General features: G+C 40.7%; 51 protein-coding genes and 3 tRNA genes (2 of these 54 only partly in view). 22 read left to right on the top strand and 32 right to left on the bottom strand.

Going from position 1 to position 57,671, the window contains the following annotated elements; genetic code table 11:
• Both ftsH and NSE_RS01715 read left to right on the top strand, forming a co-directional pair.
• A protein-coding gene (gene ftsH / locus NSE_RS01720; protein WP_011451815.1) for an ATP-dependent zinc metalloprotease FtsH crosses the window boundary here: on the top strand, positions 1-675 show its 3' portion. It extends 1,236 nt beyond the left edge of the window; 675 of the gene's 1,911 nt are visible here — the last part of the coding sequence; its start codon lies beyond the left edge, outside the window; its stop codon occupies positions 673-675.
• Positions 672-1,052: a DUF2628 domain-containing protein gene (locus NSE_RS01715; protein ID WP_011451814.1), complete on the top strand. Its 381-nt coding sequence runs from the start codon at positions 672-674 to the stop codon at positions 1,050-1,052. Before ftsH ends, NSE_RS01715 begins: the two co-directional genes overlap by 4 nt.
• Positions 1,053-1,231: 179 nt before the next feature.
• Here the strand turns inward: NSE_RS01715 and NSE_RS01710 are convergent, their stop codons facing one another.
• Positions 1,232-3,484 (bottom strand): NADP-dependent malic enzyme, encoded by a 2,253-nt coding sequence (locus NSE_RS01710; RefSeq protein WP_011451812.1) that lies wholly within the window; start codon positions 3,482-3,484, stop codon positions 1,232-1,234.
• A gap of 525 nt (positions 3,485-4,009) precedes the next feature.
• Between NSE_RS01710 and secF the strand changes: the two genes are divergently transcribed.
• Positions 4,010-4,906: a protein translocase subunit SecF gene (secF, locus tag NSE_RS01700; protein WP_011451809.1), complete on the top strand. Its 897-nt coding sequence runs from the start codon at positions 4,010-4,012 to the stop codon at positions 4,904-4,906.
• Between the two features lie 19 nt (positions 4,907-4,925).
• Here secF and NSE_RS04120 read toward each other — a convergent pair whose 3' ends face one another.
• Positions 4,926-5,258 carry a hypothetical protein gene (locus NSE_RS04120; protein ID WP_227028975.1) on the bottom strand — a complete coding sequence of 111 codons (333 nt, stop codon included), beginning with the start codon at positions 5,256-5,258 and terminating at the stop codon, positions 4,926-4,928.
• 109 nt (positions 5,259-5,367) lie between these two features.
• On the opposite strand from NSE_RS04120, the gene NSE_RS01690 reads away from it, so the two are divergent.
• On the top strand, positions 5,368-5,916 hold the full coding sequence (locus NSE_RS01690) for a ComF family protein (protein WP_227028974.1): 549 nt from the start codon (positions 5,368-5,370) through the stop codon (positions 5,914-5,916).
• Positions 5,917-6,117: 201 nt separating this feature from the next.
• Here NSE_RS01690 and NSE_RS01685 read toward each other — a convergent pair whose 3' ends face one another.
• The 3 genes from NSE_RS01685 to NSE_RS01675 all read right to left on the bottom strand — a co-directional run bounded on the left by NSE_RS01685 (position 6,118) and on the right by NSE_RS01675 (position 7,689).
• A complete protein-coding gene (locus tag NSE_RS01685; RefSeq protein ID WP_011451807.1) occupies positions 6,118-6,915 on the bottom strand; it encodes an exodeoxyribonuclease III in 798 nt (265 codons plus the stop codon).
• A gap of 256 nt (positions 6,916-7,171) precedes the next feature.
• On the bottom strand, positions 7,172-7,525 hold the full coding sequence (locus NSE_RS01680; RefSeq protein ID WP_011451805.1) for a histidine triad nucleotide-binding protein: 354 nt from the start codon (positions 7,523-7,525) through the stop codon (positions 7,172-7,174).
• Positions 7,526-7,615: 90 nt separating this feature from the next.
• Positions 7,616-7,689 (bottom strand) — tRNA-Met (locus NSE_RS01675).
• A 368-nt stretch (positions 7,690-8,057) separates the two neighbouring features.
• Between NSE_RS01675 and NSE_RS01670 the strand changes: the two genes are divergently transcribed.
• Positions 8,058-9,875 (top strand): ribonucleoside-diphosphate reductase subunit alpha, encoded by a 1,818-nt coding sequence (locus NSE_RS01670; protein ID WP_011451804.1) that lies wholly within the window; start codon positions 8,058-8,060, stop codon positions 9,873-9,875.
• Between the two features lie 69 nt (positions 9,876-9,944).
• On the opposite strand, the gene NSE_RS01665 is transcribed toward NSE_RS01670, so the two are convergent.
• The 6 genes from NSE_RS01665 to NSE_RS01640 all read right to left on the bottom strand — a co-directional run bounded on the left by NSE_RS01665 (position 9,945) and on the right by NSE_RS01640 (position 17,845).
• A complete protein-coding gene (locus NSE_RS01665) occupies positions 9,945-11,618 on the bottom strand; it encodes an ABC transporter ATP-binding protein (protein WP_011451803.1) in 1,674 nt (557 codons plus the stop codon).
• A 78-nt stretch (positions 11,619-11,696) separates the two neighbouring features.
• Positions 11,697-12,644 carry a signal peptide peptidase SppA gene (gene sppA, locus NSE_RS01660; protein WP_227028973.1) on the bottom strand — a complete coding sequence of 316 codons (948 nt, stop codon included), beginning with the start codon at positions 12,642-12,644 and terminating at the stop codon, positions 11,697-11,699.
• A complete protein-coding gene (locus NSE_RS01655; protein WP_011451801.1) occupies positions 12,641-14,302 on the bottom strand; it encodes a S1 RNA-binding domain-containing protein in 1,662 nt (553 codons plus the stop codon). Before NSE_RS01655 ends, sppA begins: the two co-directional genes overlap by 4 nt.
• A 100-nt stretch (positions 14,303-14,402) precedes the next feature.
• Positions 14,403-15,197 carry a lysophospholipid acyltransferase family protein gene (locus tag NSE_RS01650; RefSeq protein ID WP_011451800.1) on the bottom strand — a complete coding sequence of 265 codons (795 nt, stop codon included), beginning with the start codon at positions 15,195-15,197 and terminating at the stop codon, positions 14,403-14,405.
• 103 nt (positions 15,198-15,300) lie between these two features.
• Complete coding sequence (gene prfA / locus NSE_RS01645; protein ID WP_011451799.1) at positions 15,301-16,404, bottom strand: peptide chain release factor 1; 1,104 nt, start codon at positions 16,402-16,404, stop codon at positions 15,301-15,303.
• Positions 16,405-16,552: 148 nt separating this feature from the next.
• Positions 16,553-17,845, bottom strand: coding sequence for an HlyC/CorC family transporter (locus NSE_RS01640; RefSeq protein ID WP_011451797.1), 1,293 nt, complete (start codon positions 17,843-17,845; stop codon positions 16,553-16,555).
• Positions 17,846-18,044: 199 nt separating this feature from the next.
• Here NSE_RS01640 and yidC point away from each other — a divergent pair, with 199 nt between their 5' ends.
• Positions 18,045-19,802, top strand: a complete 1,758-nt coding sequence (gene yidC, locus NSE_RS01635; RefSeq protein ID WP_049821598.1) for a membrane protein insertase YidC — start codon at positions 18,045-18,047, stop codon at positions 19,800-19,802.
• Between the two features lie 180 nt (positions 19,803-19,982).
• The gene (gene ribH / locus NSE_RS01630; RefSeq protein ID WP_011451794.1) at positions 19,983-20,432 is read left to right on the top strand and encodes a 6,7-dimethyl-8-ribityllumazine synthase; all 450 of its coding nucleotides are present in this window, start codon (positions 19,983-19,985) and stop codon (positions 20,430-20,432) included.
• Between the two features lie 157 nt (positions 20,433-20,589).
• On the opposite strand, the gene NSE_RS01625 is transcribed toward ribH, so the two are convergent.
• From NSE_RS01625 to NSE_RS01605, 5 genes are read right to left on the bottom strand one after another with little or no spacing between them, the layout of a single operon-like run.
• Complete coding sequence (locus tag NSE_RS01625; RefSeq protein ID WP_157858669.1) at positions 20,590-20,880, bottom strand: frataxin domain-containing protein; 291 nt, start codon at positions 20,878-20,880, stop codon at positions 20,590-20,592.
• Positions 20,870-21,364, bottom strand: coding sequence for an ATPase (locus NSE_RS01620; RefSeq protein ID WP_011451792.1), 495 nt, complete (start codon positions 21,362-21,364; stop codon positions 20,870-20,872). The genes NSE_RS01625 and NSE_RS01620 overlap by 11 nt, the downstream gene beginning before the upstream one ends.
• The gene (locus NSE_RS01615) at positions 21,355-21,885 is read right to left on the bottom strand and encodes an ATP synthase F0 subunit B' (RefSeq protein WP_011451791.1); all 531 of its coding nucleotides are present in this window, start codon (positions 21,883-21,885) and stop codon (positions 21,355-21,357) included. Before NSE_RS01615 ends, NSE_RS01620 begins: the two co-directional genes overlap by 10 nt.
• Complete coding sequence (locus NSE_RS01610; protein ID WP_011451790.1) at positions 21,886-22,113, bottom strand: F0F1 ATP synthase subunit C; 228 nt, start codon at positions 22,111-22,113, stop codon at positions 21,886-21,888.
• 22 nt (positions 22,114-22,135) lie between these two features.
• On the bottom strand, positions 22,136-22,867 hold the full coding sequence (locus tag NSE_RS01605) for a F0F1 ATP synthase subunit A (RefSeq protein WP_011451789.1): 732 nt from the start codon (positions 22,865-22,867) through the stop codon (positions 22,136-22,138).
• 109 nt (positions 22,868-22,976) lie between these two features.
• Between NSE_RS01605 and NSE_RS01600 the strand changes: the two genes are divergently transcribed.
• Entirely contained in the window at positions 22,977-23,816 is an 840-nt protein-coding gene (locus tag NSE_RS01600) for a YihY/virulence factor BrkB family protein (RefSeq protein ID WP_011451788.1), read from the top strand.
• A 202-nt stretch (positions 23,817-24,018) separates the two neighbouring features.
• Here the strand turns inward: NSE_RS01600 and hemB are convergent, their stop codons facing one another.
• Positions 24,019-24,984 carry a porphobilinogen synthase gene (gene hemB, locus NSE_RS01595; protein WP_011451787.1) on the bottom strand — a complete coding sequence of 322 codons (966 nt, stop codon included), beginning with the start codon at positions 24,982-24,984 and terminating at the stop codon, positions 24,019-24,021.
• A gap of 211 nt (positions 24,985-25,195) precedes the next feature.
• On the opposite strand from hemB, the gene NSE_RS01590 reads away from it, so the two are divergent.
• Positions 25,196-25,268 (top strand) — tRNA-Val (locus NSE_RS01590).
• A gap of 61 nt (positions 25,269-25,329) precedes the next feature.
• Here NSE_RS01590 and def read toward each other — a convergent pair.
• Positions 25,330-25,890 carry a peptide deformylase gene (gene def / locus NSE_RS01585; protein ID WP_011451786.1) on the bottom strand — a complete coding sequence of 187 codons (561 nt, stop codon included), beginning with the start codon at positions 25,888-25,890 and terminating at the stop codon, positions 25,330-25,332.
• A 444-nt stretch (positions 25,891-26,334) separates the two neighbouring features.
• Between def and NSE_RS01580 the strand changes: the two genes are divergently transcribed.
• A tRNA-Glu gene (locus tag NSE_RS01580) sits at positions 26,335-26,407 on the top strand.
• A gap of 153 nt (positions 26,408-26,560) precedes the next feature.
• On the opposite strand, the gene NSE_RS01575 is transcribed toward NSE_RS01580, so the two are convergent.
• Complete coding sequence (locus NSE_RS01575) at positions 26,561-27,007, bottom strand: PAS domain-containing protein (RefSeq protein WP_157858668.1); 447 nt, start codon at positions 27,005-27,007, stop codon at positions 26,561-26,563.
• A gap of 118 nt (positions 27,008-27,125) precedes the next feature.
• On the opposite strand from NSE_RS01575, the gene dprA reads away from it, so the two are divergent.
• Positions 27,126-28,262, top strand: coding sequence for a DNA-processing protein DprA (gene dprA, locus NSE_RS01570; RefSeq protein WP_011451783.1), 1,137 nt, complete (start codon positions 27,126-27,128; stop codon positions 28,260-28,262).
• Between the two features lie 416 nt (positions 28,263-28,678).
• Positions 28,679-29,614: a complex I NDUFA9 subunit family protein gene (locus tag NSE_RS01565; protein WP_157858667.1), complete on the top strand. Its 936-nt coding sequence runs from the start codon at positions 28,679-28,681 to the stop codon at positions 29,612-29,614.
• Between the two features lie 406 nt (positions 29,615-30,020).
• Here the strand turns inward: NSE_RS01565 and hemC are convergent, their stop codons facing one another.
• The 4 genes from hemC to NSE_RS01545 all read right to left on the bottom strand — a co-directional run bounded on the left by hemC (position 30,021) and on the right by NSE_RS01545 (position 33,658).
• On the bottom strand, positions 30,021-30,881 hold the full coding sequence (gene hemC / locus NSE_RS01560; protein ID WP_011451780.1) for a hydroxymethylbilane synthase: 861 nt from the start codon (positions 30,879-30,881) through the stop codon (positions 30,021-30,023).
• 13 nt (positions 30,882-30,894) lie between these two features.
• Positions 30,895-32,028, bottom strand: a complete 1,134-nt coding sequence (locus NSE_RS01555) for an FAD-dependent monooxygenase (RefSeq protein ID WP_011451779.1) — start codon at positions 32,026-32,028, stop codon at positions 30,895-30,897.
• Positions 32,025-32,315, bottom strand: a complete 291-nt coding sequence (locus NSE_RS01550) for an ETC complex I subunit (protein ID WP_011451778.1) — start codon at positions 32,313-32,315, stop codon at positions 32,025-32,027. The genes NSE_RS01555 and NSE_RS01550 overlap by 4 nt, the downstream gene beginning before the upstream one ends.
• A gap of 332 nt (positions 32,316-32,647) precedes the next feature.
• Entirely contained in the window at positions 32,648-33,658 is a 1,011-nt protein-coding gene (locus tag NSE_RS01545; protein ID WP_011451775.1) for a quinone oxidoreductase family protein, read from the bottom strand.
• A 381-nt stretch (positions 33,659-34,039) separates the two neighbouring features.
• Between NSE_RS01545 and NSE_RS01540 the strand changes: the two genes are divergently transcribed.
• Complete coding sequence (locus NSE_RS01540; protein ID WP_011451772.1) at positions 34,040-34,840, top strand: hypothetical protein; 801 nt, start codon at positions 34,040-34,042, stop codon at positions 34,838-34,840.
• 122 nt (positions 34,841-34,962) lie between these two features.
• On the opposite strand, the gene sdhA is transcribed toward NSE_RS01540, so the two are convergent.
• Positions 34,963-36,756 carry a succinate dehydrogenase flavoprotein subunit gene (sdhA, locus tag NSE_RS01535; RefSeq protein WP_011451771.1) on the bottom strand — a complete coding sequence of 598 codons (1,794 nt, stop codon included), beginning with the start codon at positions 36,754-36,756 and terminating at the stop codon, positions 34,963-34,965.
• Positions 36,757-37,098: 342 nt separating this feature from the next.
• On the opposite strand from sdhA, the gene surE reads away from it, so the two are divergent.
• Both surE and dusB read left to right on the top strand, forming a co-directional pair.
• A complete protein-coding gene (gene surE, locus NSE_RS01530; protein ID WP_011451769.1) occupies positions 37,099-37,863 on the top strand; it encodes a 5'/3'-nucleotidase SurE in 765 nt (254 codons plus the stop codon).
• 208 nt (positions 37,864-38,071) lie between these two features.
• Positions 38,072-39,067, top strand: a complete 996-nt coding sequence (gene dusB, locus NSE_RS01525) for a tRNA dihydrouridine synthase DusB (protein WP_011451768.1) — start codon at positions 38,072-38,074, stop codon at positions 39,065-39,067.
• 108 nt (positions 39,068-39,175) lie between these two features.
• Here the strand turns inward: dusB and NSE_RS01520 are convergent, their stop codons facing one another.
• Complete coding sequence (locus NSE_RS01520) at positions 39,176-39,916, bottom strand: hypothetical protein (protein ID WP_011451767.1); 741 nt, start codon at positions 39,914-39,916, stop codon at positions 39,176-39,178.
• Positions 39,917-40,376: 460 nt separating this feature from the next.
• On the opposite strand from NSE_RS01520, the gene NSE_RS01515 reads away from it, so the two are divergent.
• Complete coding sequence (locus NSE_RS01515; RefSeq protein WP_011451766.1) at positions 40,377-40,937, top strand: pyridoxine/pyridoxamine 5'-phosphate oxidase; 561 nt, start codon at positions 40,377-40,379, stop codon at positions 40,935-40,937.
• Between the two features lie 193 nt (positions 40,938-41,130).
• Here the strand turns inward: NSE_RS01515 and ppdK are convergent, their stop codons facing one another.
• From ppdK to NSE_RS01490, 5 genes are all read right to left on the bottom strand, one after another.
• On the bottom strand, positions 41,131-43,734 hold the full coding sequence (gene ppdK, locus NSE_RS01510; protein WP_011451764.1) for a pyruvate, phosphate dikinase: 2,604 nt from the start codon (positions 43,732-43,734) through the stop codon (positions 41,131-41,133).
• A gap of 110 nt (positions 43,735-43,844) precedes the next feature.
• A complete protein-coding gene (locus NSE_RS01505; RefSeq protein WP_011451763.1) occupies positions 43,845-44,573 on the bottom strand; it encodes a hypothetical protein in 729 nt (242 codons plus the stop codon).
• Between the two features lie 26 nt (positions 44,574-44,599).
• Positions 44,600-45,910 carry a proline--tRNA ligase gene (gene proS, locus NSE_RS01500; RefSeq protein ID WP_011451762.1) on the bottom strand — a complete coding sequence of 437 codons (1,311 nt, stop codon included), beginning with the start codon at positions 45,908-45,910 and terminating at the stop codon, positions 44,600-44,602.
• A 5-nt stretch (positions 45,911-45,915) separates the two neighbouring features.
• Positions 45,916-48,144 (bottom strand): ATP-binding protein, encoded by a 2,229-nt coding sequence (locus tag NSE_RS01495; protein ID WP_011451761.1) that lies wholly within the window; start codon positions 48,142-48,144, stop codon positions 45,916-45,918.
• Positions 48,134-49,213 (bottom strand): hypothetical protein, encoded by a 1,080-nt coding sequence (locus NSE_RS01490; protein WP_227028972.1) that lies wholly within the window; start codon positions 49,211-49,213, stop codon positions 48,134-48,136. Before NSE_RS01490 ends, NSE_RS01495 begins: the two co-directional genes overlap by 11 nt.
• Positions 49,214-49,559: 346 nt before the next feature.
• On the opposite strand from NSE_RS01490, the gene rsmA reads away from it, so the two are divergent.
• Positions 49,560-50,348 (top strand): 16S rRNA (adenine(1518)-N(6)/adenine(1519)-N(6))-dimethyltransferase RsmA, encoded by a 789-nt coding sequence (gene rsmA / locus NSE_RS01485; protein ID WP_011451757.1) that lies wholly within the window; start codon positions 49,560-49,562, stop codon positions 50,346-50,348.
• 232 nt (positions 50,349-50,580) lie between these two features.
• Here rsmA and NSE_RS01480 read toward each other — a convergent pair whose 3' ends face one another.
• A complete protein-coding gene (locus NSE_RS01480; RefSeq protein ID WP_011451755.1) occupies positions 50,581-51,207 on the bottom strand; it encodes a Tim44/TimA family putative adaptor protein in 627 nt (208 codons plus the stop codon).
• Positions 51,208-51,317: 110 nt separating this feature from the next.
• Here NSE_RS01480 and secB point away from each other — a divergent pair, with 110 nt between their 5' ends.
• The 3 genes from secB to NSE_RS01465 all read left to right on the top strand — a co-directional run bounded on the left by secB (position 51,318) and on the right by NSE_RS01465 (position 55,132).
• On the top strand, positions 51,318-51,812 hold the full coding sequence (gene secB, locus NSE_RS01475; protein WP_011451754.1) for a protein-export chaperone SecB: 495 nt from the start codon (positions 51,318-51,320) through the stop codon (positions 51,810-51,812).
• A gap of 276 nt (positions 51,813-52,088) precedes the next feature.
• Positions 52,089-52,865 carry a TatD family hydrolase gene (locus NSE_RS01470; RefSeq protein ID WP_041917493.1) on the top strand — a complete coding sequence of 259 codons (777 nt, stop codon included), beginning with the start codon at positions 52,089-52,091 and terminating at the stop codon, positions 52,863-52,865.
• Between the two features lie 374 nt (positions 52,866-53,239).
• Positions 53,240-55,132 (top strand): ATP-dependent helicase, encoded by a 1,893-nt coding sequence (locus tag NSE_RS01465; protein WP_011451751.1) that lies wholly within the window; start codon positions 53,240-53,242, stop codon positions 55,130-55,132.
• A 265-nt stretch (positions 55,133-55,397) separates the two neighbouring features.
• Here NSE_RS01465 and nrdR read toward each other — a convergent pair whose 3' ends face one another.
• Positions 55,398-55,847: a transcriptional regulator NrdR gene (nrdR, locus tag NSE_RS01460; protein WP_011451747.1), complete on the bottom strand. Its 450-nt coding sequence runs from the start codon at positions 55,845-55,847 to the stop codon at positions 55,398-55,400.
• A gap of 154 nt (positions 55,848-56,001) precedes the next feature.
• Here nrdR and NSE_RS01455 point away from each other — a divergent pair, with 154 nt between their 5' ends.
• A complete protein-coding gene (locus NSE_RS01455) occupies positions 56,002-57,498 on the top strand; it encodes a glutamine synthetase beta-grasp domain-containing protein (RefSeq protein ID WP_227028971.1) in 1,497 nt (498 codons plus the stop codon).
• A 6-nt stretch (positions 57,499-57,504) separates the two neighbouring features.
• Positions 57,505-57,671 carry the start of a protoporphyrinogen oxidase HemJ gene (hemJ, locus tag NSE_RS01450; RefSeq protein WP_041917491.1) on the top strand. It continues 265 nt past the right edge of the window, so 167 of the gene's 432 nt are visible here — the first part of the coding sequence; it begins with the start codon at positions 57,505-57,507; its stop codon lies off the right edge, out of view.

Here is a 57,671-nt window from a genome sequence, read left to right as displayed (position 1 = left end):
AAGTTACTGACTGCCTATCACGAAGCGGGACATGCTATTACTAGTCTAAAACTTGAAGCATCTGATCCAATACATAAAGCAACTATTATCCCGCGTGGACGAGCTCTGGGACTTGTGATGCGACTCCCTGAACATGACCGTGTTTCCTTTACCAGAGCGAAGATGCACGCCGATTTAATTGTTGCGATGGGTGGAAGAGCTGCTGAGCAGGTAATTTTTGGAGATGATAAGACCACCAGTGGTGCTGCTTCAGATATTAAACAAGCAACTCATCTCGCAAGATCAATGGTTACAAAGTGGGGAATGAGTGAAAAAGTCGGTCCACTCCTTTATGGTGAACAAAATGATCCAAATAATCATATCCTTTCAATTGAGATGTCTAATCTCATTGATAGTGAGGTGAAGCAACTTGTTACAGATGCCCTTAAAGAAGCCACTAAAATCCTCAATGAGAATATAGAATCACTTCATCGGGTAGCAAAAGCATTGCTTGAGTATGAAACCCTTACAGGACAGGAATTATCTGATCTACTTGAAGGAAAGTCATTCCTCAAAAAGGCTCCTGATGATAAAAAGGTTGTTTCTAAATCTTCATTAGACGTTGAAGATGATACAGTAGATAAGGAAACATTGGAAAAATTGGAATCCGATCTTGATGCTGGAGACAAGGAATGAAGGCATTTTACGTTTACCATGACCTAGAATCCAAAGGCTTACTTCATGAAAAGGCAAGGTTTGTTTGCCTGAGCTCATCGTTTTCGTTTTGGGCATTTTTCTTCTCACATTTTTGGCTCGCTTTTCATGGGATGTGGCGTTTCCTAGTAATCTTCGTGTTACTCCAGGTATTGGTGTACAAGATTTCAACAGTACTGGCGCCATCAGCATCTTCCATTCTGTCAGGAATTCCCTCTTTCTTTTTGGGAGTCTTTGCTCACCAAATCAGGGAGAAGCATCTGATGAGGAGCGGCTACAGATTGTATGCGATACTCATGGCAGAGAATATGACAGCGGTTCAGTTAAGGCTTTTCAGAGAAGTGGGACACTTTATCTAGATAAGAAAAGTTTCACTTACTTTCTCTCGAATGGCTATTATCCAAAAAAGGATGTGGATAAGAATTGCGTTGCGGCCAGCAAGATCGGACTCATGATAGAAAAAGCATAAAAACAACCAAAAGCGATGAGAAGGTAACACACGTGCAGTTAGTCCATAAGTCCGCAAATGAAAATTGACTCATAGAGAGGTCTTTGCAGCAATTAGAGCAAGATTTAGAATATCCGTAGCACCGTACGACGGCCGCACTATCTGCACGGATCTCTTTAATCCAAACAACAGAGGTCCAATAACAGTTGTTTCCATAATCTCACTGGAAAACTTACACACTGCATCAACAACTTCCACGTTTTGAACAATGAGCACATTCGCACGATCCGTAAGCCTAGAAAAAGGATACAGCTTTTTAGATTTTTCGTTTAAAGCCATACCAAGATCCATCTCGCCCTCGTATTCAAACGGAGCGCCAAAATCATCTAGTATCTCAATTGCTTCACGTGCCATCAGTGCACTAGGACTATTTACACTTCCAAAATTCGAATTTGCTATCACAGCAACTCTTGGAACGCATCCCATACTTTTGGCTACTTCAGCAGCTTTTATTGCCACTTCAGCAATATCCCCAGCATCTAGCGTATCATTAATACCAGTATTGCAAATAAAAAAAGTACCTATACCAGCAACAATAATTGACATTTCAAAAACAACACCTGCAGCACCAACGATTGGCATAATACTCTTGAGACGATCCTCTGTGTTACTCCACGTTAAGCCAGTGATCACAGCATCTCCATCGTTCAGTGCAAGCATGCAAGCTGCAAACACGTCATTATCCGTTTCAACATCTCTGACACATCTTTCATAAGGAAATCCTTTTCTTTGCAAGGTGCTATACATGTACTCTATGTACTCACCACTTCTCTGTGAAACAGCCGCATTTGCTACTTCAAAACCTTCACGATTGCGAAGATTCATTTCATCCATTTTGGCCTCTATAACACTGTTTCTTCCAACAAGAATGGGAGTACCATACCCTATGTCACGCCACTGAAGCGCAGCTCGAATACTCTTAAGCTCTTCACCTTCTGCAAAAATAATGCGCTTTCCATTACCCCTGAGCACACTACTCACCATCCCGAATAGGGTCGTTGCACCCGAAGCCAACCGTCTGACTAAATCATCCTTGTACGCATCAAAATTATAAATCGGCTTCTTTGCAACACCTGTCTCAACTGCTGCACGCGCAACTGCCGGAGCGATTTCAGCAATAAGACGCTGGTCAAAAGGCTTTGGGAGTATATACTCCCTACTATATTGCATATGAGAATCCCCATAGGCATCCATCACTTCCATTGAGATTGGCCTTTTCGCTATTGCAGCAATTGCATGCACAGCGGCAAGCTTCATTTCAGTATTGAATTTACTTGCACCAACATCAAGTGCTCCCCTAAATAGGTATGGAAAACACATAACGTTATTAATTTGATTATCATAATCCGATCTGCCAGTTGCTATTATTGCATCCGGACGCGCCTTCTTTGCTAACTCTGGCTTTATCTCAGGATCCGGATTAGCTAAAGCAAAAATTATCGGATCCTTCTTCATCCCACTTAACCACTCCGGCTTCAGAACATCTGCGGCGGATAAGCCAATAAAGACATCAGCGTCGACCAGTGCTTCCTCAAGCGTGTTCGCGGTTACATCAACTGCATAAAGAGCTTTTCGGTCACCTTCATGAAAATCTCTGTCTTTTTTAATAACACCACTTTGATCACAGACCACTATATCACTGACCCCGATCTCCTTCATCAACTCGATGCATGCTATGCCTGCCGCACCACAGCCGTTCACGACTACCTTAAGTTCCTCCACCTTTCTCATAGTAATGTCAGCAGCATTTATAAGACCCGCACATACGATAATTGCTGTGCCGTGCTGATCATCGTGAAAGACCGGAATATCTAGCATTGCTGCTAGACGCTCCTCTATTTCAAAACACTCCGGTGACTTAATATCTTCAAGATTGATCCCACCAAAAGTAGAAGCTATGTTTTTCACTGTGAGGATAAACTCCTCTATACTCTGAGCATCGACCTCAATATCAATTGAGTCTATATCAGCAAACTTTTTGAATAGCACAGCCTTCCCTTCCATCACAGGTTTAGAGGCCATTGCTCCAAGGTTTCCCAAGCCAAGAACAGCTGTACCATTTGAAATAACTGCAACCAAATTACCTTTAGAGGTGTACTTATACACATCTAGAGGATTTTTCTCTATCTCCAAACACGGATGCGCTACACCAGGCGAGTAGGCAAGTGATAAATCTTCCTGCGTAAGAAGAGGCTTTGTGGCATGAACCCCCAATTTACCAGCTCTACCCTTAGAGTGATACCGTAACGCTTGTACACCAAGATCGTCCCTTTCCCCTTCCATAACACAATGCACATAGATCACACCAACTTATAGCATACAAGACATTTCCTTGGAATAAAGAAAGCATTCTGTATACCTAAGTAGAATATGTCTTTCACCATAAGAATTCCGCTACATTCTAGAGGAAGCCCCATTGTAGCAAAGGTTAAATTTCGCTTTACAAACAAAACAAACGTGCCTAACTCATCAGAAGCTAAGATATGCATATACAGTATGTTAGGTCAGAAACGCGCTGAGATCTTGGTGTTTATTCTCGCGCAGCAAATCCAGATATTTACTTTCATACAAACGTGAAAATGCACTCGAAAAAAGATGAGACTCGTATAAAAGACGCACCTTTTCAATCAAAACATGAAAAAGGACCACACTATTAAGCCGGAAATCATCTCACATCCTTAGAGTTGGGCTCAAATGAGTAAAGCACTAAGTTCAGTAGCACGAGGTTGCGATTATATGCACCTAACGGACCGTGAATTTGCAATTTGCACGCATTGATAATAGTATTTCTGTTTTTGGGTACCGCAGGTGAGATTCATCATAAGCAGTCTCTTAGATGGATGCAACTTTGACTTTGCTAAGTATAAGAAAGCTGCCTTCTTCATAAGTTCGACTCTGCTGGTGGTGACGTTTGTACTTCTTAAAACAAAAGGTTTGAGTTTTGGTATTGATTTCACAGGTGGAATAGTACTCGAGGTGTACTCTGAGGAAGGTATCGATATAACACAACTTAGAGGCGATTTTTCGAAAAATCAGAATCTACCGACTGCATCTATACATTATTTAGAAGATCAAAGGCACCTAATGATAAAAGTACGATCACAAGATTTTCAGGATGGCCTGACAAAAATGAAATCCTTTCTTAAGCCATATAACTTTCGCTACGACAAAATAGATTGTGTGGGTCCCCAAATAAGCAAGTCTCTCATATACAGGAGCGGTGTGGCAATTGTATTTTCAGTGCTTGCGATGTTCGTATATTTATTTTTTAGGTTTACTCCTGCCTTTGCGCTATCAGGTGTCCTGACAACACTGCACGACATTACTTTGCTTATATGTCTCTACTCTGCTTACGAATTGGAGTTCAATACCTCTTCAGTGGCTGCGGTACTCGCAATAGTTGGGTATTCTATAAATGACTCTGTAGTTATTTTTGATAAGTTGCGTGAGAACATTGGCATAAAAAACATAGCCAAGCGCATTAATGTAAGCGTCAACACGACTCTATCCAGAACAATTCTTACGTCTGTAACGACAATGCTTGCAATAGCACCAGTGATATTTCTCTCAAGCGGGGATATACAAGTTTTTTCCTTCATAATACTAGCAGGCATAGCTATAGGTACTTACTCCTCGATTTTTATCGCGGCACCGCTTGCACTCCTAGGAAACGATGTACATGAAGTGAACCATGAGAATTCGTAATTTTTACATACGACGAACTTTATATATCTCTTCGCATTAGAGTTGGAAGCGTCAGTATTTCAGAGTAAAGATATAAGCTAAGCGGCTTGTATGTGAACCCATTTTCAATGCAATCAGCCAAAATAGGCTTTTCCTTTACACTAATCACTCTAATACTAAAGAAGGGCTTTAAAAGGCTTGCATCACTATCATGAACCATGAAACTATTTAGTGAACGGTTTTTAGTTCTTTTGAGCAATCTATACAAAAATCGACGATTTATCTTCAAGCAAAATAGCTTTAGCAAAACCCTGAGACTAATCAAATCCACTTTTAAAAGCTTTCTCACATTCCTCTTCCCTGATTGCTGCATAATCTGCTCCAGTGAAGAAGAGCTAGTAGAACATTGTATGTGCAAGCCTTGTAGAAACGAAGTTCATCTCTTGAAAGATCACTTACACTGTTACTGTTGTGGTAAGAAAATGAAGACTTCGAATTTATGCATCACATGTGCTGCATCGAAACCTAAGTTTAACGAAGCAAAAGCTGTATTTGTTTACAATGCTTATGTTTCAGTGTTCATGCAAAAAATCAAATTTCATGATGGGACATTCATAACAAAATCTTTGGCAAAAATGATCCTAGGGCATTTTAAAGAAGATCTCGAAAAGTGTGATTTTATCATACCAGTACCGATACATCGCGTTAGATTGTTTCGAAGACAGTACAATCAAGTAGCATTGATCGCTATGCAACTGGCAAAGTTGATACACGTGAAAGTACGATTAGATGTCCTCCACAAAATAAAGAACACACCATCACAACTTAATCTTTCTACACATCAACGAAAAACAAGTCTACAGGATGTGTTCACAGTAGGAAACCAAGCTGGAATCAAGGACGCATCTATCATCTTACTTGATGACGTTATAACTACGGGTACTACAGTTTCACGTTGTGCAGATGCACTTTCAAAATACAATCCCAAGAAAATAGTGGTCATTGCTATAGCAAGATCGATCCTGTATTAGCGAATGCCCAAAAGATGAAGAGTTTCCACTCACCCCGAAAAAATCACTCATTGATAACAGAAAAGTTCAGCCTGCTTGCTCCATATAAGAACAAACCGTAGAACTCCATAAAAAAGTGTGGAGAAACACAATTTATTCAATCTGCGAGAAAAACGAGTACTTATCCACTAAAGCAACGCTAAAAGTAACTCTGGCCATTTCTCAGAATCCATTAAGGACGCACACTACAGGAACATGATCAGAAGGCCTAGATATGTGACGTAGCTCCTTCAATATATAACAATCTAAAAGATGATCCATACCTTCAGCAGAAGCAAGAATATGGTCTATCCTCATCCCTTCATTTCTCTGCAGCCCACCACCTCTGTAGTCCCACCAACTAAACTCCTGTTTAGTTGGATATTTCATTCTAAATGTATCAAACAGCCCAAGATTGAGTAATTCCCTGAGTTTACTACGCTCTTCAATATGGAAGCCAGTACATCCATCGAGCTTCACAGGATCATACACATCTATATCTTCTGGCGCAGCATTCATATCACCACCTAAAAGCATAATATCATTATTATTTAAAAGGTAACCATGGATCCTTCTAGCAAGCGCATCATGGAATTGCATTTTGTATTCGAAGCGCGGGGAGCCCGCTGCTTGTGCATTCGGTATATATATACTTATTAACCTTATACATTTATCAAAAAAACTTATCACTCCTTCTATATATCGCGCTTCACCATCCATATAAATCTCATCGGAGATCTTTGTAATTGGCCATCTAGACGCTATAGCAACCCCGTTATATCCCTTTTGACACTTTAAAATAACGTTATAGGAAAGATCGTTAAAAACGTGTAACGGAAAATCACTTTCCTGACACTTAAGCTCCTGTAAAAGGAGCACATCGAGATTCTCTGAAACAAGGAGGGCTGAGACAGCTTCGGCACGTTGCCTTATGGAATTAACATTCCAGGTGGCAACTTTGAGTATCCTACGAATATTCAAAGGCAGAACAAGAACAAAAGAAAGTCAAGAGATTGTACATGAGCCTTACAAATACGGCAACCAGACTTGCTTACCATCCGACAAACCGGACCTTAGAACTTTAAAATCATTCCAACTATTACAAATTGCACTGGCGGAATAAACGTGGACAACACCAACAAAACCCGGCTCCTTATCTCACTAACAGACTCGCCTAACACAATACCCAAATGAAATATGTGGATCGAGAAAATTCGAGCGACTATACCATGAATAGCTAAGCTATATCAGACATTTTCTTACCAGCTAAAATATGCACATGAAAGTGTTTTACTATTTGACCGCCATCTTCACCATGATTTGTAATAAGTCTGTATCCAGCTTCTTTCACACCTAAAAGGTCGATAACATGACCAACCTTCGAAAAAAAAGAAGCAACTTCAATCGGCGCTGTGCTTATGAAATCACTGAAAGAAACAAACTGCCCTTTTGGTATTACAAGGACATGCACCGGAGCCTTAGGAAACGCATCATAAAAAGCTAGAACCCCATCATCTTCGTAAACAACTCTAGAGGGTAATTCACGGCGCAATATCCTTGCGAAAACATTCTGCTGATCGTACATAGACATACACTAAAACCAGGGATCAAACAGAAACGATTCCACCACCAAAAAAGCCGCAGAGAGAAACGGCCAGCAAAAAATTACCAGAAAGACAAGTTGCGGAAGCTGGATTTGAACCAGCGACCTTCAGGTTATGAGCCTGACGAGCTACCAAACTGCTCCATTCCGCGACAGAGTGCACGACTTTGATTATCTGTCATAAGCAATAAGGTTGTCAACAGTAATAATCATTCTTCCCAAATGATAACTTTTATCATAGCGTATTGATCGATTTCCCCCGTCAACAGACTGCTTATTTAAGCTCAAATCGCTGGTCTTTATCGAAGGGTAAAGTGAATAATTTTATTGTCCATACCACTTCAAATAACAAAAACATTCCCGCACTACTAATTTTTTACGCTTACCCGATATTGATTTCCACTATAAATATGGTAGCATCTGTTGATCTTTCTACTATATATAGACTTTATAGCCATGCGTGTCGTCACGGCACTGGTCCAGGGAAATGATATCATCTCGTATGAACAAAGAAGCTAAAATGTTAGATCCTTCCCCTATTTTTCATCATGATCATGATGAAAAAAAAATCCATACACTGCATGCAAGGGACTCCTTTCTTACAGATTTCGGAAAGGCAGTTCTCAAGGATAGATATTTGCAGAATGGCGAAGATTACCAGGGCCTTTTTGCAAGAGTAGCTAAATATTACTCCGATGACCCGAAACATGCATGTAGACTGTACGACTATATGAGCAACTTATGGTTCATGCCTGCTACACCTATTCTCAGCAATGGTGGTACAAGTCGTGGACTCCCGGTTTCATGCTTCCTCAATGAAACAGAAGACTCATTGGAGGGAATTGTCGGACTCTGGAATGAAAATGTATGGCTCGCGTCACATGGTGGCGGGGTCGGAAGTTACTGGGGTAACCTGCGCTCAATAGGAGAAAAAGTAAAATGTAGTGGTAAGACTTCGGGAATTATTCCGTTTATTGTTGTACAAAATGCACTAACTCTTGCAATATCACAGGGTTCACTTAGGCGTGGAAGTTCAGCCGTTTACTTACCAGTAAACCATCCGGAAATTATCGAATTTATAGACCTCAGAAAACCAACAGGTGGTGATCCAAATAGAAAAGCACTTAATTTGCATCATGCAGTCGTTATCAATGATGACTTCATGAAAGCTGTCCTAGAGGATAAAGAGTGGGATCTTATCAGTCCAAAGGACGGTTCCGTGATAGCAACAGTCGGAGCAAGGGGTATATGGATAAGAATACTTACAGCCCGTCTCGAAACCGGTGAGCCATATATTCTGTTTATTGACACAGTCCAGAGATTAAGGCCCGATGTATATAAAAACCTTAATCTCGATGTCAAAATGTCGAACCTATGCAGCGAGATAACACTTACAACGGGTAAAGATCACCTCGATAATCATAGAACTGCTATTTGTTGTCTTTCTTCCCTAAATTTAGAAAAATTTGATGAATGGGAGCATAATGAGCAATTTGTACGGGACGTGATGCATTTCTTGGACAACGTGCTGGAGGACTTTATTAGAAAAGCACCTGATTGCATGCACAGAGCAAGATATTCTGCCATGCGAGAAAGAAGTATAGGCTTGGGTGTAATGGGGTTTCACTCCTTCCTGCAAAGTAAGGGTATTCCGTTTGAATCGGCAATTGCGAAAAGTGTTAACCTAAAAATTTTTAAAAAAATTAAACACGAAGCAGATAAGATTTCGAAAGAAATGGCACTAGAGAGGGGTCCTTGTAAGGATGCAGTGGATTGCGATACTATGGAGCGGTTTGTCCATAAGATCGCTGTTGCGCCAACAGCATCCATCTCGATCATTGCGGGTAATACTTCACCAGGTATTGAACCATACGCAGCAAATGTTTTCACACAAAAAACTTTAAGTGGATCTTTCGTTGTCAAGAATAAGCATCTCGCTGCCCTCCTAGAACGCAAGGGAAAAAATACGGACTGTGTATGGTCCTCTATTATTTCTAATGAGGGCTCTGTACAGCACTTAGACTTTCTCGATGAGAATGAAAAGATGGTTTTTCGAACAGCATACGAAATGGACCAACGATGGGTTATCGAACTCGCCGCTGATCGTACACCCTATATATGCCAATCCCAGTCAGTAAATCTCTTTCTACACTCTAACATACACAAAAAAGAACTAAGTAATCTACACTTTCTCGGATGGAAAAAAGGCCTAAAAAGCCTTTACTATTGCCGGTCAAAATCCATACAGCGTGCATATAAAATATCACAGGAATACAAACATAAAAGTGATACTCCTTCTCCTGTTGGTGAATCAGATGATTGCATCGCGTGCCAATAGCTTACGCCATGGGTCATATCCATAAGAAGAACCTCTCAAGGCTAGACCTTCCTTTTACCCTGAGGTGAGCTACTCTTTCGCCATCTGCCTATAGAAGGAACTGCTAGTAAGCAGCTCATCATGTGTTCCCACCGCGGTTGCTTTTCCGTTTTCTATAACGATTATCTTATCCGCACACTTAATACTGGAGAATCTATGCGCGATAATAATAACCGTCTTATCACGCGACGTATTAGAAATAACAGCTTCTATTGCCTTTTCATTTTGTGTATCCAAAGAAGATGTCGCTTCGTCAAGTAAAATTACCTGCCTATTAGCAAACAGCGCTCTAGCAATATTAATACGCTGCCTTTGTCCCCTAGAGAGGTCTGTAACATGTGTATCTTTAGGTAATTGCTGGATATTCGCGGCTATACATACACTTTTGTAGCGAGGTTCCTCTTTCTGCTCTATTGAAGTTTGCATACAAATATTTTCCATAAGACTACCGGAAACTATGCTTAACTCTTGTGGAACCCATGCAAAAAGCGATCGAATAGAAGTAAGAGATAATTCAGAAACCGGAATGCCATTGATCTGTATGCTACCACTAAAAGTGGTATAAAACCGTAAGATAAGAGAAAAAATTGTGCTTTTTCCCTTTCCAGACGCACCTACAAAAGCTACTTTTTCCCCGCGATTTATAGTGAAATTAAGCCCTTTAAAAACAGCATCTGAGCCATCAACACTGTATGAAAAGCCCACATCTTTAAATTCGAGCTTTTCAAAACGCCTCAATTTCTTTCCAACTTCTTCCTCACTAGAGGCAAGAATCGTGCTATATAAATTTTCAACCCTGGTGCGTATATTCAAAAACTGTCGTAGATCCGGATAAAGCTCCATGACTCTCCCTATAGAACTAGATGCAAATAATGCATAAAAAACAAACTCGGCAAGAGTAGCAATGTTTATTTCACCTGCATAGACAGACCTTAAACCAAAATCCATAAAAAATACGGTTCCTAAAAAGGCAGTTGCAACAACGATACCTATAAGTACAGAACGTATGATCACATACTGAACAAAGCTACTTGAACACCCCTTGGATAAATCCTGTAATCTTTCCAGAAAGAATGTTTCTTTCAGAAAGGACTTTATCATTTGAATATTACTGATATTTTCTCTAAGCTCAGCATGAAAATTATCAGTTTTGCCTGCGAAAAGAGAAGATAATTTTCTTGCTCTTGCCCCAACCAACAAGAGTGGTACTAGAAGAACAGGAATGGCCAGAATGAGATAGATGAAAAGCTGCCTTTCTGTATAAAAAAGTGCAATAAGCGACCCAAGAAAAGTAATTAGATTCCTTAGTAAAACCGGCGCTGCAGAACCAAAAAAATTCTGCAAAAATGTCATATCAGAACTGAAAATGATTGGAATCTGGGCAGAATTACACTTAATGGTTTCAACCTTCGCCCTTAAGAGTGCTTCATATAAGTCAAGTAACGTACCCTGTACCACGTTCATTCCAAGCAACCCGGAAAAAATACTACGAAGCGCAACTGTCAAAGAAAGAAACACCGCGAACAAAATAACTCCAAGAGATAGGGTATGATGTATCTGTTCCCCTGCAAAAAGCTGAACGGAATGTCCAATAACCTTTCCTAAAGCAAGGGAAGCACATCCAGATACAAGAACCATGAAAAAAGATAAAAAAAGCAGAAAACCCGATTTTTTTAAATGGAACCACAAAATACCACTAGGCATGACTCAAATGAAATACAGGAGTGACAAAATCAATATTTCAACAGAAAAACAGGAAGTAGGAAGAAAGAAAAACCCAGGCTAAGTAGAGATACCCGGAAAAACGGCAAGAAGCCCTGGAGAACACAAGTAATGGAAAAACTCATTTAAAATGGAAAGATAAGAAGATGGGGGAATCTTACCTACACGAAAACCCTTACCTGAAACAAAACCAAGATCACGTATTTTTCCCGTAATTCCCCTTTCCTTCAGCCACCTTACCGCATTTCCCTCATCACCTATCTCGTCAACCAGGGAAAACTCAAGCGCTTCCCTGCCGGTAAAGATCTTACCTGTCGCAATCTCGGACATCACACGGGCATCTGTAATCTTTCTGCGCTCCTGTACCATAGATAAAAAGTGCTCGTTAGCGACGCTGATGGAGTGCTCCATAGCCAAACGCGCCTCTTTGGTAAATTCTTCCAAAATAGATGGGAAGGCTTTCAATCTACCAGAACGAACAACGTCCATTTTTACCCCAACTTTCTTTCCGATCTCATAAAAATTCGGGGCTTGTAATATCATACCAATCGAACCGACAATACTAGTATTGTATGCGACTATATGTTCAGCAGCCATTGCTACCATGTACGCACCAGAAGCCATTATTCCGTTGGCTACAATCACAACCGGCTTAACTTGAGACACGCTCCTAACAACGTTGTAAAGCGCTTCAGAAGCGGCCGCTCCCCCACCTCCGCTGTCTACGTGAAGGATTATTGCTTTTATTTTAGGATTGTCCGCAAAAGAAGCAAACTGGCTATTTCTTGCAAGATCTTGATCTATAACCCCAGAAAAGACCACCCTACCTATGTACGGGGTGGAAAAACTGTCGAAAAAGCCACCACGAAAAGAAGAACCCGAAACAATCAAGAGGAGAGCAATCAGAGCAAATGTGACCACTTTCCAAAAAGTTAACCTCTTCCTTAAGCTAAAATTTTCGACAAACGCATCACCCAAAAAATCCATGTGCCAATAACCACCTCTCACTTCTCTTCTCCAGCAGGAGCCCCACCAGCCTTCTCGTCTGTGATAATCTCCAGCTTAACTGAATAATGATCTTTACTACAAACAACAAAGGAAAGGTGCTGTCCTACAGTAAGACGACTTACATCAGACTGCGCTGTAAAGAACTCCAAACCTTCTCTAACCTCGATATAAATGCCATCATCCTCTACTCGTATTACTTTTGCATTAATTATATCTTTTTCGTTCACTCTAGAGATGAATTCCTCGAAAGGATCGTACTCAACATACTTGATGTTAAACATCACACGACCACGATCGGGATTAACATGTACTAGCTTTGCCTCCACTTCGTCACCGATAGTGAAACGCTTCAATTCCTTTCTAGGATTTTGCGACCAACTAATGTTCGCAAGCCTTACATATCCTCTGACATAAGAATATCCGGGATCAAGAAGTGTCAGCACTATTCCAGAGTCAGTTATCTCGACAACTTTACATTTCACTACAACACCGAGCCCGTAAGCATCCAAGAACTTCTTCCACGGGTTGTCACTACATTGCTTCACACTAAGCGCAATTTTATGACCTTCTTCATCAACTGAGAGAAGCATAACGTTCACCTTGCTGTTAGGTAAGAACAATGGCTTTTCCCTGGTCCAAGATATTTCACCGCTATGCACCAACCCTTCTACGCCCTCTTCCAACCTGACGAAAATACCGTAATCCTCAACAGAAGTAACAACCCCAGGATATACGTTCCCCGGAGTATATTTCTTAGAGACATCCTTCCAAGGATTCTCCGTAAGCTGCTTCACACCAAGTGATATACGCCCCTTTTCTGGATCCACAGCAATCACCTTCACACGTACCTCTTGCCCAACAGAATAGATCGAAGACGGATGAGTAACTCGTGCCCACGAAATATCGTTTACGTAAAGAAGACCATCAACAACGCCGACTTTGTCAGACTCGTGTATTTGTACAAAAACACCATAACTCGCGATACTCTTGACACGACCATCAATGATGTCACCTTCTTTAATCGTCGAAATATACTCTGAACGAGCAGCCTCATGTACTGCACCAAGTGCTTTTCTCCTCGAAACAAAAATCTTTCCTGTTTTCGGATCCATCTTCAGAATCCTGAACTTTAATTTTACTCCCACGAGAGTTGCCGGATCAGAGACCGGCCTCACGTCTAGGTGACTATTTGGTAGAAACGCATTCAGCCCCTCAACTTCAACAATGCAGCCGCTTTTGATCGTATATAGGATGACTCCCATTACATCTTCATCAGACCCATTGAGATACATTTCATAAAGTCTATTCCAGACTTTTTGTTTCAGTGCTTTGGTATAACTTAAAACAAGGTTACCACTACCAGTCTCTGTTTTTTCAACATATACGATAATCTTAGAACCCACCTCTAGTGTGCCTAAATCATGGAACTGCTGAACAGGAATTTTTCCCTCTGACTTAAGACCCAGATTTACCAAAACAAAATGCGGACTTATAGACTTAATCACACCTTCAACCATGTCACCCTCTCTTATCAGAGAGTCCGAAAATCGTTCCTCAAGAATTGTGGTGAAGTCCTCCTCGTTGTAATCTGGAACCTCTGAGTAAAACCTTCTCTCAGATGCTTTATTGGTGGTAATGTAAAACTGCTGTTTGTTCATGGCTAAGTGTGTACTACTTTGCTCCTGAAAGGTAAAGATTGATGATAATACAAAAGACTCCAAAGAGGAATAACCAAATATGCGGCTGAAACCTGTTCACTTAATTCTTTTGTAGTGTTAGAAGATGTTTATTCTCACTGCTTAAGAGATGTTTTGTATTAGTTTCTATCGCATCTCGCAGGACCTGCAGAAACTCATCGTCTTTCAGACCTGGCATAATTGGGGGCAATATCTGGACTACAGCTTTACCACTTCGTTTATTGCTGAAATAGCCCACTGGCCAAATTTGGCCAACATTCAATGCGATTGGTAGCACAGGAAGATTGAGATGTTTATAAAGAGCCAGTATACCTCTTTTGTACCCCACTTCCTCACCGACTTTAGTTCTTCCTCCCTCCGGATATAGAATTATTGTCCTATTTTTAGAAAGTACTTTGGCTTGCCTAACCATTTTTCTCAACACATCCAAACCGTTTGATTTTCCTGAATAGGAAACCGTAATCATTTTTGTTGCAATCATGTATAGCCCAAAGATTGGAATAAAGATAAGACTTCTTTTTAGTACAAAGGCCGGCTTCTGAAACAGATCAGCTAACAAAATCACATCCAAGGGAGAATGGTGTTTAGACGCAACTATAAACTGTTTGTGTAGGTGGATATTTTCACTGCCTCTTATCTCAAATTCAACATTGAAAAAAAATCTCAGGAGAACAAAAACCCCCCTGATCCAAACCCTGCGCACTTCTATTACATCCTCTGGAGGTAAAAAAAGAGCTGGTAGCACGACTAGGCCGTATAAAGTAGTCCACGCAACAACAGAAACATTAAACAGGACGTTCATCGTCACGTATGCTGCTGCAGCAAAGAAACCGTTATTTCTCATACTTTTATTCATTTTTTGTAGTGCATAACGAACAACAGAAAAGATCCACCTGAAAACCGTTCAAAAACTGCATTCAGCAGAATAACACTCATTAGAAAACAGATCTTAAGAACACTCAAGACTTATCTCCGCTGAAGCCTACCTCGACACCAGCTAACATACGAGCTTCATTTTCTCTAATAAGTGCTTCAATAATTGGTTCCAGTTCGCCCTCCTTTACCGTTTCATTAATCCTATAAGTAGTTAAATTGATCCTGTGATCAGTTATCCTGCCCTGTGGGAAATTGTATGTTCTAGTTTTTTCAGAGCGTTCACCCGATCCAATCTGCGACTTTCTCATTGACGAAATCTCTTGTTGAACTTTATTGCGCTCTATTTCATACAATCTTACTCTGAGCACCTTCATTGCCTTAGCACGGTTCTTATGTTGGGATTTCTCGTCTTGTTGTATAACTACTATGCCGGTCGGAATGTGTGTAATACGAACTGCACTGTCAGTTGTGTTGACAGACTGTCCTCCAGGACCACTAGACCGATACACATCGATACGTAGATCCTTATCGTTGATTTTTACATCTACATCTTCGGGTTCTGGGAGTACAGCAACAGTGGCTGTTGAAGTATGTATACGTCCAGCACTCTCCGTTTCTGGAACACGCTGAACCCTGTGCACGCCAGACTCAAACTTTAACTTTGCGAAAACATCAGATCCACTTATACTAGCATTGGCTTCTTTGTATCCACCTATCTCATTATGGGAAATACTAATGATCTCAAAGCGCCACTTCATGCGCTCTGCATATTTTTGATACATATGGAAGAGACTCGCTGCAAAAAGTGCAGCTTCGTCACCACCGGTGCCAGCCCTCACTTCCAGCATGACGTTCAAAGCGTCATCTTTATCCTTTGGTAGCAACATCCTTTTTATTTCTAACTCGAGCTTTGGTATCACATCTTGGATTGCTTGCAGATCAGACTTCCCTATTTCACGTATCTCCTGATCCTCCAGTGGATTTTTTACCAACAGTTCTAGATAGGCCTGTTCTTCTTTCAATTTTTTATATCTAGCAATTAATTCAACTTTTGGCTTAAGCTCCGCATACTCCTTAGAAAGCTTTGAAAACTCCTGAGAAGCTATAGCTTCCGGACAGCGTAACCTGTCTGCAAGGTATGTATGCCTATTTAGAATCTCTTCCAGAACTCCCCAAAGATTATCCATAAACCCTCTTAAGATTTGCTAGCCCTCCAAAGTTACAGCGCTCTATGCTAGACCCCTTTACTGGCAGTGCTAAAGTTATAGCACGCACAAAACTTATTTTCACACACAACTAAGCTAACGGGATGAATACATCAGCACCACAAACCTTTCACCCCGCACTTGTGTGCAAACCTTCATCACCTGTACCCTCTTTTATCCTCTTAACTTTTACGGAGACGAGCTTATTATTCCTCATTTTGAGAATTTCAAGCGTGCAACCAAACATTTCAAACACCTCACCCTCATTTGGAATGCGTTCTATTTCATCAATTATCATGCCAGCAAAGGTGCGATTGTGGTCTGTTGGAAAATTGAAACCCATCTTTTTGTTAAGATCCCTTATTGGAATCCTTCCGTTTATTATGTATCCGTTGTCTCCACTGTCTTTTATATCTTTGTAATTGTGGGTATAAACTGCCTCGCCAATGATCTCCTCAATGATATCAAAGAAGGTCACTATTCCTATTGCATTGCCATATTCATCAATGACAATCGAGAAATCTGCCTTGTTCACCTTGAAATTGTGCAATTGGACGCTCACAAGGGTTGTTTCCGGAATGAAGGAAGGTTCAGTCAGGTAGTCTTTCATCTTAATGTCCTGATCATTTGCACAAGCAATTCTGAGTTGGACGGCATTAAGAACCTTAACAAAATTGTCATCCCTTTCCTCCCACAAAGGTATCCACCTGTATGTTGTTCCGAGCACCAACTGGATGAGCTCATCTTTTGGAAGGTTTATGTTTAAAGAGTAGACATCTTTACGGTGCGTCATAATTTTATCCACATGCAGTTCAGTAAGATCCAGCATGTTATTAATGACCTCTAAGTTCTTTTGTGTATTCTGCTGCACATACGATTTTTTGTGCAACATTATCAGACCTCGAATAGCATCATACGGTGAAAAAACCTTAGTTGAGTCGCTCGACGGAGCAAACCACTTCACTAAAACACCTACCACTAGGTTCACATACTTAACAAGCGACCCAAAGAGTCTAACTAAAATGACCATGAACGGTGCAAGATACATGCCGAGCGTTTCAGGGTGGTTAATTGCGTAAGTCTTTGGAAATATCTCACCAAAAATCACTATTATGACGCTCATAACACAAGTGGAAACCAGTATCCCAATGCTTCCAAAAAAGTTGACCACAAAAAAAGCTGATATAGAAGAAGCTAATATGTTTACAACATTGTTACACAGCAATATCGTACTGATGACACGTTCTTTGTCGTTATGTAGATCGAGCAGTAGCGTAACTCTTCTGTCATTCTTACCCTTAAGCTGAATCAATTTAGCTGGGTTTACAACTGTTATAGCAGTCTCACCACCTGAGAACACACAGGACAAAAGGAGAGCTAAGAAAAGTAATAAAGCAAGCAACGAAAGTAATAAACCAGACATTAGGGACTAACACCGAGCACAGAACAGTTCAAAGAGCAAGAGAAAAGAAGGAAATCATCGATATATCTACACAAATAGAAATTCTCAATGCGAACACGACGCCAACAGAAGTCCCACGGAAGTGGCCTTGGATACACGCAGGCTTACTTTCCCAGCCCACTCTCGGGAATAGTCTACTATATAGCGAGAAAGTTTCTAGATGTCGAGTATTTTTGTGCTATCATCACTACTTGAACATCATTCATCAAAGCTCTTAATGCAGCAGACATACAACGTTTTCATAGCAACTCTGTTGTCGTTTCTCGTGATCATCGGGTGGAACCTCGTGTTCTATAATCCCACACAAAGAGAGAGCTTTCATGAAGTCCAAAAAAAAGAAAGCGTCAAAGTATATGAGTCTTTGGAAAGCACCCTGAGTACAGAACGAATCAAAATTAGCAGCAGCAAGCTCGAGGGAAGTATCCAGTTAACTGGCCTTGCTCTCGATGATCTGATCCTAAAAGATTACAAATCTGATGACCTAAAAGATCAGTATCGCCTTCTTTATCCGAACAAGACAAAAGGTGCATATTTCATTAATCCAGGCTGGACAATACCCGGTGATCCTGGCCTTAGGACTCCCTCTTCCAAAACCAAATGGCAGGCTGATTCTGAACTTTTAACTCCTGGCAGTCCAGTAACTTTTTCTTGGGACAACGGGTTTGGTCTGCTTTTTAAAGTGGTTGTGAGTATCGATGATAATTACATGTTTACCTTCAAGCAAATCGTTGAGAACAAGTCGCAAAACGATCTAAGTGTCGGCTCACACTTTACAATCACCAAGAGTCTCCCTGAAACAAATAAAAGCATGCTTATAATGCATGAGGGGCCCGTAGGAGTAGTAAAAGATCAGCTAATGGAGCTCAAGTACTCTAAAATAGCAAAAAAGAACAAGAGTATAGCATTTGACGAAGACACCCAGAATCAACGGGGATGGTTTGGCTTTTCAGACAAGTATTGGTTTGTCTCGCAGATTTTCGAGAACTCATCAGACGGGAAGGTGTATATCAGTCACATTGATGATAAAAGCGATGACATCTTCCGCATTACAAATTTTAACGCACAGAAAATAGTCCGTGGTGGTGGCCTTATTGTAAAGGAAACTATGCTCTTCGCAGGGCCCAAGAAGCTATCTCTCTTAGAAGAATACGCACAGAACATGAGAATCTATCTCTTTGATAGAGCCGTAGATTTTGGTGTTTTGTATTTTATAACGAAACCCATTTCAAAATTGTTACAGGTTTTCCATCACCTCGTTGGGAATTTCGGTGTTGCAATTATACTGTTGACTTTCTTCATCAGGGTACTAATGTTGCCACTATCAATTAAATCTGGTATCTCGATGTTCAAGATCAAGGAGTTGCAACCTGAAATCCTTAAGATCAAATCGATGTACCAAAATGATAAGGATGCGCTAAACAGAGCGAGTGTCGAGTTGTTTAGAAAGCATAGAGTCACACCGATGTCAGGCTGTTTGCCAACTCTGTTGCAAGTCCCGGTGTTTTTTGCACTCTACAAGGTAATCTTTATAACTGTAGAAATGCGGCAGGCGCCGTTTTTTCTATGGATTTCTGATCTCTCGCTGCCAGATCCAACAAATTTGTTTACTCTATTCGGTTTAATTGATTGGAACTGTCCCGATTTTCTTTCAATAGGAATACTACCTATAATACTCGGATTAACCATGGTCATTCAACAAAAGCTTAGCCCATCACACTATGACGACGGCACACAGGCTTTTATGATTAAAGCTATGCCGTATGTTTTCATGATATTGTTCGCGAGCTTTCCTTCAGGTTTAGTTCTTTATTGGGTATTTAATAACGTTCTCTCACTACTGCAACAGTTCGTGATAGGTAAATACCTATTTACTAAAAAGTTTAAAGCTATGACAAAAACTCAAGAAAGCCTCCCTTGAGTCAATTTTAACATTATGGATCTCTAATAAACACGTTAGCGTTGCCTACCTTGTTATAAGATTACTTTCCCCTTACGGTGTTTTTGATGTTTATTCCTCCACTTTCTATTGGAAGTTACTTCACTTTTTTTTACAGCCGACCGATGCTAGAATCACTCGGTTTTCTGTATTAATTAAGCAATGCAAAAAAAGGTCCTAGTAATTTGCAGTAAGGTCAACCCTAATATCTGCAAGGTGTTATATAAAACTGCAGCAAAACATCTTAAACAACAGGGGGTAGCTTGCAAGTCAGTTTATGTACCGGGCGCATTTGAGTTGCCTACCGCACTTAACATTTTACATTCTAAAGATTTTGCTGGTTACGTCATCTTAGGATGCATCGTTAAATCTGGTACCCCACATTTCGATTATGTTTCGTCCGCGGCCTGTCGTGGGATTATGGATGTCGCCATCAAGAATAACCTTGCCATAGGCTTCGGCGTTATAACAGCAAATAACATGGAGCAAGCAAATGAGAGATCTGTTTCTTATGGAATTGCAGCTGTAAATGCCTGCATGGCAATGATCAAGCTAAAAGAAAGAAGTCCAACACTGTCAGAAGAAGATTTCTTTGAAGATACAGATCTGTAAGTACTCTTTCCTTCTCGGAAAGTTAATTTGTTCTTTAACTATGTTTGCTGGGATATTCTGCTAAATTGGAGCAGAACAGTAATTGTAGAGCTTTTACCAAGCTTGTACTCTTACAGTATATAGCAACGTTATATCCAGCACAGCCAAATCAGAATCGCTAAAGTTGAAGAATTTTCTTAATCCAGCTAACTATCTCTTCCCCACTTTTATTGACAAAGCGCTTTCCATCATCTAGATAAAAGCGCTCAGCCCCTATAGCTAAGCTGGATACCCATATCTCACCAAGATCTGCCTTCCCAACAATCAAGAACGCACCCTGGCGAAGAAACAACTCAACTACCCCCTCGTTGCAATCATATTCATCACAAAGGGGAGACCGTCCAGCAAGCGCCACTATTTCATCAAAAACAACTGCGGAAAGTTTGGCAAAATGAATTTCACTGTTCATTGCGTGGAGAAAGATCCATGGAAAGCCTCTCGGCCATATGTAACACCAGCGCTTCATGCGCTGCTTTCTCAAGCGATTTCCCGCCAAACCCAGCCAAACATTCGAATACTCCCTCCAATACTGAGAGCTTCACATTCATCATGAGATCTCGGTTATCTCTCTTAATACGAGCGCGCAGCCTATCAATTGCAATTGACAAATCCTCTTCTGCTTTACATTTACCCTCTTCATATACCTCTGCGGCACGGGCTTTCGCATCAGTGATAATTCGCTCTACTTCATTATTAAGACACGAATTACGCCTCATTGCGGTCGCAAGCAAATTTTTGGTTTTCAAAAGCTCTTTTTCAACCAAGGACATTTCATCCTCTATTTTACCCGAATGACCTGCAAGGGAGCGCATAAATACGCTAAAAACAGGTTTAGCAAGGACACCAAACGCAGTAAAAAACGCGAAACCTATGACTACACTTTCTACCGACATCCCCTTAATCTCTCATAAAGACAAGCAAAATCCTCCAGCGCTTTTTTACGCACAGATTCAACGTGAACACCGCCAGAACCAACCACAAACGGAGTATAGATTACTACATAATAGTCTTCCACTAACTTCACAAATAATTCTTCAAGCTCAAGCAACTTCTGAGCAAAAAAAGCGTCAATTAGGACCTTATTCTCCTCTCTTAACTCACTATTTAAAACAGCTAAGCGCTCGGCAACACCACCTCTCAATTCTTCAACAGAGATAACTGCATCACGAAGGATATTTTCAGCAGCAAAGCGGGCATCCGAGAGGGCAGCATTCCACACGCTCTCCAAATGCTCCAGATCCTCTTTCATTTTAGCTATTAACTTGCGATTCTCCTTCAACACAGAAGCCCGCACATTTAGCAGAGCATTAAACTTAGGAACAAAGATGAACCTGACGAAGCAGTATAAAAATAGAAAGGAAATACAAAACCAAAATATCTGCCCAAAATAGGTAGATATATCAAACTGAGGCATCTACGCAACAAAAATCAGTAGTAATGCTAAAACGAATGAGAAAAGCCCCATTGCTTCCGTCAAAGCGGCACCTGCATAGACATACTTCTTCAATTTTTCTTCGGACTCAGGGTTTCTAGCAATGCCATTAAGCATCATGGAGAATATGTTACTCACTCCTATAGCAGCCCCCAACATACCAACGACAGAGAGACCAATTCCCAAAAATTTTAGACCTTCTAACTCCATATACCCTTATAAAATAACCATGTTAGTGTTTGAACAGTGAATCATTCAAATAGACGCAGGTCAACATAACAAAAATATACGCCTGCAACATAGCTATGAACACTTCGAACACTATTAGTACCACCACAAACAAAAAAGATAAAGGGCTTATCAACAAAGAGGTTGGATATACAAACCCAGCAATGACCTTAAGTATTGTGTGACCAGCAATCATATTCGCAGTTAGTCGAATAGCAAGGCTAATTGGCCTAAAGAGATAGGTGCACACCTCAAGAAATATCATTAGTGGAGCTATCCAATTAGGCGTTCCATCAGGAAGGAACATGGCAAAGAAACCCATGCCTTGCTTTTTCAACCCAATGAGAGTCACAAAAATAAAGACGACCATTGCAAGTGCAAGTGTCACAACTATATGACTTGTCACTGTGAAGCTCATAGGAAGCGGTAACATTCCAACAAGGTTTGCAAACAGAACATACAAGAACACTGACAGAATCAAAGGGAAATAGTCCGAACCGGCCTTTCCACAACTACCCTTAATGATTCCCAACACAAAACTACATACTATCTCAACAAAAGATTGCATTGGTCCTGGTATCACCTTACCTCTGAAAACACCAGCAAAAAGAAAAAGGGAGGCGAATACAACCGTAAGCACCATATACAATGAGGAGTTAGTAAAATTGATATCCCAACCGAAAAATTCTGGAAGACGAATTAAGGGAAAAATCTCAAATTGCTTTAAAGGACTCATACAGCAGTACAGCTCTCACAATCGGATGTTCTTTCACAATTATAGAAATGTCAAATAATATGGCTAGTATTGATACTTATCGCTTGCGAAATTACAAAGCTCATAAAAAATGAAGCGAACTTTTGCAGTACTAAAAATCTCGTTGTACAACATGTTGTATCATGGTGGCTCAGAGTATGCGGGATACCTGTCTTTTTTGCTGCTTCTATCGATTTTTCCATTTCTATTTTTCTTCACTGCTGTAGCGGGCTACACAGCAAACATAGTAGGAGCTTCTTCATATGAGATAACAAGAAAATTGCTGTCGGTTTTCATAGAGAACGTACCAGAGAACATCATCGAAGGCATAATGCCATATATCAAGGAGATTCTTGAGGGTCCTACACATGGTCTTCTGACGCTTACCATTCTTGGTGCAATATGGACGGCCTCCTCCATTGTGGAAGGATTAAAGGCAGCAGTAAACAAAGCATACAATTTTGGAACTGAAACTCTGGTTTCAGAGTACATACTAAGGCGTTTTGTAAGCGTCATACAATTCCTTTTGATTTCCATTATCATACTTATTTTTCTTCTCTTCCCAACGGTATATCCGCTCTTAACAAAGAATGTATCTTTTCTTCATTTACTAAAAAGACCAAGTTGGTTACCTTACAGCACCGTGACAACCTGCTGTATCTTCTGTTTTGTATCGGCCCTGTATATTTTCTTCCCAAAGGAAAAGCAAAAGTTCACTGATGTTGTTCCTGGAAGTATAATGGTGGTCTCTCTGTGGATTCTTACCTCGATTGCGTTTTCGTTCTACTTACATTCTTTCGCCCAGATGAACATAATTTACGGGAGCATTGCAGGGATAATCGTGGTTATGTTGTATTTTTACTTGCTCAACCTGTGTTTCATATACGGGGCAGAGATCAATGCTTTAAATAAACGAATTAGCCAGAAATAGAAAAGCTCCATTCTCAAATGAAACAATCCTACCTGATGCATATCAGGGTGGTCTTTTCGCTTGCACTTTGGTTTTAATAAACGAACGATGCAGCAACCCGAAAGGAGAGATAAGTCATAGGAAGGCTTTCACATACAATAGCTTCTGATCAATTTACTCTTTGGTTCCAAAATAATTGGAACTAAATAAACCAAAAAGATGCCTAAGATGGCAGGTACTTTGCAACCTCGATAGCAGCATACGTGACTATTCCAGCTGCGCCCGCTCTTCTTATTGCAATTAGGGACTCCAATAACACTTCAAGACCACCATATTGAACCAACATTTTGTACTCACCACTTACCTGGTATGCAAAGATTGGCACACAAAACCGATCCGTTGCCATTTTTATTATGTCAAGGTAGAAACTGGCTGGTTTGATCATTACGATGTCAGCACCCTCGTTAATATCAACTTCGATCTCTCGCATGGCTTCTTTTGAATTTCTATAATCCATTTGATAGGATCGTTTGTCCAGGATGATATTCGTAGAGCCCAATGCGTCTCGGAAAGGTGCATAGAAATTGGAAGCATATTTAGCAGAATACGATACAATCGGGACCTCATCAAATTCAGCAAGATTGAGAGCATTTCTGATTGCAAAAATTCTTCCATCCATCATATCCGATGGGGCAAGCATATCGCTTCCAGCTGCAGCCTGAACCAAAGCTTGCTTTATCAAGAGTTCTAATGTTTCGTCATTAAGAATTTTTCCATCTCTATAAAATCCATCGTGGCCATCAATTGTATAAGGATCGGCCGCAATATCAGTAATAATAACAAGGTCACCTCCGAAATCCCTTTTAAGAGCTCTCACTGCACGGCAGATCAAATTCTCCGGATTATAGGCTTCCTCCGCTTCAAAGCTTCTTTTCCCGGGATCCCGGGGAAAAAGCATGATACTCCTCACACCAACTGTTATTGCGCTCTCTACTATTTTTTTTAGTATATCGATAGAATGTGCATACACACCCGGCATTTCATTCACTTGCAACTCAATATTTGAACCATTTGTGACAAACAATGGTAATATGAGCTGCGAAGCGGAGAGTGTGGTTTCAGCAACTAAGTCTCGGATAATTTTATTTCTACGCGTCCTTCTAAGACGGACAAAAGAACCAGATTGCATTCCTAATATCTCTAATTTACACGTGGAATACTATCATCATACGAAATGAGGCTCAAATTAGTACGAGTATTGTACGACCAAGTAAAGGCACTATTCTCCTGGATTAACTGATTATACAGGTGACCATTACTGAACGCCGAATACAATTTCTTAAGATGGGATTGCAGCTTCTTTACATCTGCTCAAGAAAAAATATACAATGTAGATCGTTGGGTGGTTAGCTCAGTTGGTAGAGCATCTCGTTTACACCGAGGAGGTCAGCGGTTCGAGCCCGTTACCACCCACCGTTCTCTTGCCTACTTTATTGTCCTTTCAGTCCTGCATCGGCAAGGCCTGGGCGTGGTGTCAGTCTGCTTCAGAGTGCCGTTTCTTTATTTCAGCTGCCTTCTTTATTGCGAGATCATGCTTTAGTTTCGACAGATGCGACACGTATAATCTTCCATTCAGGTGATCCATCTCATGTTGTATACAGCGCGCCAGCCAACCATTTGCCTTGAGTAAGCACTCTTCTCCATCATAGTTCAGATATTTAACTACCACCGCATCCGGGCGTATTATCTCGTAATGCTGTTCTGGAAGTGAAAGACATCCTTCATCGGCAGGAACCAAGTTCTGTGAGAATTCTATGATTTCGGGGTTAACAAAATAGTACGGACCTCCTGAGCTTTTGTATCCTACATGATTAAGAGGACTTGAATGCCACTCTTTACCCACAGGAACATCAACAACAATAATTCTCTCAAGTACACCCACTTGAACTGCAGCCAGCCCTATACCCCCACAGTGGTACATCGTCTCCAGCATATCATCGAGAAACACCCTTTTTTCATCTGATAAACCAGCCACAGCTTCTGAAACTTCATGCAACAGTGGGTCAGGCTCTATGATTAGTGCAAGTAACGCCATCGAAAAACAGAGTAAAAAATAAGAAGCTCTAGACTCTAGCAGAACAAAAACTTTCTCGCAAGCTATCCTACCGCACACTTAATGATATCAAAAATTCACAAAAAGAAGAAGTGCCATTTAAAGATGAAATAGTGATATAAGCATAAAATTAAATAATGCGGTTTCTGAAAAGATTCTTTGTATTGCACAAAAGCATCCGAGAAAAAACCCTACAACCAGACCTCAGTCTAACTCATAATGAACAATGCATTTGAGGTACCTCTTTAGGGCTGTAGATGTAAAAAGTACAACAGCATCATGTATTGAGTACCATCTTCTAACTTTCACATGTTGACCAACCCGAATTAATGAGAAGAAGCGCTATCTAATAGCAAGCCCCTTTTTCAGTGCCGTTGACAATAAAAACCCGCTGGCTTAAGCTCTAGCGTATATCTTTCATTTTCGGGCTCCTTCGTCTAGCGGTCTAGGACATCACCCTTTCACGGTGGAAACACGGGTTCGATTCCCGTAGGAGTCATTTTTGCGTTTTTGATAGAAGTGAGAGTTTGTTTCTACGCGAGGTGCGTCGCAGCACAAGTAATTGCTCTGTGCACATCAGGACGCGACTAAACAAAGATTTCAGTAACTGCTTCGCACTCCTTTGACAAAGGGTTGGCGCTCTGCTGTTTGCCTAGTATATCTTGCAGTTTATTGCGCAAATTACAGAATTCACTTCGTTACCATCGTTACTTAGCGGAAGAACACACTGCCTAAATCTTACTTCTTCCTGATTACCATTAACGACCTCACCAGAATCTGTAAGAGGTTCCTTAGTCTGGAAGACCTCATCTATGTACTCTTGGAAAGTATCCGTATTCGGAGAAACAAACTGGATAAACGTTTCATGGAAGACCCCTCTCTCTTCAAACTGTTTCACTTTGGATCCAACATAACTAAGAGTATACTTGAATTTTCCATTCTCCTGACTTGCATCGACAATCACACAATAAGGCATTATGTGAGTTATCTCATCAACATCTACATCAGTTTTCTTGGGGACTCTATTTGCACCTTGGATACCTTTCCAATACTCACATAATTGACCCATTACACGCCTTTCAACAAAATTCTGATCCATATTCAACATTACCCCTCCCAATATATGTCAGTTTTAGCTTATAGCGGTTAAAAAGAGCCTAACTACAAAAATTACATCCAAGGTTTACATCACAGGCACAATGTAATAGAGATATCTCATGATAATTAAGAATTTATCTAAAAGTGAACTGCTGTTCTGGCTACAGTTGTCTAGAACAGTTGGAGAAGTGACTTTTCAGTCATTAATTAGCTTATATGGAACAGCTGAAAACGCTCTAGGACAACTTTCTACTATCCAACAACGTACAAAAAAAATAAAACCTTTCTCCAAGACTGACGCACTAAAAGAGCTTGAGCTAACTGAAAAACTTGGCGCCAGTATTCTTGCCTCCTGCGAAAACAAATATAGTAAAAACCTGAGAGTAATCAGAGATCCCCCTCCTGTACTTACAGTAAGAGGAAATATAGAACTGCTTAACACTCCTTCTGTAGCAGTAGTGGGCTCGAGAAATGCCACAATCAATAGTTGCAACTTTGCATATTCACTTGCGCGCGAATTAGCAGAAGAAGGATATACAATCGTTTCAGGCTTGGCTATAGGAGTAGACACAGCCGCATTAAAAATCACTGACAGCACACTACCAACAATCGCAGTAATAGGAACTGGTATAGATCAGTGTTATCCTATCGAAAATCAAAGATTACAAGAAAGAATTATCGAAAGAGGTGGCTTGGTGGTTACAGAAGTCCCTTTCGGTAAGCGAGGACAGTCTGTTCATTTTGCACGCAGAAACAGGATAATTTCAGGTCTTTCGCAGTGCGTTATCATTATTGAAGCATCAGAGAACTCTGGCTCTCTAATCACTGCCCAGTACGCACTGGCACAGGGCAAGTACCTCTTTGCATCACCGGGAGCACCATACGACAAAAGATTCTCGGGAAGTAATAGGCTCCTAAAACAGGGTGCCATATTGGTAGAAAATGCCTTAGACGTAATACAACACCTTAAAAAGAAAAAACGTAACGATTTTGGCTACAAGACCCTTTTGGATGTTGAGGACAAGGAGTTTATACCTTTCTCCACGCTTAACTGTGACACCGATAAGATAACCGTAATAAAGGCTCAGATCCTCAAAAAAATTGATAGTACATCTGTACCAATGAGTCAGTTAGCACATGAGCTTGGCATCTCAGAAAAGACCCTCCTATTGGCAATAGTCGAACTTGAAATAGAGGGAAAAATAACACGGACCATAACAAATGAAGTTTCCATGCTTTATGATCAGTTTGCTTAACTCACTTAGTAAAATGGCACTCATCGGACTCTTAAGGCATATTACTTGGAAGAGTGGGTCTTTGTATGGAGAGCATAACTGCTAAAGTGAAATCTCAAAAATACAGGACTGGCTTTTTACTATTAAAGGAGGTATTTTCCGTCTGAATAAAGCATAGAATCAATTGAATTAACAAAGAAAAAACGGCTAAATTATGTGCGAATGCATGTATTGCTTTTCCTCTTATCCTGTGAAAGACTAGCGTTGGCCTGGACCATGCGTAGAGGATATCAAAACTTTGAGCTACAGAAGAACTTGAAGGAGGCTAAAACGTCCATGCTCGGCGTAGCTTGGCTGAATGCCGCCTCCACCTGTACAAACGGGTCTCAAGTTTCGAGATATCAAAAACGGTGGTTTGGGTCTTAGTTAGTTTGGTTATGAAAAAGGTCACTGTTTTTGGCGGCAGTGGGTTTATCGGTTCTTATGTAGTGAGGGAATTGGTAAAGTCCGGCTACCGGGTTACCGTAGTTGCCAATTCGCTTTCGTGCGCAAAAAAGCTTAAGCTTTCCGGAAATCTAGGCCAGATCTCGGTGGTACACGGTGACATAAGGTACCCCGATGATATCGTGAAAGGCATCGGAAACTCTGAGATTGTCATAAACATGGTTGGTGTTCTGAGAGAAACTTCCAGCGCTTCTTTTGGTGCAATTAATCATTTGGCATGCGCGCAGGTTGCACAAATAGCTGCAGAGAACGGTGTGCGACGTTTCATTCATTTTTCCGCACTACTAGGTTGTAATGGTGCAACCAAGTACGGTAAAAGTAAGCTCAATGGAGAAGAAGCAGTAAGATCAGCTTTCCCGGAAAGCATAATAATCAGACCAGGAGTCGTTTTTGGAGAGGAGGACAACTTTATAAATCTCTTCGTTAAACTAGGCAGGAAATTACGTATTTTACTTCTACCTGCATGCAAAACTGCATCAATACAACCAGTTTATGTTGGCGACCTAGCTTTGCTAGTCGCTAAAATTTTGCAGAACGAAACATTGAAAGGTGAGATCTATCCAGTAGTTGGATCAAAAAGATATACACTGAATGAAATTTGTTCGCTCATCAGCAGGCTTCTTGGCATAACTGTGATATGCCTACCGATTCCCTATTGGATAGCACTTTGTGAAGCTGCACTCCTTGAATGCTTTTTGCTGAAACCTGTGAATAAGTTTCTCTCAGGTAAAACTGCACCGGTTATAACACGCGGGCAAGTTAAAATGCTGAAGTACGGCAGTATCTCAGATGAAAACGCTTTGCAGGCATTTGATATTCCCAGCACTGCTCTTGAAGAGAAACTTCGGTCCTACATAAGAACAATTTAAGTACTTCTCTTTTTGGAGTTACACTTGTGGCCCGCTCATTCTGAAATGCATATAGCTTGTTCAATCAGCACCCATTCAATTTACAATCTAAAGTATATAATACTAGGACGTTTGTTGAATCTAAAAATTGCTTAGCCATTTAGAGAATTTCAGGCTGAACATCCCCTATTTACCAGATCCTAACGAAAAAAGTTTGAAAGACAGCCAGTAACATCTACAAAAACTATAGGGTTTGGTGATTTCTTAGTAAAACTCACACGTAAAATTGCATGAAGGGTGTTCCAATAATTACCACTTGGTGGTACCTAATGAATAACATGTCGTAAAAGTAGGCAAGCTTTGCCTGGACGTCCTTCAGAACAATAGAAATGGCAACACTTGCAAAAATAAGTTCTAAGATAGCATTTTACATGCGCAAAAGCGCCAGAGCAGCCCTTCTACCAACTTGTTTCGCATTCAAACAGGATCCCGAAGTCCTAAAGTAACGTGGTCTGTTGTCTTTAGCCAGCATCCCTGTGAAATACAAAATATTGTTTTTCACTATAGCGAGCGCACCTAAAGCGGTTTTGCAATCACCATTGATCTCTTCGAGGAAAGCACGCTCAGCTGCAGTACAAATGATAGTCTCTCTATCAGAAATGTTTAGAATCAATTCCCTAAGAAAACGATCTTTTTTCCTAAATTCAACACAAAGTGCACCCTGAGCAACACCCGGAAGCATAACGTTTTCGTGTATAACCTCTGAAATCATTCTGCGTAAACCAAGTCTTTCTAAAGCACAGAAGGCGAGGATTATCCCGTCTAAGTTTTTAGCTTTTTCTATCCTAGTAGCAATATTGCCCCTTAAAGGGATAACACGAAATCTTTGATTTAGTTGTACTACCCTGCGTGGAGCACAAGTTCCAATCACTGCCCCATTTGGCAGAGACAACATATTCGGGTATCGAAAAGAAACAAAAACATCGTTAGGAATAGCCCTCTTGAGTACAGGAACAACTTCAAGATCATCATGATAAAACGCAGGTACATCCTTCATTGAATGGACTGCTATATCTATTTCACCTGTGAGAAGCTTTTCTTCCAGCTCCTTAAGAAAAAGAGCTTTACCACCTACCTCTGTTAAAGGAACATCACTGACTATATCACCAGAGGTCTTTACTTCGACTAAATCAGTTCTTGCACAATAGGGAGCAAGAGCTCTCTCTACGAGACGTGCCTGAATCAGTGCTAATGGCGAACAACGCGTCCCAACCTTTAGAGACAACATATCCCATTGATCACTACAGACCTTTTCCGGCAGCACGCTCCATAAAAAAACGCTTCAACCAACTACTCGATTCTATTACATCCAATACAAATCCTCTAGCAACGCGTAAAGACGGCGAAGCACAAGAAAAAGATTTAACAAGGAAATGAGTGAAAGCAACCATAGAAAGAGCACTTCGTTTTCTTCTCTTCAAATATGCGTCAATCAACTCATCAAAATTGTCCAGTCCATACTTATTCAGCACGTCATGGAGATCTTTTAGATCATATACAGCCAAATTAAATCCTTGACCGGCCACTGGGTGTATCCCATGTGCAGAATCGCCTATTAACATAACTGGCCCCTTACGTGGATTCATGCAAAAGTTTAACACGATAGGATAAACTACTCGCGGTGTAAGAATCTTCTCAAACTCAATACCCGAGATTTTTTGCACCTCTGAAAGAAACTCCTTCTCATCAATTGTCGCAAGGGTATTAGCAAAGGGAAACTTAGCTGTCCAGATAAGGGAAAATTCAGTGCTTTTACGTAATGGTAACAATGCAAACGGACCACTTTCTAAAAACATCTCTACCGCAACATTGGAGTGTTCTCTACCAGTGCTCCTCAAATTACATATGAGACAACTCTGTCTGTAGCTTGAGCGTATCATCTTGAAGCCCAGCAGTCCTGCAGTATTAGAGTACCTACCTTCTGCAACAAGCATATATCTTCCCTCAATCACTTTATCTGCGAAGTCCACACGCACCCTATCGTGGGAATAACACACATTCTTGTATGTACAACCGTAATTAATATCAATTCCTTTGTATAAAATATCCTGGAGCACCAGATTTGGCACCACATAGCTCATTGAAAAATCCAGATTGGCCTGTGCACCCTCAAAGTGGAGAAAGGACCCACTTTTCTCCTGGAAAGAGTATATGTCGTTTATAGGTACAGCAAATGGCTCCATCACTTGCCACAGTCCAAGCTTTTCAAAGAAACGCACGGACTCATAACTAATCGCGCTAGTTCTAAAGTCAACAGAGACTTCACCACTTTTATCAAAGATGTAACAGGACAAACCGAGATCCTTCAATAAATGGGCTGCTAGAACTCCGGATAGACCACCCCCAGAAATTATAAAATCGTAAAACTTAGTCATTGAAAGTTATCCGCGTAGGACTTTGGCTTTACCTTTGCTTGTTGCGGCATGACAACAGTATAGTCAATACCATTTTTTTTAGCATAAGCTTCAGCTACTTCTCTACTGTCAAATTTGAGCACTAACTGCGTTATCGTATCACGACTACCTACCCAACCCATTAACGGCTCTACATATTTTGGCTCCTCAGAACAAAACCTAAGCACCCACTTTTGATCACCATACCCAGACTGAGTAGCTGCCTTGCTTGGTCTATATATTATGGCCTTCTTGTTTTCGATAGACAAAACTTCAAACTACAGTAAAACCAACACCCATTCTTATACTATAAAAGCAAATAGAACTCCAATCCACGCATTCAAATGTGAACAGTGAAATAAAACACCAGACAAGCACATATGTGCACTTTTCTTCACACAATAAGATCAACAAATCTCACGAGGCATAAATCCCGAATACCATCGAAAGAGATCAACACTCATGACACTGCTATCTGTACTGAAGGAATAATGGACACTTGATACGAACACTCCTTTTCAAAGCCACGCGGAAAAAGGCATAAAACAACCTCTTCTAGATCAATGGATCTCACGTAGGCTAAACCGAAAAACCACGGCATTCAAAAAATAACGACAGACGCTCCATTTACATTACCAACCTCAATCTGCCTGTGCGCTTCAGGTATGTCATCCAAGCCACTACACCGAAGAGCAATATTAGGTACTACCTTTTTGATTCGCATGTGATGGAAAACCTCAGCAACTGCAAGCACTGACTCCACATGGTTACGTGCATAATGAAAGAGCGAGGGATGAGTAAAAAACAAAGAACGCGCACGAAAGGCCTTCCAAGACATCGGAGGAATCTCGCCTGATCTTTGCTCGTAGAGTACGTATATGCCAAATCGCGCAAGAGAATTCAAGGAAAGCATATAGGTGTCCTTACCGATGCAATCATAAACAGCATTCACACCATGCCCACGGGTGAACTTATGTACTTTCTCTCTAAGGACTTCTGGATCCTCAAGATAGTTAAGCAACAATTCGCAGCGTATATCTTTAAGTAATTCCAATTTTCTCATCGAACCCACAGTACCAATTATCTTGCATCCAGGAGCCCGAGCCCTAATCCATTGGCACAACATATCCCCCATATCCGTATCTACAGCATGGACCATCACTGTAAAATCATTCATGACGAGATAAGCCCTACACGTAAGATAGAAGGATACCATCCCACTGTACAAGCACGCTGCCACATCAATATCGGAGAGAAAATCTGGAATTTTATGAAGATATTTCAACTTTATTACGCGTTCTTCGGAATAGGCACCATAGGGTATCGTGGCATAACAGACCCTATCTCCAGGTTGAACATCCACAACCGCACCTTCACCCAACTCTTTGATCACACCAACCCCTTGACACCCAACAATCGCTGGCAATTTCCGCCTGCTGGTATTCTCATGCAAATTGTAAAAGCCACTTCTTTGCTCGATATCTATGTAGTTTATTCCAATAGCTGTGTGCCTAATGAGAGCTTCATCACTTTTGGGCGCCCTAAAATTAATATCCACTGATTTAAAAACCTCTGGGCCACCTGTCTTCTCTATAAGAAGCGCCTTTGTCATAGAATCGTCTAAATTTTCGAGGAGATTCTACATCAGCATACTTTAATAAACTACTAGCAAATGAGTATGCATCACGCTACCGAGTAACACTTTCAGTAACGAACTTGTGCGCCATATGCTCTTTTGAATAAGCTAAATCGCTTAACTTGCATCGAAACACTAATAACGATCTCAGATTGGATTAGACAACCTGCCTTGGCAATGAATAGAGCAATGCAAAAACAGCGTAGAATCTAAATGTTTGTTCAACCACTACTCCCGCACATCCAAGATTTAAAAACAAGTCTATGCCATGCGGATACCAAAGTCTAATATGCAGCGAATGGACTAAGAAAAAAAACACTGTAGAATCGTGGATGTCCAGCCCACTACTATTCCTGCATGTATAAGGCTCAAAAAAAGGTTCTGCTATCTGGGTACCAAAAGTCTCGTGCGTGGCTTCTTACTGGCCCAGGCTTAGATGACATGTTTGAAATTGCGATCAGATACGCAAAGTGGATCCTTAAATCTGATGAAGCAATTGGAGATTTAATGATCATCCAGGAAAGATCTATCAAAGTCGCTCACATACAAAGGATACACGATTTCCTGAATCTGACCAGCAATTTCTCTAACCAGAAGATTATCATCATCAGTCACTTTGAGATAATGACAGCTGGTGCGGCAAACGCACTCTTGAAAGTGCTAGAAGAAGGAAAACAGACAGCGACACTTATCCTGATAGCTAGATACTTACAGCAAATTACAAATACAGTCCGTTCACGTTGCTTTCACCTTTATTTTCCACCCTTAAAAGAAAATACAGAAATAGAGAAATTAATTGCGCATTATAAAAATCTCTTAGAAAAATCTATAGGGGAAGAAGCAAAGGATTCTCTTCCAACTCTAGGCAGACTCGATCGGGGTCTAACAACACAATTCCAGATAGCTCAAAAATTTTCCGAGGCATCACTAAAGGATCTGCTATGCTTTGCGTTCAACCGGATCATTAAATTTCACCACGGAGTTCTAGAAAAAGAAAGCTTCTTTGGCGAAAGAACTTTACTAGAAAAATTAGGACAATCAGCCATTTTTTGGCACAACAGGTGGCTGCAAATTAGCGAGGTACTCTCAACACCCAAAGAGCTTTACATAGAAAAAAATCACCTACTAAGGATTGCACTAACTACAAGGGAGATTTAGGTTTCTCCTTATCAAGCCACCAAGATAATAGACACACGCAGGCCACGCTCACAGCTGACCTTTCCAAAAAACTACTCATAAAACACTAACTGAAAAGCTAACAGATATGAGCAGAAAACAGACTAGTAGACCCTCTTCTGAGGAGGAAATGATTCTATTTCATTAGTCATTGGCTGCAGACGTACTGGCCTGTAGCCAAACTTTGTCTCATTACCGTCTGGTAGGAACCAAAACAGCGTGTGACGGAGCCAGTTCTCATCATCTCTTTCAGGATAATCTTCTCTAGCATGGCTGCCTCTACTTTCTTTCCTATTTGCAGCTGACTCTATTGTTGCAACAGCCTGGCTCACCATATTATCGAGCTCAAGCGTTTCTACGAGGTCAGTATTCCAGACAAGTGAACGGTCAGTTACATTGATCTCATCCATTTCACGGAGGAACTCCCGCATTTTTTTACACCCTTCATCCAGGACCTCCTGAGTCCTAAAAACGGCAGCATGCTCCTGCATTATCAATTGCATTTTTCTTCTTAGCACAGCTGTAGGAAGCCCACCGTCTGCGTAACGGAACCTATCGAAGCGCGCCAGAACCCGCTCTGTCAACTCCTTATCGATAGGAGAGTGCTTCGTATTGGCCTTTATGACCTCTCTGGCCCTAATAGCAGCCGTCCTACCAAAAACGACAAGATCCAGTAAAGAATTTGAGCCAAGTCTATTCGCGCCATGTACTGAAATACAAGCAGCTTCCCCTATAGCCATCAAACCTGGAACAACTTTCTCTACATTCTCATCATCGACGGTAAGGACCTCCCCATGATAATTTGCTGGAATCCCTCCCATGTTATAGTGGACAGTCGGAAGTACCGGAATAGGCTCTTTCGTCACATCCACATTTGCAAAGATACGTGCAGTTTCGCTTATACCCGGAAGCCGTTGTTCTATAACCTTAGAACCTAAATGTGAAACTTGAAGGTAAATGTGATCTTTCTTTGGGCCAACACCTCTACCAGCACGGATCTCCATAGTGATTGCACGACTCACAACATCTCTGGACGCAAGATCTATTGCAGAAGGAGCATACTTAGCCATAAACCTTTCCCCTTCTGAATTTATAAGATAGCCACCCTCACCACGAACCGCCTCACTGATTAAACAACCAGCTCCATAAATACCGGTTGGGTGAAATTGCACAAATTCCATGTCTTGGAGCGGCAAACCAGCTCTCAGGACAAATGCATTTCCATCGCCCGTACAGGTATGCGCACCTGTGGCTGAAAAGTAAATACGACCGTAGCCACCAGTTGCTATCACCACAATATGAGCTCTGAACCTATGTAATGAGCCATCTTTGAGATCCCAAGCAATGACTCCCTTACAACCTTCATCATCCATGAGTAAATCAAGGACTATATATTCCACAAAAAATTCCGTATCCAGCTTTATAGACTGTTGATAAAGAGCGTGTAGTATGGCGTGGCCTGTTTTATCCTCAGCAGCACATGTTCGAATAGCACGACCCTTCCCATAATGCGTCGTCATACCACCAAATGGACGCTGATATATTTTACCTTCAGACGTCCGTGAAAATGGCACACCGAAATTCTCTAATTCTATTACTGAACTGGAAGCATTTTTACACATGTATTCAATTGCATCCTGATCACCAAGCCAATCAGAACCCTTGACAGTATCATAGGCGTGCCATCTCCAATCATCTTCACTGATATTCCCCAATGCAGCACTGATTCCTCCTTGAGCCGCTACGGTATGACTCCTAGTTGGAAAGACCTTAGAAAGACATGCAACCTTCAAACCCTGACTCGCCATACCCAAAGTAGCCCTGAGCCCAGAACCACCAGCCCCTACAACGACAACATCATATTCATGTTCAACAATTGGGTAACTACTGAGAGCCATAAACCACGTGCAAAAGACACAAAGACCAAACCCGAATTGTAGTCCAGGCAACGGAGGAAATCCATTACCTCATTTACAAATGGTGTTTCTAAACATTAAGTGAATAAAACTATCAACACCTACACAAAAACCACAATGTTGTGCAAAGAGATCAAGAACTCATAGCATTTACTAATCCACAGGTATTAGCTAAAAGTTGAATTATACAACTGAGATTTCACTCACAAAGACAGTTATATTGGAAGATCAGCAAAAGTTGGCTGTGAAGATGGAAGACCTATTTGCCGAACTAACACAATTGTATACACTTATGAATCACACGGAGCGACTGGAATTAGTAGAATGCGTGCACTTATAACAAATGACGATGGATTTGACTCACCGGGACTGACACTGCTCAGGGAATTTGTCCTAAGCATTGGCTTCCTGGAAGCTATCACGGTCGCACCTAAAACAAATAGGACTGCATCTAGTCATGCTGTAAGTCTGGATAAAAAACTGAGAATCGAAGAAATTGCTGAAAACGTATTCTCAGTTGATGGAACCCCGGCAGATTGTGTTATAACAGCTTTCCATGATTCTAGACTTACGAAAAATGGTGTACCGGATGTGGTATTCTCCGGTGTAAATATTGGTGCAAACTTGGGAATAGACACTATATACTCAGGAACGATAGCCGCGGCCATGCAAGGCATGCTATCTGGAACAGTTTCATTTGCTTTTAGCCAGTTTTATTCTTCGAGTCCCCATACTATAACCTGGAACATAGATAGCCCTCACATAAAAAAATACATACTTTCAATGCTTGAAAAAGTTGACATCCTGAAAAATTGCGTACTGAACATAAACATCCCTGAATGCCAAGTTATAGGAGTGAAACACGTGCCGCAGTATGGTAACACCGACATCCCAAACAAGAGAAAATCCGCAATTAGAGCTAGGCCACATGAAGAAGACAATGAAAAATATATTACGATCGAAGGAACATCTTCTCCGCAGTTTTGCGAATTTCTTAGAAGTGGCTATGTAACAGTAACCCCGGTCGGTTGTGACCTCACACACTACGCGGCACTGAAATTTCTCGATAGCTCATTTAGCCTTGTGTAGTACTTTTCATGTAGATAAATGCAATAAAGAACATTCAGAATACTCAAAAGTAAAAAAAGTATTCGAAGTCTTTATTGTATTTTCGCGTATTTACGCCGGAACAACGTCTTTGGTATAGAAGAGCGAGTTGAAATCCTAAAAGAGAATAACCTAGACGACTGTAAACAATTAACTAGTGACTTTGTGAATTTTATCATTCTAAAGAACAATGAAACTCAACCTGGCCAATAACATAAGCATTGACAACGTAATTTTAGCACCCATGTCTGGGGTAACTGATATGCCTTACAGGGATCTTGTAAAAAGTTTTGGCGCGGGACTTGTGGTTTCCGAGATGATAGCAAGCAGAGCTATGATTCTGAAAACAAAAGATACAATGAAAAAAGTTTCTTTGTCTCCTAGAGAAGATATCACTGCTATCCAATTAGCCGGGTTCGAGCCAGACGTAATGGCAGAAGCAGCAAAAATAAATGAAGATATGGGCGCTAAAATCATTGATATTAATTTCGGGTGCCCTGTTAAGAAAGTAGTCAACGGATATGCTGGTTCCTACCTGATGAAAGACGAATGTCACGCAGCAAAAATCCTCGAAGCAACAGTAAAGGCAGTTAAAATACCAGTAACGCTAAAAATGCGCACTGGTTGGGATGAAAATCACAGGAACGCTCCGAAATTAGCAAAAATTGCGGAGGATCTTGGAATAAAGATGATCACTATACACGGACGAACACGAGCACAAATGTATAAAGGAAAGTCAGATTGGCAATTTATCCGGACAGTAAAAAATACCGTTAAGATCCCAGTAATAGCAAACGGTGATATTAAAACGTACGAAGATGCTGAAAGAGCCTTAGTAGAGTCTGGTGCTGACGGTATCATGATCGGTCGTGGAGCCTATGGAAAACCTTGGTCTATAAGAAATATGTTGCACTTTCTCAGGACGGGCAAAAAATTACAAGAACCTACACCACAGGAAAAACTTCCGATAATACTGCAACATATTAGTTCAATATTCTCTCACTATGGCACCGAAATGGGTATAGGAATCGCAAGAAAGCACATTCTCTGGTACAGCGCGAATTATAAAAACTCCGCTGAATTCCGACAACAAATATGCCAAGAAACATGCGTAGAAAAACTTCTCGAAAGAGTGGAAGAGTTCTTTCATTCAGCTTGTTGTACTACCAAACTACCACAACAATAACTTCTTGTACCTCAAAAAAATATCTGTGACCCTAGTGAAGAAGGACAACTGTACTCAGCAGGCTCGCATCATCCCTTTTGTTCATCACTAGATGAAGAGCAAAGAAAATTACCAAATATTCTTAATCCAGTTAGTAAAATATCTGACACCATGTACAAACAGCTTTAAACCAGGGATTCTGTGTAAAAAGTTTGTTATTCTGCTGAGCAATGCAGAACTATGCAAGGGACTTAACATGCCGTTCTCGTAACACAGGTAGAACTCCTGTAAAGATATGGATCCTTCGCTAATAGCATCATACAGATTAGCCAGGTTATGTAACGTACCAGTAGGATCGAATCCTTCATCTGTATCGATAGCATCTTGATATCTTGACAGTTGCATTAATACCTTAAAACAGATCTGCACAGTAGCTTCTTTATCGTTAGGCAAATCAGTGCTTGTCGAATCATCTCTTAAGACAACGCTAAACAACTCAGCAAAACTACGAACTTTTTCATGCGGAACCGTACCCACACTAGGAAAAAAAAATTCTTCGGCAACAAGCTTAAGGAGACCCTTCAAAAGATATTTTTCCTTCCCCACAAAGAATCCTGCATCCTCAGGCCCTGAATAATTCAGCACTACCGCAGAGAAAACATCACTAATATCATCTCTTTGCTTTATAAAAATACCTGCAAAAAGAAGAAGAAAAATCGCGTTTATATTCTCATCATTCTCTTCAATCGCTAACCTCTCAACCACATCACACTTAATGAAAACATAGTCACTAAAAAGTTGTAACAAGTTTGGATGGCTCAGAAATTGAACAATCTTGCCCTTCTCCCCTTCATTAAAGACACGCGACATAAACTGACAACTTTAACTGCAAGATCAAGGCTACGATAAGGAACTTAAAAAAAGGCTAAATCTAGAATAGATTATATATATTTGTATGTATCAAAAATATAAATCTGAGCCGCGCAGCACAGAGTGGTTATGTCACATAGATTGAATTGCCCACCATATATACAGAAACAGATCACGGCACCTTGCAAAAAATGGCAACGGTATGATTTGGCTTATCTAATATAGCTATACCTTATTCATATATCTTTGCGGTCTGGATAAAAGGGTACAGTATCGTACAGCCCTTGATTTAATCCGTAAACCTTCCGAGAAAAATCATCCTTTTACTATAAACACGACATACATAAGTGGCTTAATAAGCTTTGCAACTTCTTTTTTTTATGAAAATTTCCTTGCATAAAAAAGTAATGTATGATTCCTGCATCATGATTAATGTATAGTGAACCTGGTAGGCTTTTGAATGGATACGGATCCAATTGCACAGTTTTTGCTATGGCAAAAGGAGGCTGATGCTTACGACAGAACTGCTGCTGTGCTTGCAACATGTACGAGGGATAATATTCCCTATGCGAGGACAATTTTAGTGAAGGATGTTACTGCAGATGGATTTACATTCTACACCAATATGAATAGTACCAAAGGTAAAAACTTGTTCGATAATCCAAGAGCAGCAATCGTATTTTACTGGAACGAAAGACAGGTTATCGGACGTGGGAATGTTTTCCTCGTAGATGAAAAGGAAGCAGACACAAGCTTTGCCTTTCGCCCACGAAGTAGCAGAGCTGTCACCACAATTTCCAAGCAATCTCAAGAATTAACAGACGAAACACTTTTCCTTAATGCGGTGAAAAAGCTAGAAAATTCCAGCGACCCAATAGGACGACCAAAACACTGGGTGGGATTCCGGTTGAAGCCATACGCTATGGAGTTTTTCCTTGCTGGCAAACACAGATTGAACAAAAGATACCTATATCTTCTCCAATCAGACGGAAAGTGGAAAATCTCTAGGCTGTATCCATAGGTATTTCAGATAAAGAAGACATATACTGAAAAATCAACGCTGAGCAGGCAATGATGCCCACAGCCGAACCACACTGCGAGAAACGAGAGTACAGATCAAGAAACAGGCAACTTGGGTCAGATTTCCTTCTCTCATGTACTAGCCGTGATAATTGGCAAGCTTGAAAAAAAGCCCCTGCTTCCGTAAGACTCAACTAAAGAGTCTCGTTGTTTTGCTTCATCTTAATGGAATGCTGTGCAGCTGCGACTTTCGCAATCGGCACCCTGTACGGCGAACAAGAAACATAGTCCACACCCGAAGATGCAAAAAACTCTACAGAGTATGGGTCACCACCATGTTCACCACAGATACCTATTTTCAGTGCTTTGTTTGCACTTCTACCTTTTTTGATAGCTTCCTTGATCAAAAAACCAACACTTTCAACTTGAATAGAGATAAATGGATCCTCCCTGAACAAACCCTTCTCCTTATAAATATTCATGAACATTCCACAATCATCTCTTGAAATACCCAGAGTCGTTTGGGTGAGATCATTAGTCCCAAAACTAAAAAAGTCTGAACTTTCAGCTATTCTGTCAGCAAGAATTGCAGCAGAAGGTAATTCGATCATGTTACCTAATAAATAATCAACCGAGTACCCTTGCGCAACCGATGTGACAAGCTGTTTTATTGCACACAGCTCATCTGCGTTCATGATAAACGGAATCATAACCTCTAGTTTTACGTCACCCACTTCTTGTGCCGCTCCAAAAATCGCATGAAGCTGCATCTCATATATTTCAGGATGCGATATCGCTATTCTACAACCACGATGCCCCAGCATCGGATTCTCTTCTTTAAGCACCTTTATCCTCCTTTGTATGAAAGAGTCTTCAAGTGCAGAATGCTTCCTAAAACTCTCTAAGCTTGCCTCATCAGCTGGTAAAAATTCATGTAATGGTGGATCAAGTAATCTCACTGTGACACACCTACCCTGCATTTCACGAAAGATCGCTGCAAAACAGCCTTGCTGGATAGGAAGCAACTTTTTTAGGGCTATACTTCTCTGCCGTAGATCTTCTGCAACTATCATATCCCGGACTATATGAATTCTATCTTCTGAGAAAAACATATGTTCAGTTCTGCAGAGACCTATTCCATCCGCCCCAAATCTTAACGCCACTTCTACATCTTCTTTCGTTTCAGCATTTGCCCTCACAGATATTTGCCTAAATTCATCGACCCAAGTCATGAAAGTGCTAAATTCATCGGAAAAACTGAACTCAGAAGTACTTGCGTTTCCTAAAATGACATTACCACTCGTCCCATCAATTGTAATTTCATCTCCTTTGTTCAAAGTGACATCAGGTGTAATACGCAGGACCTGAGAATATTGGTCAATGCTTCCACCAGAAAGAGCGCAAACACAAGGTTTGCCCATACCTCTTGCCACAACAGCTGCATGCGAAGTCATACCACCTCTCGTCGTAAGAATTGCAACTGCAGCATGCATACCCGCTATATCCTCTGGACTAGTCTCGCTTTTGACAAGAATCACCTTCTCACCACCTTGAGCTCGCTTTACTGCCTCCTCAGTGGAGAAAATTATTTTTCCAGAAGCAGCGCCTGGTGATGCGGGCAAACCACTACCTATTATTTGATGGTTTGCTTCATCGTCAATTCTAGGATGAAGCAAGCTTTCCAGCGACTTTGGTCTGATTCTGAGAACAGCTTCTTCTTTTGTTATCAATCCCTCCTTTACCATATCGACAGCAACCCTTATCGCCGCTTCTACTGAACGCTTTGCACTCCTCGTCTGGAGTATATACAACGCGTCATCCTCGATAGTAAATTCAATATCTTGCACGTCCCTATAGTGCTTTTCCAAACTTTGACAAACCGATTCAATCTGTTCATACAATCTTGGATTCTCAGACTTCAGTTCGCCAATAGGTTGAGGCGTTCTCACACCAGAAACAATATCTTCTCCTTGCACACATTTCATGTACTCACCGAACATCGTTTTGTGGCCATTGGAAGGATTCCTTGTGAATAAAACACCAGAACCAGAACGCTCATTGAAATTCCCAAAGACCATACTCTGTATATTAACTGCAGTACCTACACTCTCTGGAATATCATGAATTTTTCTGTACGTTTTTGCACGCTCGTTTCCCCAGGACTGAAAAACAGCCTCTATGCAAGCCATGACCTGTACATAAACATCCTCTGGTAAAGAAGCGTGAGAATTCCGCTTGACAACTTCGCGAAAAGCCTCGATTAGCTCATGCAAGTCGCTAATGCTGAGATCATGATCACGCAGGATACCCTTGGAGTTCTTGTAATTGTACAGCACCTCTTCAAAATGGTAGGATTCTACTTTTAGAACCACATCCCCATACATCTGAATGAGTCTTCTATAGCTGTCAAGAATAAACCTGCTACTACAAGAAGCGATGATCTCATCGTTTAGCCCTACATTAAGAATGGTATCAAGCATCCCCGGCATAGAAAACTTGCTACCTGAACGCACCGAAACCAATAGTGGTCTCACTTTTGATCCAAATACCTTACCGGTGACAGCCTCAAGCACTTGCAAGGATTTTTGTATTTCCTTTTCTAAAATCTTGCGGAAAAGATCTTTATCACGATGATAAAGCTCACAAGCACTCGAGGAAATTGTAAATCCTGGCGGCACTGGTAACCCCATGTTGCACATCTGCGCAAGATTCGCACCCTTGCCACCGAGCACATCCAACATCAAGGCATCCCCATCCGCATTAGAAGGGGAAAAATGATATACAAGCTTCTCTGACATCGGGAAGTCCTAGAATCACTCAGAAAGACAACAGGAAAGGTCACTCCCATATATTAAAAACAAGGGACAACATATGCAACATCTGGAGAGAGTCAGACCATAGAAAATTTTCATGCACGATACCCTTCTTGCATAGCTGGAGAATCATTTTGCGCTTCAATACCCTTAACTTTCTCCACGTAAAAACACGTAGATGGAAAAAGTGTTGCCGGTCTATGATAAAGTAGGTTCTGAAGCGCACCGGAAAACATAATACCCAAAGTTGCACTCAGTATACCAATAATAATCGAAATACCGACAATAATTTCTATTCTATGCTGATCAATCTCAGAGAAAAGCTCTCTTATTCCTCTGACTGCAACATATTGAACGAAACAAAGAAAACCTGCAACTAGAAGAGAAATAGAGTAATAACACAAGTTCACAACAAAATTGTCAGGACTTGTAAAATTTTTCCACCACTTTTGAACAGCATTCCCTTCTCCTTCTTGTGGCGGTTCTGTTTCTTCATATTTTGACAGATTTAATGCCCTCAGTACCCTTACGTTTCTTACACTATTGCTAATTACGCAACCAAGAATTGGAAATACTACACACAGGGCAAATAGATACATTACCACCCTTGCTGCCAATTCATTTTTATCAGAGAACCAGTCTTTTGATATCACCGGAACACCAACTTTTACAAAGAAACCAACAGCAGCGGCCATACTTGAAAAAAGAAACGGTAAGGTGATTTCTTTTGTAGCAGCCCTTCTTTTTAAGTGCGCATTCTGCCTCTCCAGTAGTCGGACAGACACTTGCAAAAGCTGTATTTCTTCCCTTTCAGATGTACTCACAAGATTGTCTCCCGCAAATATGCCTGTTACGTATGGCTAAAAAGTGAAACAAGCTCGTTGAGGCTGCGGCTTTCTCTTTTTGAGTCAAGACGATATTTCAGCTCAATTGTTCCATGGATGGGACCGTTCTTACCAACAATTATTTGGAAAGGCACCCCAATTAAATCCATCCTGGCAAACTTCACACCCTGACTATCAGCCGTATCATCATAGATGACGCTGTCTAATTTGGAAAAAATCTCCTCAGCAAAACCGCAAGATTCCCCGTGCAAATTGATAAGCCCAATTTTAAATGGCGCAATCGACTCTGGCCAAATAATGCCCTTATCATCCGAGTGTACTTCGATTATAGCAGCAAGTAATCTCGAAATTCCAATACCGTAGGATCCCATGTAAAAATTCTTCTTTTTTCCATCTCTACCAGAGAAGCGCGCTTGCATAGGAGCAGAATACTTCTCCCCAAATAGGAAAATATGCCCCACTTCTATTCCTTGCGCTGTGCAGATTCTGTTGTCATTTCCTATACCAGAGCTATTACATTCCTCGGTGAAACAAAACAGCTCCTGTAATTTCTCTGTCATAACAGATACCGCGTGCTCATTTGAAGGATCAATTTTGCAAAATTCATCTACGAGCTCTCCCATCTCCTCGGGATAAAAAATCTTACCCTCCCCTCCTTCAGTCGTAGTAATATGGAACTCGTGATTCAGACTGCCGCCTATAACTCCAGCATTCGCTCTACAAGGGATTGGATTGAGCCCAAGTCTCTTAAAAATGCGCAAATAGGACTGATAGACCTTGTTATAAGAAATTCTAGCAGATTGCTGATCTACATCAAAACTGTAGGCATCCTTCATAAGAAACTCACGGGCACGCATAAGGCCAAATCTTGGCCTGATTTCATCCCTAAACTTCCACTGAATATGGTAAAGAATCTTAGGCAGCTGCTTATAGCTAGCAAGATCATCCCTAACTATTGCTGTAATGACTTCCTCATTTGTTGGACCAAAAAGAAGCTCGTTGTCATGTCTATCCTTAAACTTTAACAGCTCCTTACCATAGTCCGAATACCTTCCCGACTCTTCCCAGAGTTTAGCCAACTGAATGCAGGGCATTAGCATTTCATGCATTCCCATAGAATCAAGCTCTTGCCTGATTACACTCTCGATATTTCTTAGCACCTTGAGACCCAAAGGCAGCCAACTATATAGACCGGCCCCACACTGCTTTACAAGGCCGGCACGCAGGGAATACTTGTGCGAGCGCAACTTCACCTCACCCGATACATTTTTCATAAGGGGTAAATAGTACTCGGATACTCTTGTTTTATTTTTCATGCATTCTAACCCCCACCTTCGGTTAAGCTTATGATTTTAGAAATTAACTCATTAATCCCAAAAGGCTTCGCTACAAAAATTTCATCACGATTTTTACTGTCTAAATGTAACTTGTCACGCGTGTACCCAGACATGAAAAGAACTTTGAGATCCGCTTTCTGCTTTCTCATCTCCTTGACCATTTCCGGACCATCCATACCGGGCATTACGACATCTGTAATTAGGAGGGCAACCGTATTTTTTTCTTCTTCAAATTTTTCAAGAGCTGACTTACTACTTTCGTACTCGATGACACTAAAACCCTGGCGAGTTAAAGCTTTCACCAAAAAATTTCTGACAATTTTTTCATCTTCAACTAGCAGTATCTTTGCACCTTTGCTTCTCTCTGAAGGAACCAAATCTTCATCAACCTTTTTTGCATCACTACTGATATCTTCATAGGAAACTGGGATCAATAGTGTAAAAAGGGAACCCTGGCCTTCGGTGCTCTCAACATTTATGTAACCCTTCATCTGCTTCATTATGCCATAAACAGTAGAAAGGCCTAAACCTGTTCCTTTATCTACACTTTTTGTTGAAAAGAAAGGATCAAAAATTTTCGACAGCAACTCCTTGTTTATTCCACAACCGTTATCACGAACTGTAAGGCTTATGTACTCTCCTTTTAAAACAACCTCCTCATTTTGAGTACCAGGAAGAACAGCATATTTTTTGTTTATGAAAGTTTCTGCAATTTCAACAGTGATTTCCCCACACGTTTCTATTGCATCACGTGCATTGACTATTAAATTGATAAGACTCTGCTCTATCTCTGTCCTGTCGACTCTTACGTTTTTTAGACCTGACCTAATAACAAAAGTCAGCTTAATATTTTCTGGAACGAGCCTCTCTATAAACTGCCTCATACTTTTCACAACCTCTGCCATACTCAAAACCTCGGGATGCAGAGTTTGTTTTCGAGAAAAAGCCAAAATTTTCTTTACCAAGTCCCTACCTTTTTTTGCGCTATACCTTATCTGAGCAACGTTATAGTAGTGCTTGCTTTCTAGTCGCACATCTTCAAGCAGCATTTCTGCAAAGCCCATTATCGCAGTGAGAATGTTATTAAAGTCGTGAGCTATACCACCACTCAACTCACCTAAAGAAAATATCTTTTGAGAATGCTGAAATTTTTTCTGCAAGTCACTTAACTCGCTTAGGTCGACGAGAAACCCTATATTAAGAATACCACAAGTTGAAAGGTAAAGTCGTGCACTATCACCGTTCTCCGTGGAAAAATTAAATATAGACGGTCCACCTCCACGCTTTAAATCACTCAATTTGTCACGAAGAAACTGCTTTATCTGATCTCCCTTCTCGAATATATCAAAGAAAGCGTCATTCGCGCTAATTATTTCTAAGTCATTGCTCATTAAAACAATACCGATAGACGCATTGTTTGCTAGCTCTCTGATTTCTTTCAACTTTGGTACTAACACTCCGTAATGTGTGTCATTGAAACACCTTCTGTAGTTTTGCAGGAAGAGGCCTTTATGGTTTTGCTCTGTTAAAAAAACCTCTGTTAGTCTGTAAAGCTCATTCTCAAGAAAAGTTTTTTTATAACTCGCCTCTTCGAAATAGGAAGCACATCTGTACTTTAATGAATCACCTCTGACGCTATACAAAGAAATCCCCGCCTCTCGTAAAAGCACATCATAAATTTCTCTTTCACCAACCCTCCTGGCCGCAACAATGAAATACCCCTTTGGACGAATCATTGGGGTAATTTCTACCACCTGTCCATCATAAGAAAAACTGTGATACAGCACCCCTTCCCTGATATCAGAAATAAACTTTTCGTATTTCTCTCCTAAAAGGGATTGTAGATTTTTTATCTTCGTTCTCTCATCCCTATATACTACCTCGCCATTATTGGTGATGATCAAGTAAAATTCGGTCAGTGCCTTTGCAGCATTTGAGTAGAACATATTTTGAAATTCCGCTGCTGCAAGTACTAAGTGAAGTTTCTTTAAGTTGTAAGTGAGGAGAAAAAATATAATAATCCCGCATGCATAGAAAAGCCCTTTAATTTCGTGAACGCCTGACAGATCTATTGAATTGAATCCCAAAACAATTGGAGCACCGCACAGAAACTGCAGTAACATCAAAATGAAAACTAAGAAAAATCTTCTCGGATACCTGATAACAAAGTTCAGCTTGTTCTTTTTGATACCATCTGTGTATCTACTTTTCATTTTCCTTCACTTTTCGCTTTAGATAATCTATTTTCTCCTCTGATACCATCTTATCTATAAGCAAAATCTCCTTCTCCGCTGCTAATTCATCTATAGTAGCGTTCATATTTGCCCTTTCAAAAGCATAGATGTTGTTTAACTCTTTCAACCTATTGTTCTCATTCGTAAAGTGCACTACTTTACTCTTATTTTTTTCTACTTCTCCTGAAAGAAAATTTATCCCAGCATACACCTCACGGAATTCACGTATATGGAAATGATATTCCGCACCTTTGCCTGCGACGCTATCCAACAATTTTGAGATCTCCTTCCAGATAAAAATGCAACAGCAAAACGAGAGGCATAACCAAGCAAAAAATAAAAGGGCAAAATCGATAAAATTTATGACCGAGAACATATTTATATCACCCCTATAAAAATAGCATATTTTAATCGGAGCTGCTTCGTTCGCTCTCATAAAACCATACGAATATTTTCCTTTTATGAGATTGAGAAAGCTAGCAAATCTTTTATTTCTTAAATCGTAAAATTCAACCTTCCGATCAAGATTAACGGAAAGTAATACTTCATTATTTTCCTTTAAGATGGCTATTTGCATGTATGGATCTCCTCTCACTAAATCTTCCATTGCTGCAAACAGATCATTGAGTGACAAGTAAAATAGCAACCGCCCAGTATTTTTAGGGCTTTTAACAACGACTGTGATCGGCAAAACTGGTTCCCCTCTCGAAGAGCCAAAATCTCTTTGGAGCAGCGATTTACCTATTGAGACAGCGGGAAACAAATTACTTCCAACTTGATCGCTCACCTTTTCCGCTTCATCATCTTTGAACCAGTAGGCGTATACCTTCTCATTCCTCCGATTGAAATCTGCAATTTCCCTTTCCACTAGTTCACTATTAATTATTCTATTGCAAAGGTCTGTGATTTTTTGATATGCCCATTCTGTAGATTGATCGACAAGAGCTTCCATTTTTGCTGCGTACCCATCCATTACAACCTGTACCCTGGACGCCTCAATTGCCTCGCGTGATAAAGAAAAGATTACAACACAAAAAACAATGCTCAAAATTAAGTAGAGGCCGCTATACAGTGAAAAAGATGGTATTTGCAACGTAGTCTGGCATAATCGACTGCAAGATAATAGCAGAAAATAATATAAATCCTCAAACTAGAATGATTTATATAAAAATTTGTAAGTGTTAAGTTGCATCTTTAATAGAATTGCATATTTATCCGAAAATAGTGCCTGACCCATCCCAAAAAAGCTGAAGTTACGCCTCAAGTCATCCAACTATCAAAAACAAAATTTGTGAAAAATAAATGGATAAGCAAACAGAAATCGGGCTTTGCTTCAGACGAAGTACTACGGCTATTATTTGAGTGACGAACTCATTTATCAGAACAAATAAAAGGTGCAACGATATAATAAACTACTTGGACAACACTTCATCTACGACAGGGAAGTGCTTGACAAAATAATCGACGCAGCAACATCAGTAAAGGGCAAACACATCTTCGAAATAGGTGCTGGATCAGGAACATTGTCTGCCGCCATACTTCTGAGAGAACCAGCTTCACTTATATCAGTCGAAAAAGACAAAAGATTTTCAGAATCGCTGTCTTCCCTCATGGCACAGTATCAAAATTACAAATACACCATAGGTGATGCTTTACTCATTCGACTAAGCAGTTTATTTAAACAAGAAAAGGTCACCATAATTGCAAATTTGCCATACAACATTGCTACGCATCTGTTGCTAGGATGGATGAACGAACTAGAGCAAGTTCGAGAAATGGTGCTAATGTTCCAAAAAGAAGTAGCAGACCGTATTTGTGCACAGCCTAAAAGCAAAAACTATGGCGCTTTGTCTGTTCTAGTGCAACTAGAATGCAAAGCGGAGTCACAATTTGCCCTCGCACCAGAAGTTTTCACACCACCACCAAGAGTAACATCTACAGTCCTGAAGCTTACACCACTGAAAAACAAATGGCCAAGAAACAAACCTGTTTTGGAAAAGATCCTGACAGAAGGTTTTTCCCAGCGAAGAAAAATGATCAAAAAAAGCCTATCAAGAATTTTCAAAGATTCTGAAGCACTACATTCCGCATTAGCGCAGGTAGGAGCCAGTCCTACAATGAGAATAGAGGAACTTAACCCCGAGCAACTCTGCAGGCTTTCTTGTATAGCAGAAATGGACTAACTTCGAGAGAGCAACGCGTCTTTAAGCTTCGCACGAGAAAGTTAACTTCAATAAGTTGATTCCTCCTTGTAAAACACCCAAGACGCACAAACGATAAAACTGCATGCAGCAAGCACCCCTTTCTTTCCTGTAACAAAAAAAATTACTGCAGAAATAGAGCACATCAGACACCCAAAGGAAAATCAAGCCAAAACACCCTAGCAGCAAAACGAATGAATAACCTGATTGTGCTCTAGGAAAACTCGCATACAACCCAGCTATTATGAGGCGACTTTAATGACCTCTCAAATATCCATTTATCCTCTATCACTTCTATTGTGTCGTGGTCCCCAGACAGTACGCGACCAGCATCATCGCGTACAACATTAATCTGCTCGGAAACGAACCGTACGGTCGCGTACAAAACACCTTTTATTACGTCAAGCTTAATCAAATTCTTCGACCGCAAAGCAACCAACGTTCTTTCAAGGGTATTGCCACGGATCTTGCGCTGCTCTATTTTCTCCGAGACAACACTAAAAGCTTTCTTGGAGAGCAACTTTGATAAAACCTTTAGATCGCAATCAGTAAAAGCTTTGGTGAACATCTCAAAAGCGCGCTCAGCACCTTCCATAAACCGATCTGTCGAAAAATCCTGTTTCCATAAAGACTCAATTTCCTTTTTCGCGGACACGATCTCCTGAAGATCACTTGGAGCAACGTAAGTGAATTGATCAATGTCCCTGACCTTCTTTTCAAGAATTTCTTTTACTTCCGCAGCCTTAAAACCCAACTCGCGTTCAACAGATATCCTACCAAAGGATGCATAGAGTCTGTTGAAGATAAAAAAAACCAATATCGCGTACAATATTAACTCCATAAACCAAGAAAAACAGCGCTACTAAACCAACAAATGTAAAGGTGGACAAAACGCCACACTTACTCTAACCTACATCTACAGTATCACTTATATTTCTAAAGAATACAAAAATGCCCGACAAAGACGAAATCACCCATGATGCACAATCCGAAAACGAAGAAAGCCTCCCATTGGCACGGCCTGAAGGTCAATTCATGAAGTCAATAGCTCTTGACACGCCTAACTCTCCGGAGGTGTTTAGCATCATGAAAAATCCTCCGGAGGTGGATGTGCAGTGCAATATAGACAGCAGAGCAATAGATGAGAGAAACGGTGTATACGAAGTGGTTCTTGATTTAAAAACTGAAGCACGGATAAAGGATAAAGACTCTCCAGATGAAACACGTGTTGCGTTCGTTTGTAAGTTGAAGTACTGCGGTGTCTTCACGATAAAGAATCTCACTCAGGAACAACTGAGGCAGACATTACTTGTCGAAGCGCCTACGTTACTCTTTCCGTTTGCAAGGAGAATTATAGCTACGGCAACAACTGATGCAGGTTTCCCACCTTTGATGCTTGCACCTATAAATTTTGCTCAAAAATACGCTGAGAGTCAAAGAGATTAGCTGTTTTCCGGGTTTGCGTTCTGCTTCCGCATATTTCTGATACCTTGCCCTGTTTTTCAGTTTTGTTGGATGCAGATTCGCTTTGCGGTGTGTTACGGGGTGGTATCCGTTACTCGTCGTTGCTTTCTTTGCATGCCTCCTACCTTATTCACGACCCGGTTTAGTGTGTGTTTTGTGTGGATAGTTTTGCCTACGTGTTTTCTCTTGCCCGCGTTTTTACTCTCCCTATCGTGATGCCTGGAGTTTTTGAATCCATTTCCTGAATCAGATTGCCAAATGATTTTTGATTCGCATTGTCATCTTCTTTTCTACGGAAAAGAAGCAATAAAGGATATTGTGGAAGAAGCAAAAAGAAATGGTGTAGGAGTCTTACATAATATCGCGACCAAGTTAAGCGAAGTTGAAGATTTGCTTTCAATTTCCGAGCAATTCTCCAATGTCTACTGCTCTGTAGGTGTACACCCAAATCACGTCGAGCACTGTGAATCCCTAAAAGAAACACTAATATCATTGGCAACACATGAAAAGGTGATAAGCATAGGCGAAACAGGATTAGATTACTATTACGACTACACTACTAAGAAAGTTCAACAGGAATCGTTTAGAGAGCATATACGAGCGGCCTTGGAATCAAACTTACCACTCGTAGTACATTCGAGAAATGCCGAAACTGATACAGTACGTATACTGGAAACTGAGTTGAGCGACAGTAGAACACCAGTGATTCTCCATAGCTTCGCTTCATCTAGAGAGCTTTTCGAAGCAGCGATAAGAAATGCTTGGTATGTTTCATTTTCTGGGATCGTAACATTTAAAAATGCCACAGAAGTACAAAAAATAGCCGTTGAGGTACCACTGGATAGAATGCTTATAGAAACCGACGCGCCCTATCTTTCTCCTGTCCCATTTAGAGGTAAAACGAACTATCCCTCGTATATTGTGCACATACTAAAACATATAAGCAAACTTAGACGCATCGAAAACGTGGAATTGTCGACAAAACTAATGGAGAATTTTCTTAGGGTGTTTCCAAAGGTCATTCGACCAACATGACAGTATCTATACTGACATAAACCACAAAAAGACGAGTTCTCTGTTGAATTTGCAAGACCTCAAGCTTATCACTCAGACTCAGCAGCCATTCGCATATGCCAATAACCGCCCCAGTGTACTAGGGAACATCAAAGTAGAGAGGTGTTTCTAACACGAAGATAACGATAAAAAATCCGTAGTAAGTTAATGAACCTCGCTTTAACTTTTTTCTTTCTACTTACCCGAAACAAAATTATTTTTACCGTATGCAGTAAGCAGTCTAAATTTGCAGCTTACGTACTCTTGACACATATCTCAGCGTAACAACACATTTGAAGAAACAACCCAGCAAATAAAGCGCAACAGCGCTTAAACAATATGTAGAAGAGAAAAATATGTGGTACGATCTGGACCACCTTGCGCAATCAACAATTATGAACCTGAACGATGAGCAAAGACTTGCTGTGGAAACTGTAAACGGTCCTGTCTTGATACTTGCTGGTGCGGGAACAGGTAAAACAAAAACGTTAGTGCATAGAATAGCCCACCTGATTAGGTCAGGGTATGCGCATCCAAATCAAATTATGGCTGTGACCTTCGCAAATAAGGCTGCAAATGAAATGATTCAGCGTGTTAATGAGATTGTAGGGGAAATGAAATTTCACTGGATTGGAACATTTCACGCAGCAGCAGCAAAGATCCTAAGAATTGAAGCAGAGAAACTTGGCTTTAAACCGGACTTCACAATATTAGATGTAGACGACCAAGTCAGAATGCTTCAGAAAGTCGCTCAAGAAAAAAAAATCGAAGCAGATAAAGCCCTACTTAAAAAGTACTTAAGCGTGATCTCTGCATGGAAAGATAAAGCCTTCACGCCAAGTAGAGTAAGGTTCAATAATGCTGCAAATACATGGTTCGAGAAACAAGCACTCTCTGTGTATGATACTTACCAAAAAAAACTCAAGGAGAACAATAGCATGGACTTCGGAGATTTGCTCATGCACAACGTTACTCTGTTTAACAAGGACGCAGAAACCTTGGAAAAATACAAAGAGAAATTTAGATACATCATGGTAGATGAGTACCAAGATACGAATTTATGTCAATACCTATGGTTGAGGCTATTAGCGCAGAAGCACTCAAACATCTGCTGCGTTGGGGACGATGATCAATCAATCTATGGGTGGCGTGGTGCAGAGGTAGGGAACATCTTGAGGTTTGCAAAAGATTTTGAAGGAGCAAAAGTCATCAAGCTGGAACAAAATTATCGCTCGACGAACAAAATACTCACTGCCGCACACAATATCATAAAAAATAATCAGTCCAGACTCACAAAGAAGCTGTGGACAGCATACCCTGGCGGCGAGGAAATACAAATTTTCACCTACATGGATAGTGAACAGGAGGCAAGAGCTATCATCAGAATGATAAAGGAAAGAAAATTATTGTGTCGCTACAGCGATACGGCCATCCTTGTTAGGGCAGGCTTTCAGACGAGAGCCTTCGAGGAAGCAGCTATTCACGAAAACGTCCCCTACCGCGTCGTTGGAGGACTTAAATTCTATGAGAGAAAAGAAATAAGAGACATTATTGCTTACTTAAGGCTCGTTGTGAATCCAAATGACAATTTGGCCTTTGAAAGAATAATAAACACACCAAAAAGGGGCCTCGGACAGGCATCACTGAACAAGATATATAACTACTCACTTGAAGAAGGGTGCTCGATGTTTGAAGCAGTCAGAAAACTTGAGGAAAACGAAAAACTTAAAAGCACAGCGCTTCTGACATTTGTAAAACAAGTTAGAAAATGGCAGGAAGAATCTCTCAATCACAGTTTGCATGACTTGCTGAAAAAGATCACACTGGAATCCGGATATATATCAGCGTTAAAAGAGCAAGACGAGACAAGAATTGAAAACGTTGATGAGCTTTTCAGAGTGATCCAAGAATTCGATGATGCTACTGATTTCCTACAACACGTATCACTTTTGACAGAGAGTGACGCACAAATAAATAACAGTGATGCTGTCAACATGATGACACTGCACGCTTCTAAAGGACTAGAATTTGAGCAAGTATTCCTCCCAGGTTGGGAGGATGGAACATTCCCACATGTAAGGTCTCTTTGTAGTACTGAACAAATTGAGGAGGAACGTCGTTTAGCGTATGTTGGAATAACAAGAGCAAAAAGGTTTTTAACAATAACAAGTGCTCATAGAAGATTAATAAGAAATTCTTGGCAAAATACTGTAAAATCGAGATTCATGTTGGAGTTAGCAGAGAAATAAAAATGAGATGGTCCTCAGCTGCAAATAAAAGGACCAATGCCCCAACTAAAAACAGACCATCAGCATTTAGCAAACATGAAAAAGCGCACCATCATTTTACCGGTAAGTGCGGAATTTGATTTTCCACATACAACCCATGTTAAAAAGATGTCCGGAACAATCTAAAAATACTTGCTAAAATTCTTTACAATGAGGATATTCATTCTCAGATAGAGGGGGAAAAGCAACCATCACAATCACTTTGCAAGAACTGAGAGGGACCTTGCTAGGAAGTAAGACTACCTATCAACTGAACGAAATCCTTTTCATTTTCAAAGTTCATGTATACAGAGGCAAACCGAATAAAAGCAACTTTATCCAGAGTAGCAAGCTCTTCCATAATCAGCTCCCCAATAACCTTTGCTGTAATCTTTGCGTCATGAATGCGTTCAATCTTGTAAATTACACTATTCATTAATTCATCTACCCTTTCCCGTGTCACAGGCCTTTTGCGTAACGCAACTTCGACTGAACGCATCGCCTTTTCTCTGTCGAAACTTTCACAACTACCGTTCTTCTTAATGACCTTTATTTCTTTAAGCTGTATAGTCTCAAAAGTAGTAAACTTAGCACCACACTCACCACAGAAGCGCCTCCTTTTTATGAAGGTACCTTCATTCACAGAACGTGAATCTCTGACATTAGTATCTCGATTACCACAAAATGGACATTTCATATCACTCGAACGGAAAGTGTAAACTTGGCTCTTAGGCCACTATTCAAAATGATCAGCTCTGAAGAACCAATCGCATAGAATACAGATTTACCCAAGCAAGGTAAAGGCAGTTTTCATAGGTAGCATTACCTGTTATTAGTCAGATACTTTTCTCATGCAAAAAAGCACCTTAGAAGAAACCCTAAAACAGATTGCACAATCAATGAACGGAGAATACAATTATCTTGGTTTCTTTGCTACACAAGTGACAAATAACAGGGCTGCTTCCATACTCGAGTTCGTTGCCAAAAACGAGATTAGGTTTATTGATTTCAGATTTACCTCGATCACCGGGAAATTTTTACATATCACGCGTCATAGCGATAGCATCACTGCAGATGCTCTCACGCATGGTATTTCGCTCGACAGCTCATTGATTCAAGGCTGGCATGATGTGGATAGATCCGATGTAGTGCTCGTACCGGATCTCGAGTCGTGTAGTTCTTTCTTGGATCCATTCGCCGCACAGCCGACATTGTGCGTTGTTTGTGACATTGTTGAGCCGCACGGACGTGGTTCGTATGAGCATAGTCCACGCGCAACAACGAAGAAAGCTATGGAATTTTTACGCAGCATTGGAATAGCTGACAAGGCTTTTTTTGGTCTCGAGATGGAGTTTTTCGTACTGGATGATGCTAGGTTTGCCGTCAAAGAAAATGGAGCTTTCTTTGAACTGGATTCATCAGAAGGGATCTATAACTCTGGCAGACGGTATGAATATAATAATCACGCTCACAGAGAAGGCAGCAGAAACTGCTATCTGGCAAGTCAACCTTCGGATTCTCTAAATGACATAAGGGCAGAGATTCTAGAAACACTCAGAGAAGTAAAAATAAAACCATTACTGCACCATCACGGAGCTGCATCGTCCCAGTGCAGAATATGCTTCCACCATGGGGAGGCTTTAGAGACTTCTGATAATATGCAAAAGTGTAAGTACATCACACGCAACGTTGCCAGTTCTTATGGAAAGTCGGCTACTTTCATGCCTAAGCCATTCAAGGACTACAACGGCAATGGAATGCGCTTACACGTATCGCTCTGGAAGGATGAGCAAAATTTGTTCGTACCACAAGATCCAAGAGAGGAGATTTCACAGTTGTGTAAATACTACATTGGTGGAATCATAAAGCATAGGAAAGCGCTGAACGCTATTTTGAACCCGCTTGCTAATAGCTACAAGCGCCTCGCAGATATCCATAATGCATCTTACGGGCTAGGTTATTCGCCTGAAAATCGTCTAGCAGTGGTAAGGATTCCACACTGCAGGAAGGGTAATCCTTCCGGAAAAAGAATAGAGATTAGGTTTCCTGATGCGGGTACTAACCCCTATATCGGAACCGCCGCTTTGATTATGGCAGGTATAGCGGGTATACGGGAAAAAGTACTACCGGAAGCTGCTGTGGAACTCGAAAAGTCTTCAAAAGTTTCTTTGTGTAGGTCTTTGGAGGAGGCACTCCTCGCACTCGACACTGATAGACAATTCCTGACAGAAGGTGATGTGTTCACGAATGATCAGCTTGATACCTATATAAAGCTCCTAAGTGATGACTCTGAGGAGGTATCAAAACATCCCGTACCGATTGAATTTATCAAATACTATAACGTTTAGGGTCGTATGAGTATTGGCACCGATTGGGTGGAGGCGCTTCATATCATTGTTGTGACAATGTGGATGGCAGGCCTTTTTTACTTACCCAGAATCATGGTCTATCATGCTGAAGTGGATGTTGGTACTGAAACTGATTCTGTTTTTCGTGTGATGGAAAGACGTCTGCTCCGCTA

The organism is Neorickettsia sennetsu str. Miyayama (assembly GCF_000013165.1).
GTDB classification, from domain to species: Bacteria; Pseudomonadota; Alphaproteobacteria; order Rickettsiales; family Anaplasmataceae; genus Neorickettsia; species Neorickettsia sennetsu.
This window is presented reverse-complemented; position numbering and strand designations above follow the sequence as displayed.

Coding starts and splice junctions, on each gene's coding strand:
- NSE_RS01455 (WP_227028971.1), top strand. CDS start 56,002: ATGCAAAAAAGCACCTTAGAAGAAACCCTAAAACAGATTGCACAATCA.
- surE (WP_011451769.1), top strand. CDS start 37,099: ATGCGTGCACTTATAACAAATGACGATGGATTTGACTCACCGGGACTG.
- NSE_RS01540 (WP_011451772.1), top strand. CDS start 34,040: ATGTATAAGGCTCAAAAAAAGGTTCTGCTATCTGGGTACCAAAAGTCT.
- NSE_RS01715 (WP_011451814.1), top strand. CDS start 672: ATGAAGGCATTTTACGTTTACCATGACCTAGAATCCAAAGGCTTACTT.
- NSE_RS01670 (WP_011451804.1), top strand. CDS start 8,058: ATGTTAGATCCTTCCCCTATTTTTCATCATGATCATGATGAAAAAAAA.
- NSE_RS01565 (WP_157858667.1), top strand. CDS start 28,679: ATGAAAAAGGTCACTGTTTTTGGCGGCAGTGGGTTTATCGGTTCTTAT.
- NSE_RS01680 (WP_011451805.1), bottom strand. CDS start 7,525: ATGTCTATGTACGATCAGCAGAATGTTTTCGCAAGGATATTGCGCCGT.
- NSE_RS01465 (WP_011451751.1), top strand. CDS start 53,240: ATGTGGTACGATCTGGACCACCTTGCGCAATCAACAATTATGAACCTG.
- hemC (WP_011451780.1), bottom strand. CDS start 30,881: ATGTTGTCTCTAAAGGTTGGGACGCGTTGTTCGCCATTAGCACTGATT.
- NSE_RS01545 (WP_011451775.1), bottom strand. CDS start 33,658: ATGACAAAGGCGCTTCTTATAGAGAAGACAGGTGGCCCAGAGGTTTTT.
- NSE_RS01620 (WP_011451792.1), bottom strand. CDS start 21,364: ATGTCGGTAGAAAGTGTAGTCATAGGTTTCGCGTTTTTTACTGCGTTT.
- nrdR (WP_011451747.1), bottom strand. CDS start 55,847: ATGAAATGTCCATTTTGTGGTAATCGAGATACTAATGTCAGAGATTCA.
- NSE_RS01650 (WP_011451800.1), bottom strand. CDS start 15,197: ATGAATAAAAGTATGAGAAATAACGGTTTCTTTGCTGCAGCAGCATAC.
- NSE_RS01600 (WP_011451788.1), top strand. CDS start 22,977: ATGAAGCGAACTTTTGCAGTACTAAAAATCTCGTTGTACAACATGTTG.
- NSE_RS01515 (WP_011451766.1), top strand. CDS start 40,377: ATGGATACGGATCCAATTGCACAGTTTTTGCTATGGCAAAAGGAGGCT.
- NSE_RS01605 (WP_011451789.1), bottom strand. CDS start 22,867: ATGAGTCCTTTAAAGCAATTTGAGATTTTTCCCTTAATTCGTCTTCCA.
- NSE_RS01520 (WP_011451767.1), bottom strand. CDS start 39,916: ATGTCGCGTGTCTTTAATGAAGGGGAGAAGGGCAAGATTGTTCAATTT.
- def (WP_011451786.1), bottom strand. CDS start 25,890: ATGGCGTTACTTGCACTAATCATAGAGCCTGACCCACTGTTGCATGAA.
- NSE_RS01480 (WP_011451755.1), bottom strand. CDS start 51,207: ATGGAGTTAATATTGTACGCGATATTGGTTTTTTTTATCTTCAACAGA.
- ribH (WP_011451794.1), top strand. CDS start 19,983: ATGCAAAAAAAGGTCCTAGTAATTTGCAGTAAGGTCAACCCTAATATC.
- dprA (WP_011451783.1), top strand. CDS start 27,126: ATGATAATTAAGAATTTATCTAAAAGTGAACTGCTGTTCTGGCTACAG.
- NSE_RS01610 (WP_011451790.1), bottom strand. CDS start 22,113: ATGGAGTTAGAAGGTCTAAAATTTTTGGGAATTGGTCTCTCTGTCGTT.
- sdhA (WP_011451771.1), bottom strand. CDS start 36,756: ATGGCTCTCAGTAGTTACCCAATTGTTGAACATGAATATGATGTTGTC.
- dusB (WP_011451768.1), top strand. CDS start 38,072: ATGAAACTCAACCTGGCCAATAACATAAGCATTGACAACGTAATTTTA.
- NSE_RS01655 (WP_011451801.1), bottom strand. CDS start 14,302: ATGAACAAACAGCAGTTTTACATTACCACCAATAAAGCATCTGAGAGA.
- hemB (WP_011451787.1), bottom strand. CDS start 24,984: ATGCAATCTGGTTCTTTTGTCCGTCTTAGAAGGACGCGTAGAAATAAA.
- NSE_RS01625 (WP_157858669.1), bottom strand. CDS start 20,880: ATGAACAGTGAAATTCATTTTGCCAAACTTTCCGCAGTTGTTTTTGAT.
- NSE_RS04120 (WP_227028975.1), bottom strand. CDS start 5,258: ATGCAGCAATCAGGGAAGAGGAATGTGAGAAAGCTTTTAAAAGTGGAT.
- proS (WP_011451762.1), bottom strand. CDS start 45,910: ATGAAAAATAAAACAAGAGTATCCGAGTACTATTTACCCCTTATGAAA.
- NSE_RS01640 (WP_011451797.1), bottom strand. CDS start 17,845: ATGTCTGGTTTATTACTTTCGTTGCTTGCTTTATTACTTTTCTTAGCT.
- NSE_RS01665 (WP_011451803.1), bottom strand. CDS start 11,618: ATGCCTAGTGGTATTTTGTGGTTCCATTTAAAAAAATCGGGTTTTCTG.
- NSE_RS01470 (WP_041917493.1), top strand. CDS start 52,089: ATGATTTTTGATTCGCATTGTCATCTTCTTTTCTACGGAAAAGAAGCA.
- prfA (WP_011451799.1), bottom strand. CDS start 16,404: ATGGATAATCTTTGGGGAGTTCTGGAAGAGATTCTAAATAGGCATACA.
- secB (WP_011451754.1), top strand. CDS start 51,318: ATGCCCGACAAAGACGAAATCACCCATGATGCACAATCCGAAAACGAA.
- NSE_RS01575 (WP_157858668.1), bottom strand. CDS start 27,007: ATGGATCAGAATTTTGTTGAAAGGCGTGTAATGGGTCAATTATGTGAG.
- yidC (WP_049821598.1), top strand. CDS start 18,045: ATGTCGAGTATTTTTGTGCTATCATCACTACTTGAACATCATTCATCA.
- NSE_RS01495 (WP_011451761.1), bottom strand. CDS start 48,144: ATGAAAAGTAGATACACAGATGGTATCAAAAAGAACAAGCTGAACTTT.
- ppdK (WP_011451764.1), bottom strand. CDS start 43,734: ATGTCAGAGAAGCTTGTATATCATTTTTCCCCTTCTAATGCGGATGGG.
- NSE_RS01555 (WP_011451779.1), bottom strand. CDS start 32,028: ATGACTAAGTTTTACGATTTTATAATTTCTGGGGGTGGTCTATCCGGA.
- NSE_RS01690 (WP_227028974.1), top strand. CDS start 5,368: ATGAAGACTTCGAATTTATGCATCACATGTGCTGCATCGAAACCTAAG.
- NSE_RS01710 (WP_011451812.1), bottom strand. CDS start 3,484: ATGGAAGGGGAAAGGGACGATCTTGGTGTACAAGCGTTACGGTATCAC.
- NSE_RS01615 (WP_011451791.1), bottom strand. CDS start 21,885: ATGCCTCAGTTTGATATATCTACCTATTTTGGGCAGATATTTTGGTTT.